Below are 55,939 nucleotides of genomic sequence, written 5' to 3'. Positions count from 1 at the left end.
TCGACCTGCTCGCGCTCATCGCGATCGTCAGCACGATCGCCGTGGGCGAGTACTGGGCCGCGCTGATCGTGGTGCTGATGCTCACCGGGGGCGAGGCGCTCGAGGACTTCGCCGCGGGACGCGCGAACCGGGAGCTCAAGGCGCTGCTCGACCGCAGCCCGCAGATCGCTCACCGGATCGACGGCGACTCTCTCGTCGACGTCGCGGCCGACGACGTGCGGGTGGGGGATCGCATCCTGGTGCGCCCCTCCGAGGTGATCCCGGTCGACGGCGTGCTGATCAGCGCCGCGGGGACCTTCGACGAGTCGTCGATCACCGGGGAGAGCCTCCCGGTCGATCGGCAGCGCGGCGAGGCGGTCTCCAGCGGCGCCGTCAACGGCGCGGGCGTCGTCGAGATCGAGGCGACGTCGCTCGCCGCCGACAGCCAGTACCAGCGGATCGTCGCGCTGGTGCGCGAGGCGACCGCGAGCACCGCGCCGCTGGTGCGCCTCGCCGACCGCTACGCGGTTCCGTTCACGATCGTCTCCCTGGGGCTCGCCGCGCTCGGCTGGGCGATCTCGGGCGACCCGGTGCGCTTCGCCGAGGTGCTCGTCGTCGCGACCCCGTGCCCGCTGCTGATCGCCGCCCCGGTGGCGTTCATGGGCGGCATGGGCCGGGCGGCCAAGGAGGGCATCGTCATGAAGTCCGCCAGCTCGCTGGAGACCCTCGCCCGCGTGCGCACGGCCGTCTTCGACAAGACCGGCACGCTGACGAGCGGGATGCCCGAGCTGGTGCGCGTCGAGCTCGCGGGCGATCTCTCCGAGCGCGAGCTCCTCGGACTGGTCGGCGCCGCCGAGCGCGCCTCCAGCCACGTGCTCGCGCAGGCGCTCCGCACCGCGATCGCGGCGCGCGGCATCGTCGAGCCGCCGGTCGGCGAGGCGGAGGAGGTCGCAACGACCGGGGTTCGCGCGATCGTCGACGGCCGCACGGTCCTCGTCGGCAAGCCCGCCTTCGTGGCGGAGAGCGTCGAAGGGATGGAGCGGGCGACGCTCGAGCCTGGCGAGGCGGCCGTCTACGTCGGCGTCGACGGCGCGTTCGCGGGGGCCGTTATTCTGCGCGACCGGCCGCGACCCGAGGCTCGGGAGACGCTGGCCACGCTGTCGGCGCTCGGCATCCAGCGCACCCTGGTCGTCACCGGCGATGTGAGCGATACCGCCGAGTCGATCGCCGCCGAGGTGGGCATCGACGAGGTGCACGCGGAGTGCCGACCCGAGGACAAGGTGCGGATCCTGCGCGAGCTTCCCGAGCGCCCCGTGATGATGACCGGGGACGGGGTCAACGATGCGCCGGTGCTCGCCGTCGCCGAGGTGGGCATCGCGCTGGGCGCCCGCGGCACGACCGTCGCGAGCGAGTCGGCCGACATCGTGCTGCTGCTCGACGACCTGAATGGTGTCGCTCGCGCGGTCGCGATCGGCCAGCGCACCGTCTCGATCGCGCTCCAGAGCATCTGGATCGGCATCGCGATCAGCATTGGGCTCATGCTGTTCGCGCTCACCGGCTCGCTGCCCGCGATCGTCGGGGCGGGACTTCAGGAGGTTGTCGACCTCGTCGCCATTCTGGCGGCGCTGCGCGCGCTGCGCCCCGGACGGCGCGAGAAGTCAGTAGCCCAGGAACACATCAGTGCGCGGGTGTCGAACGCCCGCGCGATGGAGAGTGCGTCGCAGGGCTCCCACGAGTGACGGCGGGCCCGACAGGTACGCGGTGCGCGCGGGGGCGTCGGGCACGGCGGCCAGGATCGCCTCGGCGCTCAGGCGGTCCGGGCCGATCCAGCTCCACCCCGGCCGCAGCTCGACGGGCTCGTCGGGGGAGGCGATGACGACGCGGGCGCCGCTGCGCTCCAGTTCGGGCAGGTAGGCGAGCTCCGCGCTGTCGGAGACCGCGTAGACCACGACGACGTCCGGGGCGGCGCCGCGCTGCCGGCCGAGAGTCGCCAACTGCTCCAGGTGTCCGATGAACGGCGTGATGCCGATCCCGCCCGCGACGAGCAGGAGCGGGGCAGCGGGGTCGCGCGGCAGCACGAAGTCGCCGCCGACCGACGTGGCGCCGAGGCGCGCGCCCGGTTCGAGCGCGAGCAGGCGCTGCTTGAAGCTGGAGGCGGGCGGCGTCACGCGCACGCCGATCTTGAGCCGATCGTCCGCGGCGGAGGCGATGCTGAACATCCGCCGGTCGCCGCGACCGTCGGACCGCCGATGCGGCAGAGCCAGCTCGATGAACTGGCCCGCACTGAAGCGCACCGGCGCGAGGGGCCGCAGCTCGAACTCCCAGCTCGTCGGGGTCAGCTGGCGCTTGGCCACGAGCTCCAGGCGGATTCCGCGACGTTGGCCGAGCAGGAACGAGACGGCGTTGCCGACGATCAGCGCGAACTCGGGCGTCGAGCTGATCGGGCCGAGAGTGAGCGCCCCGAGCTCGAGTGAGCCCGTCGAGAAGGGCACGCTCAGAATCACGGCGACCAGCGCGCCGATGAGGACCTGCTGGCGCCGTCGCGGCGGCAGCGTGAGCGGCTCGCTCAGCATGAAGCCGACGAAGAAGATCAGGGGAGACGAGGCGAGCGCGAATCCGACCGCGGTGCCGAGGTCCGAGCCGGCGGTGACGTAGCGGGTCAGCAGGATCGCGGTGGCGACCGCCACGGCAACGGCGCCGAGGGGCAGATGGCGCGTGCGGAACAGAATGAGCGCCGCCGCGATCGCGACGAGCGGCAGCATCGGCGGCGTGCCCACCCACCAGGTCGCGGTCGTGAGTCCGAACACGCCGGCGATGAAGACGCCCGTCGCGGCGGGATTGAACAGGTGGCGCCCGCGCACCGCCAGCAGGTACTTGCTGGACGCGGCGATCACTCCGGCGCCCGCGCTCGCCGCCAGGCCCCACGGGTCGAGGCTCGCCGGAAGGATGAAGAACACCAGCAGGGCAGTGATCGTCGACGAGTCGTAGTGCGGGCTCACGCGCGCGATGCGGGCGGCGGCGAGGTTGGCGGCGTGGGTGGCGACGAGCAGCACCGCGAGCGAGCCGAGCAGCTCGAGCGGGGTGAAGGCGAGTTCGCCGAACGCGGCGAGACCGAGCGCCGCGACCACGAGCACACCGAGGCTGACGATCACCAGCCGGTAGGTCGTCAGGTGGCCGAGAAGTCGATCGAGGGGGGTGATCACAGGAAGAGCTCTCCGGGGAAGTCGGCGGAGACGTCGAAGCGTCCGTCGGCGAACAGTCTGACGTGTTCCACGCGGTGGCGCCGGAGGAAGTCCGGGTCGACGTCGAAGAACAGCGCGGTGGCGGCGCCGTCGGCGACGAGCGCAGAATTGGCAATGGCCCAGGTGGCCACGACGTGCGGGGTCGGCAGGCCGGTGATCGCATCGAGCACGTGGTGGTTCACATCGGCCCAGCGTCGCCGATTGGTCGCGCTCGCACACAGCGCACGACTCCCGGGCTCGGCGATCCCGACGGCTCGCCGCGGATCGGCGGGGTGCTCCAGGGCGATGCGGAGCTCGAGGTCGCCGCGGCCGCGCAGGTCGCCGCTGGCGTCGATCAGGTACTCGGCGATGTTGGCGAGGTCCAGCAGCTCGGCCACCAGGTCGACGAGGTAGCCCTTGCCGGCCGCGCCGACATCCAGCAGCGCCCCCGCGGACGTCTCCAGGTGCTCGCCGTCCCAGGTGAGCACGTCGTCCCAGGCGGGCACCGACGTCTCCGGCGCCAGGCGCAGCTCGGATCCCGCGCCGTAGCCCAGCCGGTCGAGCTGCCGGGCGACGAGCGGCGACACCCGCCCGGCGGTGGCCTCGTACAACTCGCGGTAGAGGTCGATCAGCGGCGGGGCGTCGGCGGGCAGGCGGTAGCGCCCGGCGGCGGTGGCGATCCGGTGCACGAGCGAGTCCATCCGGAACCTCGACCAGTCGCGATCGAAGCGGTCGATTCGCCTCGACGCCGCGGTGGCGACCGACTCCGGGAGCGGCGCGCGCGTGTCGATGCGCCACGGCGTGCCGATCGCCTCGAACCGCCAGGCGACGGGGAGCGGGTCGACGATCAGCTCTCGAGCGCTTCCGACTTGATGGCGTCGATCGCCGTCAGGAATCCCTCGGTCGTCAGGGAGGCGCCGGCAACTCGCGACACGGAGATCTCGTCGAGGTCGACGCCGACGACCTCGTTCGCGATCGCCGCGGCGAACAGCGTCTGGAATTCCTCGGCCTGCGGGTCGGTCGCGTCGCCGGTCACGTCAACCGCGGTCACCACATCGTCCTCCAGCGACACCGTGACGACGATCGACTCGGCGCCGCTGGGCGCCTGGTAGTCGCCGGTCGCCGTGTACTCGCCGTCGGTGTAGCCGCCTGAGGCGCTCGTCGTGGTGGTGGCCGCGTCGCTGGCGCTCGCGCATCCGCTGAGAGCGACCGTGATGCCGAGGCCGGCGAAACCGACGGATGCGAGACGGGGGTGGGAGGTCATCGGGACTCCTGGGGTGGTCGGGGGTGCTGTTCTGCTGGCACCAGCCTTCCAGTCCCGCGCGCCGGTTCGCTGGGTGGGCACCGCGAGAGGGGTATGGACTGTCAATGAATCCGGTCGCGAGATCAGTCGGGGATGCGCTCCCCGCGTGCCCACACCGCGTCGACGGTCCAGTCCTCATCGAGGATCACCAGATCGGCGGCGAAGCCGGGGGCCAGGCGGCCGAGGGTGTCCTCGAGCCCGAGCACGCGCGCGGGGGTCGAGGTGAGCGCGGCCACCGCATCGGCGGGAGGAACCCGCGCTTCGGTGATGGCGGTGCGCAGCGCGACATCGAGCGTGAGCGTCGAGCCGGCGAGGGTGTCGGTTCCGTTGAGCACGGCCCGGCCGTCCTTCACGATGACGTTGAGCGAGCCGATCGAGTAGAACCCGTCGGCGCTGCCCGCAGCCGCCATCGCGTCGGTCACGAGCACGATCCGCTCGGGGGCGGCGCGGAACGTCATCTCGAGCACTCCCGGGTGCACGTGGATGCCGTCGGCGACCAGCTCGATCGCCACGTTCTGATCGTCGAAGGCGGCGACCAGCGGCCCGGGCTCGCGGTGGTGGATTCCGGGCATGGCGTTGAAGGCGTGCGTCAGCAGTCGGGCGCCGTGCTCGAACGACTGGCGCGCGGTCTCGTAGTCGACCTCGGTGTGGCCGATCGCGACCACGGTGCCGGCGGCGGTGAAGCGGTCGATCGACACGAGGGCGCCGGGGAGCTCGGGCGCGATCGTGATCTGGCGCAGCGTCCCCTGGGCGGCGTCGATCAGCCGGGCGTCCACCTCGGGGTCCGGCGCGATGAGGAACTCCTGCGCGTGGGCGCCGCGGCGCCGCACCGCCAGGTACGGGCCCTCGAGGTGCGAACCGAGGATGAGCGGATCCTGCGCGGCGAGTTCGGCGACCGTGCGCAGGCTCGCGGTCAGGGTGTCGAGCGGATTCGCGACGAGCGAGATCACGCTCCGTGTCGTGCCGTGCGAGCGGTGGGTGGCGAGCGCGGTGCGAATCGACGTGGGACCGTCGTCGAAGGCGTACCCGCCGCCGCCGTGCCCGTGCAGGTCGATGAAGCCGGGCGTCAGCCAGGCGCCGCCGACGTCGATGCGCTCGACGCCGACGACCAGGTCGTCGTCCGGGGGCGCTCCGGTGCCGGTGGCGCTGATCGTCTCCTCGTCGATCAGCAGCCAACCCCGGCGCTCGCCGTCGAGGTCGAGCAGTCGGGCGTTCTCGAAGAGCAGGGGCATGGGTTCCTCCGTGAGGTCAGCGGAAGATGATGGTCCGCGCGCCGTCGAGCAGCACGCGATCCTCGCTGAACCATTTGACGGCCTGGGTGAGGGTGCGGCTCTCCTCGTCCTGCCCGATGGCGACGAGTTCCGAGACCGTGCGCGTGTGGTCCACCCGCACGATGTTCTGTTCGATGATCGGCCCCTCGTCGAGGTCGCTCGTCACGAAGTGCGCCGTCGCGCCGATGATCTTCACCCCGCGCGCGTGCGCCTGCTTGTAGGGGTTCGCGCCCTTGAAGCCGGGAAGGAACGAGTGGTGGATGTTGATCACCCGTCCCGCCAGCGCTTCGCACAGCTCGGGAGACAGGATCTGCATGTAGCGCGCGAGAACCACGAGCTCGATGTCGTGCTCTTCGACGACCTCCAGGACCCGCTGCTCGAAGGCGAGCTTCTGGCCGGGGCTCACGACCGGGTGCGACTCGAACGGCACCCCGTAGAACGAGGCGAGCTCGCCGAGATCCGGATGGTTGCTGAGGACGAGCGGGATGTCGACGGCGAGCTGGCCGGCGCGCTGGCGGAAGAGCAGATCGTTGAGGCAGTGACCGGACTTCGAGGCCAGCACGAGCGTGCGCAGGGGACGGCCGACGACGTCGAGCTGCCACTGCATCTCGTAGTGCTTCGTCACGGGCGCGAGGGCGGCCTCGAACTCGTCACGGCTGGCCGTGGACTCGACCTGGAGCCGCATGAAGAACGTTCCGGTGTCGTCGCTGGAGAACTGCTGCGACTCCGTGATGTTGCCCGCGGCCGCGACGATGGCCCCGCTGATCGCGTGAACGATGCCGGGCTTGTCCTCGCAGACGAGTGTCAGGATCCAGTGAGTCGGGGTGGTCACGCTTCCAGCGTAGGGCAGGCGTTCGGGCGGATCGTGCAGGGATCGAGGTATCAGGCCGCGGCGCGGCAGGGGGCCGGACGAGCGCGAACGGCGACGACTACGTAGACTCGTCCGGAGCCCGCGTCACGCGCGCTCCCGCGGCCGGCGACACGCGCCACCCCTCGTTCTCGAGAGCTCTGTTCTTCTATGTCGACTTCTGCTGCGCCCGCCACCGCGACGGCGCCCTTCCCGCTCGGGCGGCTTCTCGTCCTGACCGGCGCCATCTTCGTCTCGGTGTCGAGCGAGTTCCTGCCGACCGGTCTGCTGCCGGACATGGCGCGCGACCTCGGCGTCTCCGAGTCCCGCGTCGGCCTGCTGGTCACCATCTTCGCGCTCACGGTGGTCGTCAGCACCGCCCCGCTGGCCGCGATGACCCACAAGTACTCGCGCAAGTGGCTCATGGTCGTCCTGCTCGGGATCTTCGCGGTCGCGAACGTGCTGGCGGGCATCGCGCCGAGCTACGAGTTCCTGGTCGGCGCGCGCATCCTGGGCGGCCTTGCCCACGGGCTGTTCTGGGCCGTCACCGGGCCCTACGCCTCGCGGCTCGTGCCGCGCACCCAGCTCGCCAAGGCGATCTCGATCACCAACGCCGGCGGCACGGCCGCGTTCATTCTCGGGGTGCCGGTCGGCACGGCGCTCGGCCATGCGCTCGGCTGGCGCGCCGCGTTCATCGTGATGGCGCTCGTCGTGGTGGTGTTCGCGGCGCTCGTCGTGCTCTACCTGCCGCCGGTCGAGCACCGTGTCCCGCTGGCCACCGGTGAGATCGCCACGTCGGCGCGGAAGGATCCGACGCTGCCCGGCATCGTGATCGTCTGCCTCACCGTCGTGCTCGTGGTCACCGGCTACAACGTGTTCTCGACCTACATCGCGCCGTGGTCGATCGGGGTCGCGGGGGTCGTCCCGGACCTGGTCCCGGTCATCCTGCTCGTCAACGGGATCGGCGGCGCGCTGGGGCTTGCCATCGCCGCGGTGTTCGGCGACCGCGCGCCGCAGGCGACGCTCATCGCGATGCTCATCGGCGTGGCCACGAGCATGGCGGCGGTCTCCGTGTGGGGGAACGGGTTCGTGGCCGCGTTGATCCTGATGGCGCTGTGGAGCGTCTCGTTCGGCGGCATCCCCGCCATCATGCACGCGCGGATCCTGCACACGGCCTCGCTGCGGCTGCGCGACATCGGGGCGGCGTGGCTCACCACCGCGTTCAACGTCGCGATCGCGGTGGGGGCGCTCGTCGGCGGATTCCTGCTCGACGAGGTCGGCATCGAGGTGCTGCCGTGGGCCGCGGTGCTGCTGTTCGTCGGCGCCCTCGTCTTCGTACTGCTGACCGATCGGATCCGTCTGGCGCCCCATTCGGGCGAGCAGCGCGGCGTCGCGTAGACTGGGGCGCGTCGCGACTGGCGTTCGGATGGGTCACCATCGGGGAGCGACGATCACGTGAACGGCGGCCGTACGCCTGGGCCGCCCCTGCATCAACCAGGTAGTTTTCTCGTGAACGTTAGGAGCGCCCGTGTCCATCCCCTCCACTTTCAATTCGCCGCTGTCTGAGGTCGACCCGGAGGTCGCCGAAGCCCTCGAGCTCGAGCTGGCTCGTCAGCGCTCGACGCTCGAGATGATCGCGAGCGAGAACTTCGTGCCGCGCGCCATCCTCGAGGCGCAGGGCTCGGTGCTCACCAACAAGTACGCCGAGGGCTACCCCGGTCGTCGCTACTACGGCGGCTGCGAGTTCGTCGACATCGTCGAGACCCTCGCCATCGAGCGCGCCAAGGCGCTGTTCGGCGCCGAGTTCGCCAACGTGCAGCCGCACTCGGGAGCGAGCGCGAATGCCGCCGTGCTGAGCGCGATCGCGCAGCCCGGCGACCGCATCCTGGGCCTCGAGCTGGCGCACGGCGGCCACCTGACCCACGGCATGCGCCTCAACTTCTCCGGCAAGCTCTACGAGGCGCACGCCTACGGCGTCGACCCCGAGACGATGACGATCGACATGGCGACGGTGCGCGAGAAGGCGCTCGAGGTGAAGCCGCAGGTGATCATCGCCGGCTGGTCGGCCTACCCGCGCCAGCTCGACTTCGCCGCGTTCCGCGCGATCGCCGACGAGGTGGGCGCGAAGCTCTGGGTCGACATGGCGCACTTCGCCGGTCTGGTGGCCGCGGGCCTGCACCCCTCGCCCGTGCCGCACGCCCACATCGTCTCCTCGACCGTGCACAAGACGATCGGCGGCCCGCGCTCGGGCTTCATCCTCACCAACGACGCCGACATCGCCAAGAAGATGAACTCCAACGTCTTCCCCGGCCAGCAGGGCGGACCGCTCATGCACGTGATCGCCGCGAAGGCGACCGCGTTCAAGCTGGCGGCCGAGCCGGAGTTCCGCGACCGCCAGGAGCGCACCATGCGCGGCGCCGCGATCCTCGCCGACCGTCTCACCCAGCCGGATGCGAAGGCCGCCGGCATCGACGTCCTCTCCGGCGGCACCGACGTGCACCTCGTGCTGGTGGACCTCCGCCACTCCGAGATGACCGGCCAGGACGCCGAGAACCGTCTGCACGAGGTCGGCGTCACCGTCAACAAGAACTCGGTGCCGAACGACCCGCGCCCGCCGATGGTCACCAGCGGCGTCCGCATCGGAACGCCCGCGCTCGCGACCCGCGGCTTCGGCGACGCCGAGTTCACCGAGGTGGCCGACATCATCGCGCTGACGTTGATTCCGGGCTCCGACCTGGGCGCACTGCGCACCCGCGTCGAGACGCTCGCGAACGCCTTCCCGCTCTACGAAGGCCTTTCCTCGCCGGGCACCTGGCGATGACCGCGATCCGGCTCGACGGCGTCGCGACCGCGACCGCGATCAAGGCGGAGCTCGCCGAGCGCGTCGCCGCACTGCGCACAGCGGGCATCGCGCCGGGGCTCGGGACGCTGCTCGTCGGCAGCGACCCCGGATCCGTCTCCTACGTCGGCGGCAAGCACCGCGACTCCGCGGAGGTCGGCATCGAGTCGATCCGGGTGGAGCTTCCCGACACGGCGAGCGAGGCCGAGGTTCGCGCCGCGATCGCCGGGCTGAACGCCGACCCCGCCGTCACCGGCTACATCGTGCAGCTGCCGCTGCCGAAGGGCATCGACGAGAACGCGATGCTCGAGCTGATCGACCCGGCGAAGGATGCCGACGGCCTGCACCCCACCAACCTGGGCCGGCTCGTGCTCGGGGTGGCGAGCGAGATGAACTCGCCGCTGCCGTGCACGCCCGCGGGCGTCGTCGAGCTGCTGCGCCGGCACGACGTGCCAATCGCCGGCAAGCACGTCACGATCATCGGGCGCGGACTCACGGTCGGCCGTCCGCTGGGGCTCGTCTTCACCCGCAGGGGCGTGGATGCGACCGTCACCCTCACCCATTCGCGCACGGTCGACCTGGCCGCCGAGGTGCGCCGCGCCGACATCGTGGTGGCGGCTCTCGGCATTCCGCACTTTGTGCAGCCGGACTGGATCAAGCCCGGCGCGGCGGTGCTGGACGTCGGGGTCACCCGCGTCGGCACCACCGAGTCGGGGCGCGCCCGCCTGCACGGCGACGTGCACCCGGACGTGGCCGAGGTCGCGGGCTGGCTCTCGCCGAACCCGGGCGGGGTCGGGCCGATGACGCGCGCGCTGCTGCTGCAGAACGTGGTCGAGGCGGCCGAGCGGCTCTGAGCCGCGGCCGTTCCGCGCGCTACGCGGCGCCGGTGGCGAGCGTGAAGCGCACCTGCTGCCCCGGGCGCAGCTGCGCGAGCGCGTCCAGGTCGGCGTCGGTCACAACGGCGATCACGGGGTAGCCCCCGGTCGCCGGGTGATCGGGGCCGAGGATCGTCGGGGCGCCGTCGGGCGAAACCTGGATGGCTCCCGGCAGCATCCCCTCGCTCGGCAGCTCGCGGTCGTCGACCCGGGTGAGCGCGGGACCGTCGAGGCGGATGCCGGTGCGGTCGGCGCGCGCCGACACCACCCATTCCTCGGCCAACAGCGCCTCCCACGCCGCGGCCGTGAACCAGGACTGCCGGGGCCCCGGACGCAGGGCGATCGTGCGCGCCCCCGCGCTCGGCGGGTCGACGGGCACGAAGTCGACCGCGGGGATCGGGAGCTCGGGCTCCGGGCCGAGGGGCAGCGGGTCGCCGGCGGTCAGCGGTTCCGGGCCGAGCGCCGCCAGGGTGTCGCGCGAGCGCGATCCGAGCACCGACGGCACGGCGATCCCGCCGCGCACCGCGAGGTAGCCGCGCACGCCGTGGGTGGCGACACCGAGCGCGAGTTCGGCTCCCGCCTCGGCGTGGGTGGCGGTGTGCGGTTCGACGCGCACGCCGTCGAGGTGCGCGTCGAACCACGCGCCCGTGAGAGCGAACCAGGCCGGGGCCGCGAAGCGCAGCCGCGCCCCGCCGAGGAGGAACTCGATGCCGGCGGCGCTCGCCGTGTTGCCGAGCAGTCGGTTGCCGAGCGCGAGCGCCGCGCGATCCATGGCGCCGGAGACGCCCACCCCGTCGCGAAGATGGCCGGGCCTGCCGAGGTCCTGCACGAGGGAGACCGGCCCGGGGTCGAGGATCTCGAGGCTCATGGCACCGCCTCGAAGCGGACGCGGGTGCCCGGGGTGAGCAGGGCAGCGGGCTCGCGCTCGGCATCCCAGAGCACCGCGTCGGTGCGGCCGATCAGCTGCCAGCCGCCGGGAGAGGAACGCGGGTAGACGCCCGAGAACTCCGCCGCGAGGGCGACCGAGCCGGGCTCCACGCGCGGGCGGGAGGTCGCGCGCCGGGGCAGTTCGAGGCCGAAGTCGGGCGAGACGAGGTAGCCGAAGCCGGGCGCGAAGCCGGTGAACGCGCACACCCAGGTGCTCGCGGCGTGGCGTTCGGCGAGCCCCGCGGCGGTGAGTCCGACCGCCGCGGCCGCCTCGGTGAGGTCCGGGCCGTCGTAGCGCACCGCGATGGTCACGAGTGCGGCATCGGAGGCGCCGCCGGGCACCGGCTCCGGGTCGCCGACTGCGCGCAGCCAGGTCTCGATCGCGCGCAGCGAGACCCCGGGCTCCGTCCGCACGAGCACCGTGCGAGCCGCCGGGACAAGCTCGACCACGCCGGGCGGCACGGTGCGCTCCAGCACGCGGGCGGCGGCCATCGTGTGCTCGAGCGTGTCGTACTCGGCGAGCAGGGCGCGGTCGCCGAACGGCAGGACTCTCACGCGAAGGCCCGCAGCTCGATGCCCTCGGCGTCGAGCGCGGCGCGCACCGCGCGGGCCAGCCTCGCCGCGCCGGGGGTGTCGCCGTGCACGCAGAGCGAGGCCGCCTCCACCGTGATCTCGGTGCCGTCGAGCGCGGTCACGCGGTGCTCCCGCGCCAGCCGGACGGCGCGACGCGCGACCGCCTCAGGGTCGCTCAGGACGGCGCCCGTCTCGCCGCGCGGGGCGAGCCGCCCGTCCGGCAGGTAGCCTCGGTCGGCGAAGGCCTCCCGCACGAACCGCACCCCGTGCCGATCCGCGGCCGCCTCGACCGCGCTGCCGGGCAGTCCCACCAGCGGCAGTCCGGCGGCGGCCGCCACCCGCGCCACCACCTCCGCCTGCTCAGGGTCGATCGCGATCCGGTTGTACAGCGCGCCGTGCGGTTTGAGGTAGCGCACCTCCACCATCGCGCCGACGGCGACCTCGGCCAACGCGGTCAGCTGCGCCTCCAGGTCGGCCTGCAGCACCGCGGGGGCGGGGTTCATCGGGCTGCGGCCGAAGTTCTCGCGATCCCGGTAGGAGGGATGCGCGCCGACGGCAACCCGGTGCTCGCGCGCCCGCCGCACGGTGGTCGTCATCGTCGCGACATCGCCGGCATGGAAGCCGCAGGCGACGTTGGCGCTGGTGACCTGGGCGGTGAGCTCGGCATCCTCGCTCATGCCCTCGCCGAGGTCGGCGTTGAGGTCGATCGCTGCCATGGGCGCCAGTCTAGGCAGGGCGTCGGGGCGCTCGCTCGACCGCTGTGGGCCGTGCCGTCGGGGCTGTCCGGCTTCCGGGATCACGGAAATCCGGCGACACGCCGAAATCACAACATCTAGGTAATTACATCAGTGGAATTCCCGGTATATAGTGAAGGACCAACTCACCGGTCGAGGCTTTCGCAGCTCCGGGCGGCGTAGGGGAACCGCTGAATTGAGGAGGCTCACATGAACGACGTCGACACCGTTGGTGGTTACGCTGTCCCGGTCGATCCGATGGACGACCTGCAGTGTGAGAGCTGCCAGTAAGGCACACCACTGAGCCCGGCCACGGCCGGGAATGAGAATTCCGAAGCCTCGGGCGCCGCACGGCCCCGGGGCTTCGGTCATTCCCGAGGTTGTGTCGGCGCGTGCGCCGTTCCCGCCGAGCGCCACGCGGGCGCCGGTAGGCTTGCCCCGTGTCCGTGAACCCCGAAATCCAGGGTCGCAGCTATCCGACGACCGAGCCGTACCTGGTCGGTCGCGAGAAGGTGCGCGAGTTCGCTCGCGCCGTGCTGTCGACGAGTCCGATCAACCTCGACCCCGAGGCCGCGCGTGCCGCCGGCTACGCCGACGTGGTGGCGCCGCCCACCTTCCCGGTGGTCGTGCAGGAGCACACGCTCGCGCAGCTGCTCGCCGATGAAGAGGCGGGCATCGACTTCTCCCGCGTCGTGCACGGCGACCAGCGCTTCAGCTACACGCGTCCCGTTGTCGCCGGCGACGAGCTGCGCGCCACGATGACCGTGACGAGCGTCAAATCGCTCGGCGGCAACAGCATGGTGACCGCGTCGTCCGAGATCGTGGATTCCGAGGGGGCGCACGTCGTCACCGCCATCTCGACGCTCGTCGTTCGAGGAGATGAGTCATGAGCGCCCTGCCCGACCGTTCCCCTCTCGCCGTCGGCGACGTCGTCGCCGAGTCGAGCTTCGGGCTCACCCGCGACAACCTGGTGCGCTACGCCGGGGCCTCCGGCGACTTCAACCCGATCCACTACCGTGACGACGTCGCCGCGAGCGTCGGGCTGCCCGGCGTGCTCGCCCACGGGATGCTCACGATGGGCTTCGCCGTGCAGCCGGTCGTCGAGTGGCTCGGCGGCGACAGCGGCAAGATCCTCGACTACCAGGTCCGCTTCACCCGCCCGGTCGTCGTCGATCCGGAGACCGGTGCGGTCGTCAGCGTCAGCGCCAAGGTGGGCGCCCTCGATGACGCCGGAGTGCGCATCGACCTCACGGTGAGCTGCAACGGCCAGACCGTGCTCGGCAAGGCCCAGGCCGTCGTCGCCCTGCCCGCGTGACCGCCGACGTGACCGAGCTCGCCGCGCTGACCACCCTCGGGGTCGGCGGCGCGGCCGCGCAGCTGGTCACGCCGGCGACCCGCGTCGAGCTGCTCGAGGCGGTGCAGTCGGCGTGGTCAGAGCCGGAGGACTGGCTGCTGCTCGGCGGCGGTTCCAACGTCGTGATCGCCGATGACGGGTTCGACGGCACCGTGGTGCGGGTCGCCAGCCGCGGCATCGAACGGCTCCCGGGCGAGCCGCCGCGGGTGCGCGAGCCCGGAGCCCCCGAGCACCGCACGGGCGAAGGCGCGCGGGAGCGCACCGTCCGTCTGCGGGTGGAGGCCGGCGAGAGCTGGGACGACGTCGTCGCGCACACCGTCGAGCAGGGCTGGGCGGGCATCGAGGCGCTCTCCGGCATCCCCGGCAGCGCCGGCGCTGCCCCCGTGCAGAACATCGGCGCCTACGGGCAGGAGCTCGCGTCCAGCCTGACCGCGATCGAGTTCCTCGACTTCGAGACCGGCGAGCTGACGCGCATCCCCGCGGCGGCGCTCGGCCTCGGCTACCGCACGAGCGCGCTCAAGCGCGGACGGCTGGGGCTGGTGGTCTCCCTCGAGCTCGCGCTCTTCGAGGCCGCGCCCGGGCAGGCGGCGCTCTCCCAGCCGATCGCCTACGCGCAGCTCGCCGACGCCCTCGGCGTCCGCCTCGGCGACCGCATCCCGGTGCGCGAGGTGCGCTCCGCGGTGCTCGAGCTGCGCGCGAGCAAGGGGATGCTCTGGAACCCGAACGACCCCGACGCACGCAGCGCCGGGTCGTTCTTCACGAACCCGGTGGTGAGCGAGCATTTCGCGCGCGGGCTGCCCGCCGACGCGCCGCGCTGGCCGACCGCGCCGGAGGAGCCGGATCGCGTGCTGCCGCTCGGCGCCGAGGTGCCGGGTCTCGCGCGGCCCGCCTCGGGCGAGTACCTGGTCAAGCTCAGCGCCGCCTGGCTCATCGAGCGGGCCGGCGTGACCCGCGGGTTCGCCCTGCCCGGCTCGAAGGCGGCGATCTCGAGCAAGCACACCCTGGCGATCGTCAACCGCGGCGGGGCGACCGCGGCCGAGATCGTGCAGCTGGCCAGCTACGTGCAGACGCGCGTGCTGTCTCAGTTCGGGGTGGTGCTGCACCCCGAGCCGGTGCTCGTCGGCGTGCACCTCTAGCCCCGGTACGCTCGAACAATGCCTCACATCGCCGTGCTCGGAAGCGCCAATCTCGACTTCGTGGTGACCCAGCCGCGACTCGCGAAACCGGGGGAGACGATGTTCGGTCACGACTTCGTCACCGTCCCCGGCGGCAAGGGGCTCAACCAGGCTGTCGCGGCCGCTCGGGCCGGCGGAGAGGTCGCCTTCCTCGGCGCCGTGGGTGCCGATGACGCGGGCCGGGTGCTGCGCGACTGCCTCGCCGGCGAGGGCATCGACCTGACCGGGCTCCTGGAAGTGCCGGGCGCCACCGGCACCGCGCACATCGCGGTCGTCGACGACGGCGAGAACTCGATCGTCGTCGTCCCGGGCGCGAACGCCGCCGTCACCGAGCTCGACGAGCTGACCCGGTCGCACATCGCCGGCGCCGCCGCGCTCGTGCTCCAGCTCGAGCGCCCGCTGGAGCTCGTCGCCGAAGCGCTGGCCTTCGCTCGTGCCTCCGGGGTGCGCACCGTACTCACGCCCGCGCCCGCGCGCCCGCTGACGCCCGCGGTGCTCGGCCTCGTCGACATCCTCGTTCCGAACGCGGGCGAGGCGTGCGAGCTGGCGGGCGTCGACGACGAGCTCGCGGCGGCGCGCGCCCTGAGCGAGCAGGCGGAGACCGTGATCATGACGCGCGGCGAGCACGGCTCCGTGATCGCGCGGGCGGGCGAGATCGTGGCCGAGGTGCCGGCACGAAAGGTGACCCCGGTCGACACCACCGCGGCGGGCGACACCTTCGTCGGAGCCCTGGTGGCGCGGCTGGTGGCGGGCGATGAACTCGAGGACGCCGTGCGCACGGCGACCGTGGCCGCCTCGATCACGGTGACCCGGCCCGGAGCCACCAGCTCGATTCCCACCTGGGACGAGGTCGCGGCCGCCCTCTGAGCGCGTGCCGCGGACTAGAGGATCCCGAGCTCCATCGCCCGCGTGACGGCGCGGGTGCGGTCGGCGACGTCGAGCTTCGTGAACACGTGCAGCAGGTGCGTCTTCACGGTCGACTCGCCGACGAACAGCCGCTCGCCGATCGCGCGATTGCTGAGGCCGTCGGCGACGAGCCGCAGCACGTCGAGCTCGCGCGGGCTGAGCGCCGCGGCCGGCTCGGTCGGACGCGAGACCCGGGTGACGAGCATCGCGGCGACGCGCGGCGCGAGGGCGACCTCGCCCGCGGCGACCGCGCGAACCCCGGCCAGCAGCTCCTCCTCGGGGGCGGCCTTCAGCAGGTAGCCGCTGGCGCCCGCCTCGACGCCCGCCAGGATCGCGTCGTCGGACTCGTAGGTGGTGAGGATGACGACCTTCACCTCGGGGGCGACGGCGCGGATCTCGGCCGTCGCGGCGTCGCCGTCGAGCTCGGGCATCCGCAGGTCCATCAGCACCACGTCGGGTCGTTCCGCAACAGCGCGCTCGACCGCCTCGACGCCGGTCGTCGCCGTGCCGATGACCTCGATGTCGTCTTCAGCCTCGAGCAGAGCGACCAGGCCCGCGCGCACGATCGGGTGGTCATCGGCGACCAGGATGCGGATCATGAGGCAGCTCCCAGCGGAACGCGCGCCGTGAGCGTCGTGGCGCCCGGCGTCCCGTCGACGTCGACGGTTCCGCCGACGAGTTCGAGGCGCGCGGTGAGGCCGTCGAGCCCGAAGCCGGCGCCGCGGCGCGCGGCCGGGTCGAACCCGACGCCGTCGTCGATGACGCGCACCTCGGCGGTGCCGTCGCCGACGCTCAGCTCGATGCGCGCGTGGGAGGCCGCCGAGTGCTTGCGGACGTTCGCCAGCCCCTCCTGGGCGCAGCGCAGCACCACCACCTCGGCGTCGCGATCGAGGGCGACCTCGGCGTCCACCGCGGTGGTGACGGTCATCCCGGTCTCGCGCTGGAACCGCAGGGCCAGCCGGGTGAGCGCCGCGGCGATCCCGCCGCCCAGGTCGACCGGAGCGGTGCCGGCCACGAGCGACCGCGTCTCGGTGAGGGTGTCGCGCGCGGCCGACTCGAGCAGCTCGAGCGTCGTGTCGTCGAGGCGCCCGGTGCGGAACTCGCGGCGGGCCCGCTGCGTCAGCAGCACGAGGCCGGTGAGGCTCTGCGCGATCGTGTCGTGCAGCTCGCGCGCGAAGCGCTCGCGCTCGTCGGTCACCCCGCGGTCGCGGTGCAGCACCTCCAACTCGCGCTGCGCGTCGGTGAGCTGCTCCAGCAGCCGCGCCTTCTCTTCGCCGAACTGCGCGATCCGGGTGATCCAGAGGCCGAGGGCGAGACTGAAGGCGAGCGACGCCGAGACGGTCACCGCGGTCTGCAGCAGCATGCCCGGACTCGCGCCGAGGCTGACGGTGAACCCGGCGCCGACCGAGAGCGCGATCCCGAAGTTGGCGATGACCGAGCGCCGCGTCGATGGCGCGAGCGCCCAGACGATCGGGTAGGCGATGCACTGGCTGAGCGCGAGCGTCGGGTGGACGGCGGTCAGCCCGCCCGCGACGAGCACGGTCACCGCCATGAACAGCGACAGCTGCGCATAGCTCTCGCGACGATACGCGGGGCGCCCGATTGCGAGCCACGCGGCCGCGAAGGCGACGAGGATCAGGAACCCGACCAGCTGCCGAGGACCCGCGGGGGCGGCGAACGCGACGATCACGGCGAGCACAGCGCTCGTGCCGAGGATCGCGAGATCCCACCACCGCGGGTTGTTCATGTCAGCTATCCTTCCGGATCCAGCGGAAGGTGAGGCGCGCCAGCACCAGACCGACCACAAGCCACACCCCGGTGGCGATCGCGACGCCCGCCAGGTCCCAGCTCGCCCCCGGCTCGAAGGCCTCGAAGTTCTCCGGCAGGAACACGGCGCGCATGCCCTGAGCCAGCCACTTCAGCGGGAACACGCTCGCGACGTTCTGCAGCCACTCCGGCAGGTCGCTGAAGCGCAGGTAGACGCCCGAGATGAACTGCAGGATGAGCACGATCGGGATGATGACGGCGGTCGCGCTCTTGCCGCTGCGCGGCAGGCTGGCCAGGCCGATGCCGAGGATCGCCGAGGTGGCCACGCCGAGGAAGAAGACCCAGGCGAAGGTCGCCCAGCTCTCCGCATCCGTCGGCAGCGGAACCTGGAAGGCGACGCCGGCGACGAGGATCAGCAGCGCCGCCTGCAGGATGCCGGTGACGAGCACCTGCCCGATCTTGCCGACGAAGTAGCTCATCATCGGCAGCGGGGTGCCGGCGAGGCGCTTCAGCGTGCCGTCGCTGCGCTCCATGGCGATGTCGATCGACATGTTCTGCAGCCCCGACAGCAGCACTCCCGCGGCGAGCATCCCGGGCAGGTAGTAGGCGGCGGCGGTGACGGTCTCGCCGTCGGGGTCGAGCCCGAAGCTGGCCTCGCTGAACGCGACGGAGAAGATCGTCAGCATCACGAGCGGGAACAGGAAGGTGAAGAAGACGGTGTCGCCCTGACGGAAGTACATGGCGACCTCGTAGCGGATGCGCGCGAGTCCCAGCGGGACGGTGCGGCCCGGGCGAAGCGGGGCGGTGGCGATGGTCATGCGAGGGCCTCTTCCTGCAGCGCGGTCTCGCCGACGAGACCGAGATAGATGTCTTCCAGACTGGGACGGATCACTTCGAGCCGGTCCGGTTCGGCGCCGCCGTTGGCGGCGACGATCTCGGCCACGCGCGAGGCGGGCCGGTCGGTGTGCTCTTCGCGCACCTGGCCGTTCTCCACCCAGCGCACGATCGGCACGCGAGCCTCGACCCCGCCGAGCTCGTCGATGCGTCCGAGCGCCACCAGGCGTCCGTCGGCGACGATTCCGGCGCGGTCGCCGAGCTGGGCGGCCTCGTCGAGGTAGTGCGTGGTGAGCAGGATCGTGGTGCCCTCGCGCTTGAGGTCGCGGATGAGCTCCCAGAACTGGCGGCGGGCCTCCGGGTCGAAGCCGGTGGTCGGCTCATCCAGGAACAGCAGCTCGGGTCGCCCGATCACGCCGAGGGCGACGTCGACCCGGCGGCGCTGACCGCCGGAGAGCTTCTTGATCCGCACATCCGCCTTGGCCTCGAGCCCGACGGCGGCGATGACCTGCTCGACGTCACGCGGGTTCGGGTACATCCCGGCGAACAGCCGCAGCTGCTCGCGCACGGTCGCGTTGCCGGTCTCGCCGCTGCTCTGCAGCACGATGCCGAGGCGGGCCTTCCAGGCGAGTCCGCCGTGCTGCGGGTCGACGCCCAGCACGCGCGCCTCACCGCCGGTGCGGTCGCGGTAGCCCTCGAGAATCTCGATGGTCGTGCTCTTGCCGGCGCCGTTGGGGCCGAGCAGCGCGAAGGTCTCGCCGCGGTGAATATCGAAATCGAGGCCGCGCAGCGCGATCGCGCCGCCGCGATACTCCTTGCGGAGATCGCGCACCTCCACCACTGTGTCCGTTGTCATGCCCCCACTCTGCTCGCAGAGCGGAGCGTCGACAACGGCGAACCGGTGGGTTGTCGCCTCCACCGATCGGTGGATGCGCGGTCTAGCCGAAGAGCTTCTGCAGGCGCGCGACGCCCTCGGCGATGTCGGCGTCGCCGAGCGCGTAGCTGAACCGCAGGTAGCCGCTGGGGCCGAACGCCTCGCCGGGGACGGCGGCGACCTCCGCCTTCTCCAGGATGAGGTCGGCCAGTTCGAGACTCGTGGTCGGGGTGACGCCGCCCCAGTCGCGACCGAGCAGTCCCGACACGTCCGGGTACACGTAGAAGGCGCCCTGCGGGAGGGGAACGGTCACGCCGTCGATCGCGCCGAGCCCGGCGACGATCGCGCGGCGACGGCGGTCGAACGCCAGTCGCATCTCGTCGACCGCGTCCTGCGGGCCGGTGAGGGCCGCGATCGCGGCGCGCTGCGAGATGTTGGAGACGTTCGAGCTGAGGTGCGACTGCAGGTTGGCGGCCGCGGTGATGGCGTCTTTCGGCCCGACCATCCAGCCCAGACGCCAGCCGGTCATCGCGTACGTCTTGGCGACGCCGTTGACGAGGATGGTGCGGTCGGCAAGCGCCGGCGTCGCCTCCACGATCGAGGCGGCGCGCACGCCGTCGTAGACGAGGTTCTGGTAGATCTCATCGCTGATCACCCAGAGTCCGTGCTCCTCGGCCCAGGCGCCGATCGCGGCCGTCTGCTCGGGCGAGTAGACGGAGCCGGTCGGGTTGGAGGGCGAGACGAAGAGCAGCACCTTGGCGCGCGGGGTGCGGGCGGCCTCGAGCTGCTCGACCGTCACCAGGTAGTTCTGCTCGGCTCCCGCGAACACCTCGACGGGCACGCCGCCGGCGAGGGCGATCGCCTCCGGATAGGTGGTCCAGTACGGCGCGGGCAGCAGCACCTCGTCGCCCGGGTCGAGCAGAGTGGCGAACGCCTGGTACACGGCCTGCTTGCCGCCGTTGGTGACGATCACCTGCGACGGGTCGACCTCGAGGGAGGAGTCGCGCAGCGTCTTGGCGGCGATGGCCTCCCGCAGCTCGGGCAGGCCTGCCGCGGGCGTGTAGCGGTGGTTCTTGGGGTCGCGCGCCGCTGCGACGGCCGCCTCGACGACATGCTCGGGCGTGGGGAAGTCGGGTTCACCCGCCGCGAAGCTGATCACGGGCCGACCGGCGGCCTTGAGCTGCTTGGCCTTGGCGTCGACCTTGAGGGTCGCGGACTCGGCGATGGATCCGATGCGGTGAGAGACGCGCTGCACGAGGCCCAGCCTACTCGGCTGGGCCTCGTCGGGGGGAGCGGAGCCGGAGCCGCCTACCCCCAGGCGACTCCGGCTCCGTGGTTCCCGACGCTCGCTTGGATCAGCCGAGCGCCGCACCGCCGTGGGTCCGGCGGTGGTGTGCGATCAGCAGCGCGCTGCCGACGATGAGGAGGCCGAGAATGATCGACACGAGGAGCGCGATTCCGACGCCGGTGAGCGCGAGGCTCGCGATTCCGCCGCCGAGGGGCAGGCTCTCGAGGTCGGGGTCTTCACCGCCGCCGCCACCGCCGTTGCCGCAGTCGGTGACGCAGCCGGGGTCGGTGGTGCTGCCGGTGTTCGGGCCGACCGTCGCCGTGCCGAGGCTCAGCGAGAGCAGGTCTCCGCCGTCCAGCACCCCGACGCGCACGGCGGTCTGGGTGAAGTACGGGTCGTCGGCGGGCGCCGTTCCGGCCTCCCCGGTCAGCGAGGTCTCCTGGACGTTGACCATGATCGAGACGACACCGGTGAGCAGGTCCTGCACCGACGACGAGTCGTCGAGCAGCGCGTCGAGGGCCGGATCGACCAGGTTCAGCTCGAGAGCGTCGACAAGGTCGGAGATCGCGCCGTCGCCGAGCAGGCGATCGCTCAGGAGGTCTCCGATCGCGCCGATGAAGACGTCGGCGTTGACCCGGATCGGCACGCTCAGCACCTGGGCCGAGACAGCGGCGTCGACACCCACGCCGCTGATGAGCTCGTCGACGGTCGCCGAGATGTCGAGCACGAGGCTCGTCTTGAGGGGATCCAGCAGGGTCGTCTCGTCACGGCAGACGAGCTCCTGAACGATCTTGTCGACGGTGCCGGTGACAGTGCCGAGAATCCCTCCCAGCACGGGAACCTGGATGACCCGCTCGATGGTCGTGCAGACCTCGGTCACCACGGGGGCCTGGGCGACGTTGACGACGAGGTCGGCGTGCACGTCGACCTTGAGGTCGCGGATGACGTCCTCCACCTTGGCGACGACGTCATCGGCGAGATTCGACACGGTGTCGGTGATGGTGTGCAGCACCCGCGAGATCACGACGTCGGTGAGCAGCTCGGTGTTGACCGGGAGGTTGTTGAGGCTGCCGACGTAGTGCTCGAGGTCGACGGAGACGACTCCGGTCTCGAGGTTGAACGAGACGCCGCCGTCGCCGTAGGCGGCGGTGAGGATCGCCGACACCGCGCTGCGCAGCTGGCTCGTGTCGATCGTCGCCGAGACGTTCGCGTTCGTGCCAACCAGGTTGAGCGCCGGGTTGAGGTCGGCGACGAGGGCGGAGACCAGGTCGAGCAGGTCGCCGTCGTCTCCGCTGAGGCTGTCGATCTCGTCGATGACGACATCGAGGGAGCGGTTGACCTTCTCCGTCAGCCGCGCGATGGCCGGGCTCGAGAAGTGCAGCGTCGCGCCGGCGAGGTAGTAGTCGCCGCTGGCCTCGCCGCCGTCGCGCTCGGCGCGGGCGGCGATCGCCTCGAGCTCGAGGCTGAGGTCGGCGATCGTCTCCGCGAAGGCGGGACCGACCAGGGACTGCAGGTCGATCGTGGCCGAACCGCTGGGGATGGAGGCGTCAGAGCCGACGCCGAGTCCGCCGTCGCTGGTGATGGCGCCGGACGCGCCCACGGCCGCGCCGGGCTCAGCCTGCGCGAACTGCGAGACGGTCCCGAGCTCGATGGCGTCGCCGAGCGGGATGCTGACGGGGGTTCCGGTGCCGACCGTCACCGCACTGAGCGCCGTGACGGAGAGCGGGTGCAGTTCGGTGCTGGCCGCCTCGGTGCCGTTGTTGAACGCTTGCGCGCCGTCAACGCTGACCACGCTGTCCAAGGCGGTGCCGGCGAGCGTGCCGGTCAGGAACTGACCTTCGGCAAACGTCGCGTCGGCGTGGCTGTCGAGATGCGCGGCGTTCGCTGCGGACCCGCTGAGAATGAGCGCGCCCGTGAGCACAAGGGTTGCGACCCCTGCTGCCGCGCGGGGGGTGCGCGAGTGATGTGTGGTGAACACGATGTCTGCCTTCCTGATCCAAGGAGTGGACGCGGAAGCTTCAATCGCGGCGGGGGGTCGCCAACGAAGGCCCCCTGGGGAGGACGGGCCTCCCCCGGGGGGTCTTCATTGGGCGAACGACCTCTGCCTGATCTCAGCTTCGTTTCGCCCGGTTCGGTATTGCGTTGTGGTCGGCGGAGTTGGTGGCTTCGCCGTTACAGGAAGAGACAGACCCGTCCACCCGCCATGACGCCACTTCGCAGAAAATTTTTTGGAGCGAGGTTTCCGGGGCATTCAGCGGCCCCCACAGAACGCCCCGTCGGGATGCTCTACACTGGTCGCGGTGGTGGAAATCGCCAAGCTTCGTCATGCCCGGGAACGGTCGCGACGGGCGGTGATTCCCGACACTGTAGGGCGGTAGCTCAATTGGCAGAGCAGCGGTCTCCAAAACCGCAGGTTGCAGGTTCGATTCCTGTCCGCCCTGCGAGATTTCGGGTCTTCCCCGAGATTCAGCGGCCGAAAGGTGGAGAAAGTGGCACGCAAGGTGGTCGACGAGCCGAGTGAGGACCTCGTCGCGAGTGCCAAGCGGGATCGCGCCGAACGGCGAGGGCCGTTTGCGCGCGTCGCACTCTTCATCCGTCAGGTCATCAACGAACTCAAGAAGGTCGTCACCCCGACGCGACGCGAGTTGATCAGCTTCACCGGAGTCGTTCTGGTGTTCGTCGTCATCATGATGGGGATCATCTACGGACTCGACTACGGCTTCGGCTGGCTCGTGTCCTGGGTGTTCGGCGACGGCAGCTACTTCGGCTGAGCCGTCGCCTCGACCCAATTTCAAGGAAAGAAGCACCGTGAGCCAAGAAGAGCGCCGCGACATCGATCTCGCGACGGCCGCCGAGCAGTCGTCCGAGGAGGACGAGGCCCAGGAGGGCAACGTTCTCGAGCAGGAGGAGCACTCCGTCGACGCTGCCGAACACACGGCGATTCACGTCGTCGAGGATGAGAACGTCGAGTCCGACCTCGAGAGCCTGCTCGACGCGCTCGACGCGGCCGCGGACCCCGAGGCCGACGCGATCGTGGACGACGCCCTCGACATCGACTCGGCCGACGAGGCGGATGCCGCCGTCGAGGCGACGGACGACGAGGCCGGCGAGGAGAACTCCGACGACGAGTCGGAGGACGAGACCGAGGTCGACCCCTACGAGGAGTTCCGCGCCGAACTGCGCTCCAAGCCGGGCAAGTGGTACGTCATCCACTCCTACGCGGGCTTCGAGAAGCGCGTCAAGCAGAACATCGAGTCGCGCCGTCAGTCGATGGGCATGGAGGACTTCGTCTTCGAGGTCCAGGTGCCGATGGAGGACGTCGTCGAGATCAAGAACGGGCAGCGCAAGCTCGTCACTCGCGTGCGCATCCCCGGCTACGTGCTGGTGCGCATGTTCCTCAACGAGGACAGCTGGTCCGTCGTGCGCCACACGCCCGGCGTCACCGGGTTCGTCGGCAACAGCCACAACCCGACGCCGCTGCGCTTCGAGGAGGCCTTCAACATGCTGAAGAGCCTCGTCCAGGTCGTCGAGGCCCCGACCAAGTCGGGCGCCACCGCCAAGGGCGGGCAGACCGCCGCGCGCGTCATCCCCGCCGAGGTCGACTTCGAGATCGGCGAGACGATCACGATCAAGGAGGGCTCGTTCGCGGGTCTTCCCGGCACGATCAGCGAGATCAAGCCCGAGAGCGGCAAGCTCACGGTGCTCGTGTCGCTGTTCGAGCGCGAGACGCCGGTGGAGCTCAGCTTCGATCAGGTGACGAAGCTCTGAGCCGCGTGAAGTCGGTCGCGGGCGTCGGCATCGACGTCGTCCGCGGGGCGCTCATCGGAACGGCGGAAGTCGTTCCGGGCGTCAGCGGCGGCACCATCGCGCTCATCGTCGGCGTCTACGACCGGCTGATCGGATCCGCCGCGGCCGTCGTCCGCGGGGTGCTGTCGGCCGTCGTCGACGTGCCCTCCCGGCGTGGCCTCGCGCGGGCGCGCGGCCATCTCGCCGCGGTCAGCTGGCGCGTGATCGTTCCCGTCCTGCTCGGGATGGCGATCGCCGTTCTGGTGGCGTCGGCACTGCTGGCTCCCGCGATCGAGGAGTTCCCGGTCGAGACGCGCGCGGTGTTCGTCGGCCTGATTCTCGCGTCGCTCGTCGTGCCGATCCGCATGGTCGGACGGTGGGGCGTCCGCGAGGTCCTGCTTGCCGCTGTCGCGGCGGTCGCCGCCTTCGTGCTGACCGGCCTTCCGGCGGCCGGCGATGCCGAGCCCCAGCTGTGGTTCGTGGCGATCGCCGCCGCGCTCGCCGTGTGCGCGCTCGTTCTTCCGGGCGTCTCCGGTTCGTTCCTGCTGCTCGCGATGGGTCTCTACGCTCCGACGCTCGAGGCGGTGAACGACCGCGACCTCGTCTATCTGGGCGTCTTCGCGCTCGGCGCCATCCTGGGGCTGGGGAGCTTCGCGCCGCTGCTGCAGTGGCTGCTCGAGCGCCGTCGCCAGGTGACGCTCGCGATCATGACCGGTCTGATGCTTGGATCGCTCCGCGCGCTGTGGCCATGGCAGACCGAGGACGGCGGCGTGCTCGCCGCCGAGGTCGAGCAGCTTCCGCTCGTCATCGCGCTGGTGGTCGGCGGCGCTGCCTTCGTGGTGGCCCTGCTGGTGGCGGAGTCGCGTCTGGTGCGGCGCCAGCTGGCCAGCGGCCCCGACGTGCTCGCCGAGAGCTCCGTCGGCACGACGAACGAGTAGCCCCTCGCGCCTCGCGGCGCTCACCGGATTCCGGTATGCTGATCTGTCGGCTGTGTCGTTCTCGACACGTGCCGTCACCCCCTCACCCCACTCCAGGTTCGCTGGCGTGGCGGGAGCGCGTCCGTCGGACGCTCGACAGAAAGAAGAACAATGGCACCGAAGAAGAAGGTGACCGGCCTGATCAAGCTCCAGATCAACGCCGGCGCCGCGAACCCCGCGCCGCCCATCGGCCCCGCGCTGGGTCAGCACGGCGTGAACATCATGGAGTTCTGCAAGGCCTACAACGCCGCGACCGAGTCGCAGCGCGGCAACGTCATCCCGGTCGAGATCACCGTGTACGAGGACCGCTCGTTCACGTTCATCCTGAAGACCCCGCCCGCCGCCGAGCTCATCAAGAAGGCTGCTGGCGTTGCGAAGGGCTCCGGCACGCCGCACACCGTCAAGGTGGCCAAGCTCACCAAGGACCAGGTTCGCGCGATCGCCGAGCAGAAGGCGGCTGACCTCAACGCGAACGACGTCGAGGCGGCCATGAAGATCATCGCGGGCACCGCCCGTTCGATGGGAATCACGGTGGAGGCGTAATCATGGCGAAGAATTCCAAGGCCTACCGCGCCGCCCTCGACAAGCTCGAGCCCGGCAAGTTCTACGGTCCCGACGAGGCTGTTGCCGTCGTCCGCGAGACCGGTTCCGCCAAGTTCAACTCGACCGTTGAGGTCGCGATGAAGCTCGGCGTCGACCCGCGCAAGGCGGACCAGATGGTCCGTGGAACGGTCATCCTGCCGCACGGCACGGGCAAGACCGCACGCGTCATCGTGTTCGCGACGGGCGCGGCCGCCGAAGCGGCGATCGCCGCGGGCGCCGATGAGGTCGGCGGCGCCGAGCTCATCGAGAAGGTCGCCGGCGGCTACACCAACTTCGACTCGGCTGTCTCGACGCCCGAGCTCATGGGTCAGGTCGGTCGTCTCGGCAAGGTGCTCGGTCCGCGTGGCCTGATGCCGAACCCGAAGACCGGCACCGTGACCCCCGACACGGCCAAGGCCGTGTCGGAGATCAAGGGCGGAAAGATCGAGTTCCGTGTCGACAAGCACTCCAACGTGCACTTCGTCATCGGCAAGGCGGCGTTCACGAGCGAGCAGCTCGCGGCCAACTTCCACGCCGCGCTCGACGAGATCCAGCGGATCAAGCCGAGCTCGTCGAAGGGTCGCTACATCCAGAAGGCGTCGCTCTCGACGACCTTCGGTCCCGGGGTTCCGCTCGACGTCAGCGCGCTCTAGCTCGCGCGTCGGGCGACACGACCTGTTGTCACCCGCACCACAGCAAACGCACCACCGGAAGGGGTCCGCATTCGCGGGCCCCTTCCGTGCATTCCCGGAGAGGATCCGATGACCGTCACGGTTCGTCCCGCGCACGACTCCGACGCGCAGGCCCTTGCCGAGCTCGCCGCGATCACCTTCCCGCTCGCGTGCCCGCCGCACACCACCGAGGCCTCGAAGCGCGCCTTCATCGCGCAGCACCTCAGCCGGGCGAGCTTCGACGGCTACCTCGCCGACCCGCAGCGTCGGCTGTTCGTCGCCGAGTCCGACGGCGTGCTGCTCGGCTACACGATGCTCGTGGCGGGGGAGCCGGGCGACGCCGATGTGGCGGCGGCCGTGTCGACCCGGCCGACGATCGAGCTGTCGAAGTGCTACGTGCATCCCGACGTGCACGGCGGCGGCATCGCCTCCGAGCTGATGCGCGCGAGCCTCGCGACGGCCGCTGAGCAGCCGGTGAGATCGGTGTGGCTCGGCGTCAACCAGGAGAACGCGCGGGCGCAGCGCTTCTACGGCAAGCACGGCTTCGCGGTCGTCGGAACCAAGCGGTTCCGGGTGGGGGATCGCGACGAGAGCGACTTCGTGATGGAGCTCCGGCTCAGCTGATCACGAGCTTGCGGATGCTTCGCCGCACCGTCCACTCCGTGCGATCGCCCGCGGTCAGCTGCACGAGCACGCCCGGGGCGAGCTCGACGCTCGGACGCCCGTCCTCGAACGCGATCGTGGCCTCCCCGGCGAGCACGACGAACACCTCGTCGACCTCGACGTCGCGCATCCCGCCGGTCGTCATCTCCCACACGCCGAGCTCGGCCTCGCCGAGCGTGCCGAGCACCGCATAGCCGGTCTCGGGCTCGCCCGCGGTGCGCTGGGTCCCCGGCACGGGTTCGAACTCGAGCGGCAGCGCCGACAGGTCGATCGCGCTGCCCGCCGGAAGCTCCGGCACGGGCGCGCTCACGAGTCGAATCCGAGGCCGAGCGCGTCGAGCGTGCGCAGCAGCAGGTTGCGGCGGCCGCCGCGGTGATCGGCCTGGTCCAGCGACCAGCGGGTCGCCTGGATGCCGAGACTCGCGATCGGCTCCGGCGGGAACGGCGGGGGCAGCTCGCGCATCATCCGCGTCTCGGTGCGTTCGGTCTCGAGACCGTCGAGCCGGTCGAGCATGACCTCGGCGGCGAAGCGGCTCGCGCCGACGCCCAGGCCGGTGAAGCCGAGCGCCGCCGCCACCCGGCCGCCGCGCGCCAGGCGCACGTAGGCGCAGAAGCGCGTGGAGGTGTCGATCGGTCCGGCCCAGCGGTGGGCGAACCGCACGTCCTCCAGCTGCGGGAAGGTGGTGAAGAAATGGCTGGCGAGCTTGCGGAAGCTCGCCGGGCGGTCCTCGTACGACTCCCGGATGCGGCCGCCGGCGAAGTAGACGGCGTCGTATCCGCCGAACAGGATGCGATTGTCGCTGGTCAGCCGGTAGTAGTGGAACTGGTTGGCGACGTCGCCGAGCCCCTGCCGGCCCTGCCAGCCGATCGACTCGCGCTGCGCGGCGGTGAGCGGCTCGGTCATCAGCACGTAGTCGTAGACCGGGACGGTCATCAGCCGGTCGCGCACGAGCAGGCTGGGGAAGGCGTTGGTGGCGAGCGCCACACGGTCGGCCGTCACGCTGCCGTGCGCGGTCCGCACGACCATGCGGCCGCCGTCGGGGTCGAGCCCGGTCGCCGGGGTGTGCTCGAAGATCTCAACGCCGAGCTGCTCGGCGGCACGGGCGAGGCCCTCCGACAGCTTGCCGGGGTGCACCAGGGCGAGCGAGTCGCCGCTCGTCACGACCCCGCCGAGGTAGGTCGGCGAGTCGACCAGCGCGCGAGCGCCGAGCGCCGTCACGCGGTGGCGCCCGGGCTCCGTCGCCATCTCGTCGAGCCACTCGAGCTGGTGCTCCTCGGTCGCGACGTCGAGGCCGCCGACCCGCTCGAACTCGGCATCGACGTTCAGCTCGTCGAGGTCGCGCTCGAAACCGGCGAGGTTCTCGAGGCCGAGCCGTTCGAGGGTCTCGAACTCCTCCGGCCAGCGCGAGCGTCCGTTGTCGGCGCCGTGGGTGAGGCTTGCATCGCAGAAGCCGCCGTTCCGACCGGATGCCGCCCAGCCGATCCGCTTCGCCTCCAGCAGCACGACGCGGCGCCCCGGATCGCGCCGCTTGGCGCGCACCGCGGTCCACAGCCCGGTAAGCCCGCCGCCGACGACCACCAGATCGGTCTGCACCGCGGTTCGCAGGCGCGGCCGCTCGGTGCGCTCGCCGAGGTCCTCGAGCCACGGCACGGCCTGGCGGGTCGAGGCGAGGGCCGAGTCGAGCAGTGAATCCGACCAAGTGGTGCGGTCGAACACCGTCGGGCTGTGGCGTGTCATGCCTGAACTGTAATGCGCGCCCGTCAGTTCGCGGCGACCTGCAGCACGATCTTGCCGCGGGTGTGTCCGGTCTCGATCTGGCGGTGTGCCGCGGCGGCATCGGCCAGGTCGAACACCTGCTCGACCGCGACGCGAACGTCGCCTGAGTCGAGCAGCCGCGAGATGACGGCGAGCGTGGCGCCGTTGGGCGAGACGCGGTAGCCGGTGCCGCGCACGCCGGCCGCCTCGCACTCCTCGGCGAGCGTGGGCCAGCTTCCGGTCGGACCGTTGACGATGATGCCGCCGGGTCGCAGCACCTTCAGCGAGCGGGTCGCGGTGTCGTCGCTCACGTTGCCGATCAGGTCGATCACCGCATCCACCGGGGCGAGCTCCTCCTCGAAGCGCACGGCGGTGTAGTCGATCACCTCGGCGGCCCCGAGGCTGCGCAGCCAGTCCGCGTTCTGGGCCGAGCCGGTCGCGATGACGTGGGCGCCGAAGTACGAGGCGAACTGGACCGCGAAGTGCCCGACTCCGCCCGCGCCGGCGTGGATGAGCATGCGCTGGCCCTCGTGCGCGCGAGCGGTCTCGACGACCATGCCCCAGGCGGTGAGGGCAGCCAGCGGCACCGCGGAGGCCTCGACGTGCGAGAGGGTCGCGGGCTTCCGCACCACGCTGAGCTCGCTGACGCTGAGGTACTCGGCGTAGGCGCCTTTCACTCGCGGCACGGTCGTCATGCCGTACACCTCGGTGCCCGGCTGGAGCGGATGCGCCTCGTAGGGCGCCTCGACCACGACGCCGCTGAAGTCGTTGCCGAGCACCACCGGGAAGCTCTCGATGGCGGGGAACCCGCCGCGGCCGGCGCGCGTCTTGACGTCGATCGGGTTGACCCCGGCGGCGACCACCTGGACGAGAACTTCGGCGTTCGTCCGGACAGGCCGCGGGATCTCGGCGAGTTCGAGCACGTCGGCGTCCCCCGAACGGGACATCGTCATCGCGCGCATCGTTGAAGGCTTTGTGTCGTGCATGGTAGACAACAGTCAAGTTTGTTGATGATTCCGTGATGTTTCGGACATGTCACGGTGTCGGAAATGTTCGACGCCGGGTCCAGCCGCTAGCCTCGACCAGGGCGCGGGGGTCGTGCCGGGGGAGGAAAGCAGCGATGCGCGTTCTGTTCGTCGTACTTCGCACGGTCGTCGCGGTCGCCATCGCGGCGGCGATCGCGGGTCAGCTGGTCACGTCGATCGACTTCTGGAGCCAGGATCCGGCCGCCGACATCCCGTTCCTGCTGCTCGGCTTCTTCAGCTTCTTCACGATCGAGTCGAACGTGCTGAGCGTCATCGTTCTCGGCATCGGCGCGGTGCTGCTGCTGCGGCGCTCCGCGGAGGATCCGCGCTGGTTCGCGCTCGTGCGCGTCTCGGTGGTCACCTACATGGCGGTGACCGGGATCGTCTACAACCTGCTGCTGCGCGGCGTCGAGCTGCCGCAGGGCAGCACCCTCGGCTGGTCGAACGAGATCCTGCACGTGGTGGGTCCGCTCTATCTCGTGCTCGACTGGCTGTTCGCGCCGGGTCGGGCACCGCTGGCGTTCTCGACGATTCGCACGATCATCGTGTTCCCGATCGTCTGGGCCGCCTACACGCTGCTGCGCGGGCCGTTCGCGATCGACAGCCGCACGGGGGAGCCGTGGTACCCGTACCCGTTCCTGAATCCGACCCTGTCGGCGAACGGCTACCTCTCGGTGGCGTTCTACGTGGTCATGATCGCGGTGATCATCGCCGTGACCGGGGCGGGCGCCGTGTGGATCTCGCGCCGCGGGCTGGCGAGGTCAGGCGCGCAGCGCGTCGAGTAGCTCGTCGGCGAGGCCGACGAGGGCGCGGATCTGCGTCTCGTCGCGATCGACCCATCGGCACTGCGGTTCGCGACCGACCGGAACGAAGTCGCGGTGCTGCTCCCACACGACGAGGGTGCGCTCGGCCCCGAGCACGTACTGCTGCCACCACACCTGACGCAGATACGAGCGCGGAATCGTCGACCAGGCGCTGCTGGTTGTCTTGATCTCGCACAGCTCGAGCCGTCCGTCGCGCTCCCGCAGACCGTCTGGCGTCGCGAGATGCCGAGGGTTGCCGACCGCATGGAACAGCGAGGCGCTCGCCGTCATCTGGTAGACGCGCGCCGCCCAGGCGGCGATCTCGGGCTCGCGGCGACGCCCGTGCTCGGTGTAGGCGTTGCCGCGAAACCCCGATCCCGAGGTCTTCTCGCGGGCGAGTGCGGCGATCGCGCGGCGACTGCCGAGACGGGCCGCGTCGGTGGCGGTGACCCCGCGCGAGCGGGCTCGGAACCAGGCCACGCGGTCCGTCCCGTCGGTGACGATGCGGTCGCGGTGGTGCGGCGCAGGCTCGTCCCAGAGCGACAGGACGGGATGCGAGGCGGACACCACCCCATTCTGGCCCCCATCCGGCGCGCCGAGAGCGTCGCACGCCGCGCGCCGAGGGGGAGGTAACGTCAGATTCAGCCCGAACACCCGGATCCAAGGACAGACATGCGCGCCACCACTCCCGCGACCGCGACGGCGGCGCGCCGCCTGGCAATCGGCGCCGCGCTGCTGGCGGCGGCGCTCGCGGCCGGACCGCTGGCGGCCACGGCAGCGCCGGGCGCCGCGGGGAGCCTCGGATCGGTGCCCGACGAGGTCGAGGAGTACGTCACCGAGGGCGATCTGCTGACCGATCTTCGTGACGTGTACGGGCTTGATTCGAGCGGCGAGCGCGGCACCGATTTCACCGACGAGACGGAGACCGGTGAGATCACGCGCGTGTTCGCCTGGACCGACGACTACCTCGCGGGGGTCGACACCGAGGACATCGTCCGACTTCTGAACGAGTGGATCGTCCCGGTTCTCGTCGACGACGAGCCGGTGGGCCTGGCGACGGTGTGGATTCAGCCCGAGACGGTGCTTCCCGAACTCGCGGTCTTCGTTCCCGATCCCGACCTCGCGCTCTCGCTCTCCGAGGTGCCGGCGAAAGCATCGCTCGTGCACGACGAGGGCGCCGATGCGTGGTTCGCGCTGGAGGGCGATACCTTGACGCCGCTGGTGCCGGGACGCTCGGGCCTGGAGAGCCCGGCCCCGCTCGCCGATGTGGCGATCGTGCCGCCGGTCGTCGACGACGAGCCCGCGTCGACGGGCGCGGGCGTTCCGATCGCGGCGGGCGCGGTGGCGCTGCTGCTCGCGGCCATCGCGATCGCGCTGCTGCTGCCCAAGCGGCTGAGCCCCCGGCGCGCTCGCCGGCTCGACGCCGCCGATTCGGGTGGGCGCTCGGCGCCCGAGACCGCGTCGGTGCTCCGGCCACAGCAGAGCCTTGCCCGCACGGGCCGGGCGATCCAGCGCGCCGCGGAGCGCGACGCGGCGACGCCCGCGCGTCCGCCGGCGACGCCGAGTGCCCCGCGCCTCGGCCGCCACCTGAAGCAGCGCCGGGGCTAGTCCGCTCGGCGGGTCGGCATCCGCCCTCGGCTCCGGTTTGCGCCGACGGGCCGACTCCCGTAGTCTTGCGGAGGCCGAAGACCGCTGGTCTCCGCTGTGTCGCGAAAGCGATGCACCGGACGAAGTCCTCCCCGTGAGGGTCCCGCGCAGGTGTGTGAAGCAAGTCCCGATCTCTTTCGGGCCCCAGCTCCGTGCGCTCGCGCCGGAGCTTTTTTGTTGCGGGTTCCCTTCTTCGTCTCGGCCGAGGCATCCACACGGATGCCGGCAATGCATACGAGAACCACAGGAGCGCCATGGCGAACAAGGAAGCAACGGTCGCCGAGCTGACGGAGAACTTCCGCAGCTCGAACGCGGTCGTGCTCACCGAGTATCGCGGACTCACGGTCGCGCAGCTGAAGACGCTGCGGAAGTCGATCAGTGAGCACGCGACCTATGCCGTGGTGAAGAACACGCTGACCAAGATTGCGGCCAACGAGGCCGGGATCTCGTCGTTCGACGATGACCTTGTCGGTCCGTCGGCGATCGCATTCGTGCACGGTGACACGGTCGCCGTCGCGAAGGCGCTGCGTGACTTCGCCAAGGCGAACCCTCTGCTCGTGGTCAAGGGGGGCTATTTCGATGGCGCCCCGCTGACCGCCGCCGAGGTGGGCAAGCTCGCCGATCTGGAGAGCCGTGAGGTGCTGCTGGCCAAGCTGGCCGGTGCCTTCAAGGCTTCGCTGTTCGGAGCCGCCTACATGTTCAACGCACCGCTCGCGCAGGCCGTTCGCACGGTCGACGCGCTGCGCGCGAAGCAGGAGACCGCGGCCTAGTCCGCGGCAATGACCCACAGAAACAACCAAGGAGAAATCATGGCTAAGCTCAGCACCGACGAGCTGCTCGAGGCGTTCAAGGAGCTCTCGCTCATCGAGCTCAGCGAGTTCGTCAAGAAGTTCGAGGAGACCTTCGAGGTCACCGCCGCCGCTCCGGTCGCCGTCGCGGCCGCGGGTGCCCCCGCCGGTGGCGCGGGCGCCGAAGAGGTCGAAGAGAAGGACGCGTTCGACGTCGTGATCGAGGCCGCTGGCGACAAGAAGATCCAGGTCATCAAGGAGGTCCGCGCGCTCACGAGCCTCGGCCTCGGCGAGGCCAAGGCGCTCGTGGATGGCGCTCCGGCGACCGTCCTCGAGGGTGCCAACAAGGAGACGGCCGAGAAGGCCAAGGCTCAGCTCGAAGAGGCTGGCGCCACCGTCGTCCTCAAGTAATTCCCCGCGGCCTCAGGTCGCACGAGCGGGCGTCACCTTCGGGTGGCGCCCGTTCTCGTTGCGCTGGCGGCGCCGTCAGTCGGGCTGGGGGGCGCTGGTGCTGGAGCGCACGCGCAGCGACAGCGGCAGCTGCAGATCGTGTGGCGCGGTCTCGCCGGACCCGATCGACGCCATGATCATGCCGACCGCGTCGCGGCCCTGCGCCCGCGGTACCTGACGCACGGTGGTCAGTCCGAACATCTCGGCGAGATCGTGGTCGTCGATGCCGACGACGGAGAGATCGCGCGGAACCTGGATGCCGAGCTGGCGCGCCGCGAGGATCACCCCGATGGCGATCTCGTCGCTGGCCGCCACGATCGCACTCGGCCGGGTGGCCGGGTTGCCGAGCACGCGCAGTCCGGTGGCGAAGCCGCCCGCGATGGTGAGCTCCGCGGCCGCGAAGTCGCCGCCGGGACGGTGGCCCGCACTGGCCATCGCCTGCCGGAATCCGGCGAGGCGCTGCGCGTGGACGTGGAAGTCCATGCGCTCCTCCTGGTCGCCGCCGACGTGCAGGATGCGCCGGTGCCCGAGGCTGAGCAGGTGCTCGGTCGCGAGGCGGCTGGCAGCGACGTCGTCGATCCGCAGGCTGCTCATCCCGGCGATGCCGCCGCCGATGCCGACGACCGGCTTGCCGAGGGCGGCCAGCGCGCGGATCTCCTCCGGGCTCAGCGCGACGCACACGGTGATGACCGCGTCGACGCGCTTGCGCACCAGGAAGTAGTCGAACACGCGCTGCCGCAGGTCCGGATCCTCCTGCACGCGGAACAGGGTGAGGTCGTAGCCGGCGTCGATGAGCGCCTCTTCGATGCCTTCGATGACCTCGCCGAAGAACCAGCGGCTGATGAACGGCGTGACGACGCCGACGTTGCGGGTGCGGCCGGTCACGAGGCTGGCAGCGCTCGTCGAGGCGACGAAGCCGAGTTCCGCGGCCGAGGCGGCGACGCGAGCGCGGGTGGCCTCGGAGACGTGGGCCGCCCCGCTGAGGGCGCGGGATGCGGTCGCCTTGGAGACGCCAGCGTGGCGTGCGACTTCGGCGAGCGAACTCACGCGGACCCCTCCTTGGATGCATCGATGGACCCCGGAACCGGTTCCAACATCCTAGGGGCATCGGGCCGGATGGCGCGACCGAGCGGGTCTCGCAACCTGACGGATCATTGAGTCACGAATTGGTGTCGGCCCGTTTTCGGGCTTGCACCTGCCCGGGGGAGCGCTTAGCGTTGAGACTGGAACCGGTTCCGCACTGCGGCGAACTCTCGGCGTCGTGCGGTCTGTGCTCCGACCTGCACCACCACACGATGCACCACCACACGATGCCCGCCCGAGGCGGGCACACGACCCTCAACGAGGAGGACCACAGTGCGTTCACTCACCAAACGTCGCTTGCTGGCGACGGTCTCGGCGGCCGGAATCGCGGGCCTCGCGCTCGCGGGCTGTACGGCGACCACCGACAGCGGCACGGGCGACACCGACTGCTCGGCCTACGAGCAGTACGGCACGTTCGACGGCGAGTCCGTCGAGCTCTACACGACGATCCAGGGCGTCGAGCTCGACCAGCTGGTCGAGAGCATCGTCGACTTCGAGACCTGCACGGGCATCACGGTCGACACGGTCGGCACCCAGGAGGCAGAGACGCAGATCAACGTGCGCGCCGCCGCCGGTGACGCGCCCGAGCTCATGATCATCCCGCAGCCCGGCCTCCTGCAGCGCCTGGTCGGGGACGGCTACGTGCTGCCCGCCGCCTCCACCGTCGAAGACAACGTCGACGAGTTCTGGTCGGAGAGCTGGAAGGGCTACGGCACCGTCGACGGCACCTTCTACGCGGCGCCGCTGATGGCGAGCGTCAAGGGCTGGATCTGGTACTCGCCGAGCGAATTCGAGGCCAACGGCTACGAGGTTCCCACCACCTGGGACGAGCTGATGGCTCTCACCGAGGACATGTCGGCCAACAACACGGCGACCTACAAGCCGTGGTGTGTCGGCTTCGGATCCGGTGACGCGACCGGCTGGCCGGGCACCGACTGGATCGAGGACCTCGTCCTGCGCACCGCGGGTGCCGACGCCTACAACGAGTGGGTCGCGGGTGACCTGAAGTTCGACTCGCCCGAGATCCGTGAGGCCTTCGACCTGGTCGGAGACATCATCCTCAACCCGGACTACGTCAACGGTGGTTTCGGTGGCGTGGAGTCGATCGTCTCGACCACGTTCAACGACGGTGGTCTGCCGATCCTCGACGGCAACTGCTCGCTCCACCACCAGGCCTCGTTCTACGAGGCGCAGTGGCCGGAGGGCACGACCGTTGCTCCTGACGGGGACATCTGGGCGTTCATCACCCCGAAGACCGACCCCACCGCGGGTGACTCGGTCACCGGTGGTGGCGAGTTCGTCGCCAAGTTCGTCGAGGGCGAAGCCGTCGACGCGCTGCAGACCTACCTCGCCAGCGACACCTGGGCGAACAACCGCGTCGCTCTCGGTGGCGTGATCAGCGCCAACAAGGGTCTCGACGCTTCGCTCGCGGGCTCCGCTCTCGGCCGTGCGTCGATCGAGATCCTGCAGGGTGAAGACACCGTGTTCGCCTTCGACGCGTCGGACCTCATGCCGGCCGCGGTCGGAACCAGCTCGTTCTGGACCGGCATGGTCGACTGGGTGGTCGGAACGAAGAGCACCGACGAGGTGCTGACATTCATCGACAGCACATTCCCGTAAGTCGGGGCTGAGCAGTTGAACCGTGGTCGGCCCACCGGGCTTCTTGCTCGGTGGGCCGACTGCTCGGTAGCGTTCACATACCAAAGGGAGGAACTGGCGTGTCAACGATGATGATGCCGGGGATGTTGGCCGGAGCCGTGCCGTTCGCCGCCCGGGGCGATTTCTGGGGCTCGGTCTGGGAGAAATTCGGAGTCTTCGCGATCGGCCTCACCGCGTTCGCCGCGGTCGTCGGACTCGTGCTGTTCCTCGCCGATCGAGCGCCGAAACGCGGGCGCGACTTCCTGCAGCTGCTGGCGTTCGTCGCTCCCGCGCTGATCCTCCTCGGGGTCGGCCTGGTCTACCCGGCGGTGCGCACCACCTACCTCGCCTTCACGAACCGCACGGGCGAGTTCATCGGCATCGACAACTTCGTCTGGATGTTCACGCAGCCGGACATCATCACCACGCTCGGCAACACCCTGCTCTGGGTCGCGCTGGTGCCAACCGTCTCCACGGCCGTCGGCCTCGCCTACGCCGTGTTCATCGACAAGTCCCGCGGCGAGAAGGTGCTCAAGTCGCTGGTGTTCATGCCGATGGCGATCTCGTTCGTCGGCGCCGGCATCATCTGGCGCTTCGTCTACGAGTACCGGGCCACCGGCTTCGAGCAGATCGGTCTGCTCAACCAGGTGCTCGTCTGGCTGGGGCTCGAGCCGCAGCAGTTCCTCATCAACTCGCCCTGGAACAACCTGTTCCTGATCGTCGTCATGGTCTGGATCCAGACCGGGTTCGCGATGGTGCTGCTCTCGGCCGCGATCAAGGGGGTGCCGATCGAGCGTCTCGAGGCGGCCCGCCTCGACGGGGCGAACGCCTGGCAGCAGTTCACCAACGTCACCATCCCCGAGATCCGCGGCAGTCTCGTCGTCGTCGTCACCACGATCACGATCGCGACGCTGAAGGTCTTCGACATCGTCCGCACGATGACCGGCGGCAACTTCGACACCAGCGTCATCGCCAACGAGATGTACACGCAGGCGTTCAACCGCGGCGAGTTCGGTCAGGGCTCGGCGCTCGCGCTGGTCCTGTTCATCATGGTTCTGCCGATTGTGATCTACAACGTGAGAGTCATGCGCAAGCAGAAGGAGATCCGATGAGCGGCGTGGCAGCCCCCCTGGGCGTGGCAAAGTCCGACCCTTCGGGCAACGGACCGAAGCTGAAGCGAGTCAAGCAGCGGCTGACCTCGCGCGGCGCGACCGCCGCCGCGATCATCATCGCGGTGGTGTGGACGATCCCGACCTTCGGGCTCTTCGTCAACTCGTTCCGACCGGCCGTCGACATCCGCACCAGCGGCTGGTGGACGATCTTCACCAACCCGAGCTTCAGCCTCGAGAACTACGGCGACGTGCTGTTCTCGGGCGGGGCCTCGTCGGCGAACCTCGGCTCGTACTTCATCAACTCGATCATCGTTGCGGTGCCGAGCGCCCTGTTCCCGATCGTGCTCGCCTCGATGGCCGCGTACGCGTTCGCCTGGATCAAGTTCCCGGGCAGCAATGCGGTGTTCATCCTGGTGTTCGCGCTGCAGATCGTGCCGCTGCAGATGGCGCTCATCCCGCTGCTGCAGATCTTCTCGCAGGTGCTCGGCATCAGCGGCACCTTCCCCGCGGTGTGGATCGCGCACACCATCTTCGGCCTGCCGCTGTGCATCTTCCTGCTGCACAACTTCATCTCCGAGATTCCCGGTGACGTGATCGAGGCCGCGCGCGTCGACGGCGCCAACCACACGCAGATGTTCTTCCGGATCATCCTGCCGCTGTCGGTGCCGGCGCTCGCCAGCATCGCGATCTTCCAGTTCCTCTGGGTCTGGAACGACCTGCTGGTGGCGCTCGTGTTCTCCGGCGGAACCGTCGACGTGGCGCCGCTGACGCAGCGACTCGCCGAGCTCGTCGGCAACTTCGGCCGCAACACCCAGCTGCTGCCGGCGGGCGCGTTCCTCGCGCTCATCGTGCCGCTGATCGTGTTCTTCTCGCTGCAGCGCTACTTCGTGCGCGGACTGCTCGCGGGATCCACGAAGGGCTGAGCAGCGCGCGGTCGAGGTTCGGACCGATGCCGGGTGGCGAGAATCAGGGTCTCGCCACCCGGCATTTCCGGTCTGCCGCGGCATAGGCTCGCAGGGTGAGCATGGGCGGACGCGGTGGTGGCAGCGTCGGCCAGTACGGCAAACTGCGCAGCCGAGTGAGCGGGGCGGATGCGGCCGCGCAGCGCGCCGAGAACGCGGCGGCCCCGCGCATCCCGAACCTGCTGCCCCGCATCGGTGAGCTGTTCCGACCGCACCGGCGTGCGCTCACCGTCACCATCACGCTCGTGCTGGTCAGTGCCGCGATCAGCGTGCTGCCACCGCTGCTGACCCAGCAGGCCTTCGACCGCGGGCTGTTCCCGCCGGAGGGGACGCCGAACGTCCCCGTGCTCGTCGAGCTCGTGGCGCTCATGGTGGTGCTGTGGCTCGCCTCCGCGGGCATCGGCGTCGGCCAGGCGTACCTGACCGCGAAGGTCGGCAACAGCGTCATGGGCGAGCTGCGGGTGCGCTTGTTCTCGCACCTGCAGTCGATGGAGCTCGGCTTCTTCACGCGCACCAAGACCGGCGTCATCCAATCGCGGCTGCAGAACGACGTCGGCGGCGTCGCCGGGGTGCTCAGCAACACCATCCAGAGCGTCATCGGCAACACCGTCACCGTGATCGCCGCGCTGGTGGCGATGATCGTGCTGAGCTGGCAGATGACGATCGTCGCCGTCATCCTGCTGCCGGTGCTCGTGATCGCGCAGCGCAAGGTCGGGCAGGTGCGCGCCCGCATCGCCACCAAGACGCAGGAGTCGCTGTCGGACATGACGGCGATCACGCAGGAGACGCTGAGCGTGTCGGGCGTGCTGCTGGCCAAGAGCTTCTCGCGTCAGGAATGGGAGGTGGATCGCTACCGCGACGAGAACCGCAACCAGATCCGGCTGCAGGTGCAGCAGGCGATGAGCGGACAGTGGTTCTTCGCGATCGTCAACGTGTTCCTCTCCGTGATCCCGGCGATCATCTACCTGGTGGCGGCGTGGCTGATCTTCCAGGACGTGTCGGTCACCGCCGGAACCGTGGTGGCGTTCACCACCGTGCAGGCGCGGCTCAGCTGGCCGTTGCTCGGGCTCATGCGCGTCGCGCTCGACCTGCAGACCTCGCAGGCGCTGTTCGCCCGCATCTTCGAATACCTCGACCTCACCCCGACGATCGTCGATCGTCCGGACGCGCACGCGGTCAACTCGGAGCAGCTGGGGGTCGTCGAGTTCGACGAGGTGACCTTCCGCTATCCGGATGCCGGAGACGACACCCCGCCGACGCTCGACCAGGTGTCATTCCGCATCGAGCCGGGCCAGTACGCGGCCTTCGTCGGGCCGTCCGGCGCCGGCAAGACGACCGTGTCGTACCTGATCCCGCGCCTGCATGACGTGACCTCGGGGCGGGTGCTGTTCGCGGGCGACGACGTGCGCGAGCTGCGGCAGGTGGAGCTGCTGGACTCCATCGGCATCGTCAGCCAGGAGACGTACCTGTTCCACGCCTCCATCGCCGAGAACCTCCGCTACGCGCGGCCCGGCGCGAGCGACGCCGAGCTGGAATCGGCGGCGCGAGCCGCCAACATCCACGACACGATCTCCCGCTTCCCCGATGGCTACGACACGATCGTCGGCGAGCGAGGCTACCGGCTCTCCGGCGGCGAGAAGCAGCGCGTCGCGATCGCGCGGGTGCTGCTGAAGGACCCCGCGGTGCTCGTGCTCGACGAGGCCACCAGCGCGCTCGACGCGGTCTCGGAGCGGGTCGTGCAGACCGCGCTCGACGACGCCGCGCGCGGCCGCACCACCATCGCGATCGCGCATCGGCTCTCGACCGTCGTCCACGCCGACGTCATCTTCGTCGTCGACCGCGGACGCATCGTCGAGCGCGGCACCCACGCCGAGCTTCTGGAGATCGGCGGGGTGTACGCCCGGCTGTTCGAGCGGCAGCGGCTCGCGACCTAGCCCTTCCCCGAACCGGGGTCGCCCGATAGAGTGCGGCTACTGCTGAGGAGGACTCGTGATGTCGGACTCACACCCGATCGCGTCCGGAGGCCGTCGCAGGACCGGCCTCAGCATCCAGTCGATGCTGCTCATCATGCTGCTCCTGGTCAGCGTCACCTCGAATGTCGTCATCGGCGCGATCGGCTACCTGAGCGGGACGGAGTCGTTGCGCGCCGCCGCGACGGACCGCGTCATCGAGGTGCGCGATTCCCGCGCCCGCGAGATCGCCGGGCTGTTCGACACCATCGAGAATTCGATGCTCGTGCACGCGCGCGGCGAGAGCGTCGTGGGCGCCTCCGAGCGATTCAATGCCGCCTTCGCCGAGCTCTCCTCCTCGTCGCTCAGCACCGCGGAGAGCGCGGAGCTGGACGCCTACTATCGCGAGCGGCTCGCGCCCGAGCTCGCGGCCGCCGTCGGCGAGCCCGTCGACGTCTCGGCGTTCATCCCGAGCCAGCCCGCGGAGCGCTACGTCCAGTACTTCTACACGGCGCCGGCGCGCGACTTCGACGAGGCGATCGAGCTCGACGATGCGGGTGACGGCAGCACCTGGTCGGCGGTTCACGCCGAGTACCACGACTATTTCGCGCGCATGACGACGCAGCTCGACTACCAGGACACACTGCTCATCGACCTGGACGGCAACGTCGTCTACTCGGCGTACAAGGGCATCGATCTGGGCACGAACCTCGTGTCCGGTCCGTACCGCGTCTCCAACCTCGCCTCCGCGTTCACCTCGGTGATGTCCAGCGGCCTCCTCGACTCGGTCGTGTTCACCGACTTCGAGACCTACCGGCCGTCGCTCGACTCCCCGGCGGCGTGGGGCGTCAGCCTCATCGCCCGCGACGGGGTGGTGACCGGGGCCCTCGCGATCGAGATGCCCATCGAGCGCATCGCGGATGTGATGACCGGCGGCGGGGCCTGGTCGGAGGGCGGGCTGGGCGCGACCGGTGAGAGCTATCTCGTCGGACGCGACGATCTCATGCGCTCGCCGTCGCGTGAGCTCATCGAAGACCCCGAGCGGTACATCGAGCAGGCGACGCGGATGGGCGTCGAGCCGTCGACCATCGAGCAGGCGGTGCAGCGCGGTGACACGCTGCTGCTGCAGCCCGCGACGACCGACGCGGTCGACCGCGCGCAGCGCGGGCAGTCGGGCACGGTGGTCGCAGCCGGCTACCTGGGCACCGAGACGATCTCGGCGTATGCGCCGCTGCGCGTGCAGAATCTCGGATGGGTGATCGTGGCGGCGGTCGACACCAGCGAGGCGTTCGCCCCCGTGTCGGAGTTCACCGCGAACCTGATCATCTCCTCGGCCATCCTGGTGCTCGTCATCTCGGTGCTGTCGCTCGTGATCGCGCAGTTCCTGGTGAGACCGCTGCGCCGACTGCGCGTCGCCGCCGAGCGCATCGCCGCGGGCGAGACGGGCGTCGAGGTCGATGCCGGCTCGACCGACGAACTGGCGGCGGTCGCCGCGGCGTTCAACGAGATGTCGCGGAGTCTGCAGGCCAAGGCCGACCTGCTCGACGAGCAGCAGCGCGAGAATGACCGTCTGCTGCTCTCGCTCATGCCGGAGTCCCTCGCCAAGCGCTACCGCGAGGGGGCGCAGACGATCGCACAGGACCACACCGAGGCCTGCGTGCTCTTCGCCGACATCGTCGGCTTCGAGGCCTACAGTCGCACCGTCGACAGTGAGCACGGGCTGGAGGTGCTCAACGAGCTGGTCAAGAACTTCGATGACGCCGCCGGTCGTCTCGGCGTGGAGCACGTGCGCACCACGCGCCAGGGCTACCTCGCCAGCTGCGGGCTCTCGATCCCGCGCATCGACGCCGCGCGCCGTGTGGTCGACTTTGCGATCGAGCTGCAGGAGATCCTGCACCGGTTCAACGGACAGCACGGCACCTCGCTGGAGCTGCGGGCCGGCATCGATCTGGGCACCGTGACCAGCGGACTGATCGGGCGCTCGCACGTGATCTTCGACCTCTGGGGCGACGCCGTCAGCCTCGCCTTCCAGCTCCAGGGTGAGCGCACCGAGCCCGGCATCTACGCGAGCGATCGTGTGCACGAGCGACTGGCCGACACGATCGAGTTCCGTGAGCTCGGCAGCGTGACGGCGGGCGGCAGCGTGCAGCGCGTCTGGCGCGTCGAGGTGGCCGAGGTCGATGGCTGAGCTGTTCGCCCAACCCTGGTTCTGGCCCGCGGCTCTTGTGATCGTCGGGCTGCCGATCGCACTGCTCGTGCTCACCGAAGTGCACGCGGCGCTGGCGCGGCGGGGGCGCGGAGCGGCGCGGATCGTGCGGCTGGTGCGCGACTGGGTCGTGCCGTTGGGGGCGCTGCTCGTACTGCTCGCGCAGACCCGGTACCTCGCGGGCGATGTCGACTGGTTCAAGGTCACGGCGACGGCATTCGGATTCCTCGTCGTGCTCGTCCTGATCAACGGTCTGAACCTGGTCGTGTTCACGAAGGCACGCGAAGGCTCGTGGCGGCAGCGGCTGCCCAAGATCTTCATCGATCTGGGGCGCGCGTTGCTGATCGTCGTCGCGGTGGCGATCATCTTCTCCTGGGTCTGGGGCGCCGACGTCGGAGGGCTGTTCGCAGCGCTCGGAGTCGGGTCGATCGTGATCGGGCTGGCGCTGCAGGGCGCCGTCGGGCCGGTGGTCGCGGGACTCTTCCTGCTGTTCGAGCGCCCCTTCCAGGTCGACGACTGGCTCATGACCGGATTCGGCAAGGGTCGCGTCGTCGAGGTCAACTGGCGCGCCACCCACTTCGACACCAACAACGGTCTGCGCGTTGTGCCGAATTCGGCGCTCGCCGGCGACGCGTTCGTCAACCTCAGCCGGGCGCGCAATCCGTACGAGGCCTCGGTGCAGGTCCGCTTCGCCACCGACGATCCGCCCGACGATGTTCTCGCCCTCGTGCTCGCGGTCGCTTCCGATCTGCCGCAGCGCCACCCCGATTCGAACCCCAGCGCGATCCCGCTGCGAAAAGGGTTCTACGAGGTCGGGATCCCCTTGGCGAGCCCCGGCAGCGAGTGGGGGGCGGTGGGCCTGTTCCGCCGCCGGCTCTGGTACGCGGCGCGTCGCGCGAGTCTGCATCTGGACCGAGATCTCACGGACCCCTACACGAGTACGGAGCGCACGCGCGCGGCGCTCACCCGCCTGGCGCCGAGGCTCGCGGTCGACGCCGCCGAGATCGAATCGCTGCTGCGCACCGTGCGCCTGGAGCGCTACGGCGAGGGCGAGTGCGTGCAGCGCCCCGCCACCGTGCCGGACGGGGTTCGCTACATCGTCTCGGGGGAGGCCCGCATGCTGGCGGAGGGTCCCGACGGCGAACTCGTGCATGTCGCCGATTTCGGGCGCGACGAGCCGCTCGGCCTCACCTCGCTGACGCGGCAGGGCATCGCGTCGAGCGTCGTCGCGCGGACCCCGCTCACGGTGCTGCTGATCCCGGTCGACACCCTCGACGAGCTCGTACGCACCCGGCGCAGTCTCGCCCGCGAGTATGGGCGCGAGATCGACAACCGTCGTGAACGCACCTTCGACGCGTTTGTCGCCGCCGGGCTGGAGCCCCCGACCGGCTCGCGGCTCATCGCCTACTAGGCCCAGTAACACAGGCCCGCTCGCAAGTAGGCTCGTGGCATGCATTTCGCCGGAACCGTCCTGGATCTTGTCGGGAACACACCGCTCGTGCGGCTGAACTCGGTCACCGAAGGGATCGAGGCGACCGTGCTCGCCAAGATCGAGTATCTGAACCCGGGCGGATCCTCCAAGGACCGCATCGCCACGCGGATCATCGACGCGGCCGAACGAGAGGGCAAGCTCGCCCCCGGCGGCACCATCGTCGAGCCGACCAGCGGCAACACCGGCATCGGCCTCGCCCTGGTGGCGCAGCAGCGCGGCTACCAGTGCGTGTTCGTCTGCCCCGACAAGGTGAGCGAGGACAAGCGCAACGTGCTGAAGGCCTACGGCGCCGAGGTCGTGGTGTGCCCGACGAACGTCGCGCCCGAGGACCCGCGCTCGTACTACAACGTGAGCGACCGGCTCGCCCGCGAGATCCCGGGCGCCTTCAAGCCCGACCAGTACTCGAACCCCAACGGGCCGCTCAGCCACTACGAGACGACCGGCCCCGAGATCTGGCGCGACACCGACGGCAAGATCACCCATTTCGTGGCGGGCGTCGGCACCGGCGGCACGATCTCCGGGGTGGCCAAGTACCTCAAGGAGCAGAACCCCGGCGTGCGCATCATCGGCGCCGACCCGGAGGGCTCGGTCTACTCCGGCGGCACCGGGCAGCCGTACCTGGTCGAGGGCGTCGGCGAGGACTTCTGGCCGACCGCCTACGATGCGAGCCTCGTCGACGAGATCATCGCCTCGAGCGACGCCGAGAGCTTCGAGTTCACCCGGCGCCTGGCGCGCGAGGAGGGGCTGCTGGTCGGCGGCTCGAGCGGCCTCGCGATCGCGAGCGGGCTGAAGGCGGCCCGCGACCTCGGTCCGGACGATGTCATGGTCATCCTGCTTCCCGACGGCGGACGCGGCTACCTCGGCAAGGTGTTCAGCGACACCTGGATGGATCGGCACGGCTTCGGCGTCGCGGGTGAGGGTCGCACCGTCGCCGACGTGCTCGGCACGGTAGATGCCGCGGCGCTCCCGCACGTGCGGCCCGGCGCCACGGTCGCCGACGCGGTGGCGGCGCTGCGCGCGGCCGACACCCCGGCACTGCCCGTCCTCAAGGCCGACACCCCGGTGGTGCTCGGCGAGGTCGCCGGCACGGTCACCGAGCGCGCCCTCGTGGATGCCCTCCTCGCCGGCGAGGTGACCCCGACCGATCCGATCGACGCCCTCCTCACTGACGTGCTCCCGCTCGTCGGGCTCGCCCAGCCGTTCGAGGCGGCGCGCGATGCGCTCGCCGACACCGGGTCCGCGCTCGTGCTCGACCAGGGCAAGCCGGTCGCCCTCCTGACTCGCGGTGCGCTCGCGCGCGCCCTCGCCTCCTGATCAAGAAGAGAACCCCATGAACTCCGAGAACGACTTCACCACTCGCGCCATCCACGCCGGGCAGGACTTCGACCCGACGACCGGCGCCGTCATCCCGCCGATCTACTTCACGACCACGTTCGTGCAGGACGGCGTCGGCGGGTTCCGCGGCGGCTACGAGTACACCCGCGGCGGCAACCCGACCCGCACCGCGCTCGAGACCCTGCTCGCCTCGATCGAGGGTGGCGACCGCGCGTTCAGCTTCGCCTCCGGACTCGCCGCCGAAGACACGCTGCTGCGGGCCGCGCTGCAGCCCGGCGACCACATCCTGATGGGCAACGACGTCTACGGCGGCACGCACCGACTGGTGAGCCGCGTGCACGTGCCGTGGGGCGTGTCGCTCTCGACCGTCGAGATGGGCGACCTGGACGCGGTCGAGAAGGCGCTGCGCCCCGACGCCACCAAGGTCGTCTGGCTCGAGACCCCGAGCAACCCGCTGATGAAGATCACCGACATCGCCGCGGTCGCCGAGCTCGCGCACCGCGTCGGCGCGATCGTCGTCGTCGACAACACCTTCGCCTCGCCGTACCTGCAGCAGCCGCTGTCGTTCGGCGCCGACGTCGTCGTGCACTCCACCACCAAGTACCTTGGCGGTCACAGCGACGTGCTCGGCGGCGCGGTGGTGCTGAAGAACGAGACGCTCGTGCGGGGCGAGTCGCTCGCCGACCAGGTCGGATTCCTGCAGTTCGGTGTCGGCGCCGTCTCCGGTCCGATGGATGCCTGGCTCACGATGCGCGGCATCAAGACCCTGGGCGTGCGCATGGATCGGCACTCCTCGAACGCGCAGCGCATCGCCGAGGCGCTCGTCGGCCACGAGAAGCTGGAGCGCGTCTACTACCCGGGCCTGCCCGATCACCCCGGTCACGAGCTGGCGGCGCAGCAGATGCGCAGCTTCGGCGGCATGATCTCGGTCGCCGTGCGCGGCGGGGGCGAGGCCGCGAAGCGCTTCGCCGAGTCGATGGAGCTGTTCCAGCTGGCGGAGTCGCTCGGCGGCGTCGAGTCGCTCGTCTGCTACCCGAGCGAGATGACCCACGCCTCCGTGAAGGGCACCCAGCTCGAGGTGCCCGAGAACGTGGTGCGTCTCTCGGTCGGCATCGAGTCCGCCGACGACCTCCTCGCTGACGTCCAATCCGCCCTCACCCGCCTCTAGGTTTTGGGCGGCAGGGATGCATCCCTGACGCCAGCGCGTGAGGCGTGCGGCACGCGGTGGGGGCGCGGGTCACGCGGTTGCGGGGCGTGGCGGGAGACTCGCTGACCTCGCGTTCACTGGGCATAATGGGGCGGGACGGGCGTGTGAACGTACACACGGCGCAGGCGGAGGGCGGTGCGATGGAGCCGGAGAAGGTACGCGCTCCGAACATCCGCGACGTCGCCCGGGTGGCCGGCGTCTCGTATCAGACGGTCTCGCGCGTGCTCAACGACAGCGACGCGATCCGGCCCGCGACCCGGGAACGCGTGCGCAAGGCGATCGACGAACTCGGCTACCGCCCGAATCAGGCGGCGCGTGCGCTCGTCACCAGCCGTTCGCGCACGATCGGCGTGCTCACATCCCAGTCGTCGCAGTACGGACCGGCGACGAGCATTGCGGCGATCGAGGCGGCGGCTCGGGAGGCCGGCTACCGGTTGAGCATCACGAGCACGGCATCCAGCGAGTACGCCTCGATCAAGGCGGGGATCGACTACCTGATGAGCCAGGCGGTGGAGGCGCTCGTCGTGATCGCGCCGCAGGTGCGCGTGTTCGAGGCGCTCCAGGATCTGTCGGTGAGTGTGCCGATCGTGACGCTGGAGTCGACCGGGCGGGATGTGCGCCGAAGCCTGTCGGTCGATCAGGTCGCGGGCGCACGACTGGCGACCCGTCACCTCATCGAACTCGGCCACGAGGAGATCCTGCACATCGCGGGTCCGCAGGACTGGATCGAAGCCGAGGCGCGGATGCAGGGCTACCTCGGCGCGCTGTCGGATGCCGACCTGCGCACGCGAGCCCCGGTGCTCGGCGACTGGAGTGCCTCATTCGGCTACTACGCGGGCCGCGAACTGCTGCGGATGCCCGACTTCACCGCCGTCTTCGCCGCGAACGATCAGATGGCGCTGGGTCTGCTGCACGCTGCTCGCGAGCTCGGGCTGAACGTTCCGGGCGATCTGAGCATCGTCGGCTTCGATGACATTCCGGAAGCGGCACATTTCGCCCCGCCGTTGACGACGATCCGCCAGAACTTCGTGGAGATCGGTCGGCGCGCGGTCGCCATTCTGCTCGCCGAGCTGCGCGGCGAGACGGAGATCGATCACCAGATGGTTCCGGCGGAGCTGGTGGTGCGCGAGTCCACCGGGCCCGCCTGACGCTTGGCCCGCGCGGGAGGGTTCGCGAGCGTGCGGTCGCGGGCCGTTACCGAAACTTTACGACTCGCCCTTGACAGATGTGACCGTTTCGCCTGTAGAGTCCTGTCCGTGGTGTGAACGGTCACATCACGCGCCTCATTTCCTGACAACGGAGTCACAGCATGCAAGACGCGACCGCAGTGCGCGCAACGTCCGCCGACCGATACACGATCGGCGTCGACTTCGGCACGCTCTCCGGCCGCGCGGTCGTCGTCCGCGTGCAGGACGGCGCCGAACTCGGCACCGGGGTCTTCGAGTACCCGCACGCCGTCATGGACACCGCACTCGCCGCCACCGGTGCTGTGCTCCCGCCCGAGTGGGCCCTGCAGGTTCCCAACGACTACCGCGACGTGCTGCGCAACGCCGTGCCGGCCGCCATCGCGGATGCGGGCATCGACCCCGCGCAGGTGATCGGCATCGCCACCGACTTCACCGCCTCCACCCCGATGCCGGTGCTGGCCGACGGCACCCCGCTGTGCGAACTCCCCGAGTACGCCGACCGGCCTCACGCCTACGTGAAGCTCTGGAAGCATCACGCCGCCCAGCCGCAGGCCGACCGCATCAACGCCCTCGCCGCCGAGCGGAACGAGGACTGGCTTCCGCGCTACGGCGGCTTCATCTCGAGCGAGTGGGAGTTCGCCAAGGCGCTGCAGCTGCTCGAAGAAGACCCCGAGCTCTTCGACCGCATGGACCGCTGGGTCGAGGCCGCCGACTGGATCGTCTGGCAGCTCTCGGGCCGGTACCTCCGAAACGCCTGCACCGCCGGCTACAAGGGCATCTACCAGGATGCCTCCTCGCCGAGCGCCGACTTCCTCGGTGCGCTCAACCCGGCCTTCGCCGACTTCGCGACCGACAAGCTCGACCACGAGATCGGCGCACTCGGCGCGCGGGCGGGCGGACTGACCGCCGAGGCCGCCGCCTGGACGGGCCTGCCGGAAGGGATCGCGGTCGCTGTCGGCAACGTCGACGCGCACGTCACCGCTCCTGCCGCCCGCGCCGTCAGCCCCGGCCAGATGGTGGCGATCATGGGCACCAGCACCTGCCACGTGATGAACGGCGAGCGCCTCGTCGAGGTGCCCGGCATGTGCGGCGCCGTCGACGGCGGCATCGTCGACGGGCTGTGGGGCTACGAGGCCGGGCAGTCGGGGGTCGGCGACATCTTCGCCTGGTACGTCGCCAACCAGGTTCCGGCGTCGGCGCACGAGGCGGCCGCCGCGGCGGGCCAAAGCGTGCACCAGTACCTCACCGACCTCGCGTTCACCGAGCCGGTCGGCGCGCACGGGCTGCTGGCCCTCGACTGGCACAGCGGCAACCGCTCCGTGCTCGTCAACACCGAGCTCTCAGGCCTCATCCTCGGGCTCACGCTCGCCACCCGCCCCGAGCAGGTGTACCGCGCGCTGCTGGAGGCGACCGCATTCGGCACCCGCCAGATCGTCGAGACCTTCGCCGCATCCGGGGTTCCCGTCACCGAGTTCATCGTCGCCGGCGGGCTGCTGAAGAACCCCTTCCTGATGCAGACCTACAGCGATGTGCTGCGGATGCCCATCTCCACGATCGCCAGCGACCAGGGCCCCGCGCTCGGCAGCGCCATCCACGCCGCGGTCGCCGCCGGCGCCTACGACGACATCCGCGCGGCGAGCGACGCGATGGGCAAGCTGGAGCGCGACGTGTACACCCCGAACCAGGATTCGGCGGACGCCTACGACGCGCTGTACGCCGAGTACCGCGAGCTGCACGACTACTTCGGCCGCGGCGGCAACGATGTGATGAAGCGGCTCAAGGCGCGCCGACGGGAGGTGCTGTCATGACCCGGTTCACTCCCGAGATCGAGGTCGCGATCGCGCGGGTGCGCGACGAGGTCGCCCAGCTGCACCGCGAACTGACCCGCTACGGTCTGGTGATCTGGACCGGCGGCAACGTCAGCGGACGCGTCCCCGGCGCCGAGCTGTTCGTCATCAAGCCGAGCGGCGTGAGCTACGACGAGCTCGCCCCCGAGAACATGATCCTGTGCGATCTGGACGGGGCGGTCATCGGGTCGACTCCGGGGAGTGATCGAAGCCCATCGAGTGACACCGCCGCCCACGCCTACGTGTACCGCGAGATGCCGGAGGTCGGCGGTGTCGTGCACACCCACTCCACCTACGCCACGGCGTGGGCGGCGCGCGGCGAGGCGATCCCGTGCGTCATCACCGGCATGGCCGACGAGTTCGGCGGCGAGATTCCGGTCGGCCCGTTCGCCGTCATCGGCGACGACTCGATCGGTCGCGGGATCGTCGACACCTTGCGCGGTCACCGCTCGCGCGCGGTGCTGATGCAGAACCACGGCCCGTTCACGATCGGCAAAGACGCCCGCGACGCCGTCAAGGCGGCCGTGATGTGCGAGGACGTCGCCCGCACGATCCACCTTGCCCGCCAGCTCGGCGACCCGCTGCCGATCCCGCAGGACCGGATCGACGCGCTGTTCGACCGCTACCAGAACGTGTACGGCCAGGCCCCCCAGGGAGAACTCCAGTGACCGCCCGCAGCATCGTCCCCGACCTCCAGCGTTTCGAGGTGTGGTTCCTCACCGGAAGCCAGCACCTCTACGGCCCCGAGACGCTCGCCCAGGTGGCCGAGCAGTCGCAGCAGGTGGCGCGCGCCCTCGACGGCGCCGGCGAGGTGCCGGTGACGGTCGTCTGGAAGCCGGTGCTCACCGACAGCGAGGGCATCAAGCGGCTGATCCTGGAGGCGAACGCCGCCGAGAACGTCATCGGTCTGGTCGCCTGGATGCACACCTTCAGCCCCGCCAAGATGTGGATCGCGGGACTCGACGCGCTGCAGAAGCCGCTGCTGCACCTGCACACCCAGGCCAACGTCGACCTGCCGTGGGGCGAGATCGACTTCGACTTCATGAACCTCAACCAGGCGGCGCACGGCGACCGCGAGTTCGGCTACATCGAGACGCGCCTGGGCATCCCGCGCACCACCGTCGTCGGTCACATCTCCGACCCGGCGGTCACCGCTCGGGTCGGCTCCTGGGCGCGCGCGGCCGCCGGCCGCTGGGCCACCCAGACGATGAAGCTCGCCCGCTTCGGCGACAACATGCGCTTCGTCGCCGTCACCGAGGGCGACAAGACCGAGGCCGAGCTGCGCCTCGGCGTGCAGGTCAACACCTGGGGCGTCAACGACCTGGCGCAGGCGGTGGATGCGGCGACCGAGTCCGACATCGACGAGCTGGTCGCCGAGTACCTCGACCTCTACCGCGTCGCCCCCGAGCTGCGGCCCGGCGCCGAACGCCACGCCTCGCTGCGCGACGGGGCCCGCATCGAGCTCGGCCTGCGCTCCTTCCTCGAAGCCGGCGGATTCTCCGCATTCACCACCTCCTTCGAGGACCTCGGCACGCTGCCGCAGCTGCCCGGCCTCGCCGTGCAGCGGCTCATGGCCGACGGCTACGGCTTCGGCGCCGAAGGCGACTGGAAGACCGCGGTGCTGGTGCGCACGGCCGCGGTCATGGGCGCCGGCCTTCCGGGCGGCGCCAGCCTGATGGAGGACTACACCTACCACCTCGAGCCCGGCAACGAGCTCATCCTGGGCGCCCACATGCTCGAGGTGAGCCCTTCGCTCTCGAGCGAAACGGCGAGCCTGGAGGTGCACCCGCTCGGCATCGGCGGCAAGGACGACCCGGTGCGGCTGGTCTTCACCGCCGACGCCGGCCCGGCGATCGTCGTGGCCCTGAGCGACCAGCGCGACCGGTTCCGCCTCGTCGCGAACGTCGTCGAGAACGTGGCACTGCCCGCGCCGATGCCGAAGCTGCCGGTGGGCCGCGCCGTGTGGAAGCCCGCGCCCGACTTCCGCACCTCCGCCACCGCGTGGCTGATGGCGGGCGCCGCCCACCACACCGTGATGTCGACGCAGGTGGGCCTGGAGGTGTTCCAGGACTTCGCACGGATGTCGAAGATCGAGCTGCTGGCGATCACCGACACCACCACCCTCGACGGCTTCGAGCGCGACCTGCGCTCGAACGCCGCGTACTACCGATTGGCTCAGGGCTTGTAGCGGCCCGCAGAAGACTTGCCGAATCCGCGGATTCGGGCAGGCATCCGATGTTCATCGACGACAGCGGATGAGGCACCAACCTCACATGATGAAAGGAAACACAGTGAAGAAGGCAAAGGTTCTTCTTGCCGGCATCGCCGCCGGTGCACTGACGCTCAGCCTCGCGGCGTGCGCCCCCGGAGACGGTGGCAGCGGCGACGGTGACGGCGGTCTGATCGGTGTTGCGATGCCGACCCGCTCGTCCGAGCGGTGGATCGCCGACGGTGACGCCGTCAAGGCGGCGCTCGAGGCGCAGGGGTACACCGTCGACCTGCAGTACGCAGAGGACGACATCCCCACGCAGGTCTCGCAGGTCGAGAACATGATCACCAAGGGCGCCCAGGCGCTCATCATCGCGGCGATCGACGGCACCACCCTCAGCAACGTCCTGCAGACCGCGGCCGACAGTGACATCCCCGTGATCTCCTACGACCGCCTGATCGTCGGAAGCGAGAACGTCGACTACTACGCCACGTTCGACAACTTCCTCGTCGGCCAGCAGCAGGCGTGGACCGTGCTCAACGGCCTCGGTCTGACCGAGCTGGACGGCACGCCCATCGCGGACGCGCCGGCCGGCCCGTTCAACATCGAACTGTTCGCCGGTTCGCTCGACGACAACAACGCGTTCTTCTTCTTCAACGGTGCGATGGATGTCCTCCAGCCGCTCATCGATGAGGGAACGCTCGTCGTGAAGTCGGGTCAGACCTCGATCGAGCAGGCCGCCACGCTCCGCTGGGACGGCGAGACCGCCCAGAGCCGCATGGAGGACCTCCTCACCGCGAACTACTCGGGCGGCGACAAGGTTGACGCCGTGCTCTCGCCCTACGACGGAATCAGCCGCGGCATCATCTCGGCTCTGACCGACGCGGGCTACACGGTCGGCGAGGACTTCCCGATCATCTCCGGTCAGGACGCCGAGGTCGACTCGGTGAAGTCGATCCTCGCGGACGAGCAGTACGCGACCATCTTCAAGGACACGCGTGAGCTCGCCAAGGTCGCGGCCGGCATGGCGATCGCCATCCTCGAGGGAACCGAAGTCGAGGTGAACGACACGACGACCTACGACAACCAGGTCAAGATCGTCCCGTCGTACCTGCTGGCGCCGGTTCCGGTCATCAAGGCGAACGTGCAGGAAGCGCTCGTCGACACCGGGTACTGGACGGCTGCGGACCTCGGTCTGTAATCCGGTTCGGAATTCCCCTCACCCGCGAGCCCTGGCGCTCGAGGGGTGAACCCTGAAGGATCGGTGGTGGGGCCCACCCCACCACCGATCCTCTCCGACAACGATGTAAGGAAGCGGGCGAGAGATGACCCAGAACATCCTCGAGATGCGGTCGATCACCAAGACCTTCCCGGGCGTCAAGGCGCTCAGCAACGTCACCCTGGAGGTGGCGCGCGGCGAGATCCACGCCATCTGCGGCGAGAACGGTGCCGGGAAGTCGACCCTGATGAAGGTGCTCTCGGGGGTGTATCCCCACGGCACCTATGACGGCGAGATCGTCTTCGAGAACAAGACCGTCGAGTTCGGCAACCTTCGCGACAGCGAGGCCGAGGGAATCGTCATCATCCACCAGGAGCTCGCCCTCAGCCCCTACCTCTCGATCGCGGAGAACATCTTCCTCAACAACGAGGTGAAGAACCCGGTCGGACTGATCGACTGGAACAAGACCAACCACGAGGCGGCCAAGCTGCTGGCCCGCGTCGGCCTGAGCGAGAATCCGCTCACCCGCATCATGGACATCGGCGTCGGCAAGCAGCAGCTCGTCGAGATCGCCAAGGCGCTGTCGAAAGAGGTCAAGCTGCTCATCCTCGATGAGCCGACCGCGGCGCTCAACGACGAGGACAGCGACCACCTGCTCGACCTCATCCTGCACCTCAAGGGGCAGGGCATCACGAGCATCATCATCAGCCACAAGCTCAACGAGATCAAGAAGATCGCCGACAGCGTCACGGTCATTCGCGACGGTCAGACGATCGAGACGATCGCCAAGTCGGATGTCACCGAAGACCGCATCATCAAGGACATGGTGGGTCGCGACCTCGAGCACCGCTATCCCGACCACACTCCGCACATCGGCGAGGAGGTGCTGCGCGTCGAGAACTGGACGGCGCACCACCCGCAGGATCCGACCCGCGTCATCGTCGACAACGTCAACCTCAACGTGCGCGCCGGCGAGATCGTCGGGATCGCCGGGCTCATGGGCGCCGGCCGCACGGAGTTCGCGATGAGCCTGTTCGGGCGCAGCTACGGCACGCGGATCAGCGGCAAGGTCTTCAAGAACGGGATCGAGATCAAGACCCGCTCGGTCGCCGAGGCGATCCAGCACGGTCTCGCCTACGCGACCGAGGATCGCAAGTACTACGGGCTCAACCTGATCGAGGACATCAAGCGCAACATCTCGATCGCCGCCCTGAAGAAGATCTCGCACTTCGGCCTCGTCAACGATCACGAGGATTTCAAGATCGCCAACGAGTACCGATCGAGCATGAACATCAAGGCGCCGAGCGTGCTGGTGCCGACGGGCAAGCTGTCCGGCGGAAACCAGCAGAAGGTCGTGCTGTCCAAGTGGATCAACGCCGACCCCGACGTGCTCATCCTCGACGAGCCCACCCGCGGCATCGACGTGGGCGCCAAGTATGAGATCTACACGATCATCAACCGCCTCGCGGCGCAGGGGAAGGCGATCATCGTCATCTCCTCCGAGCTTCCCGAGCTCATCGGGATCAGCGACCGCATCTACGCACTGTCCGAAGGCCGGATCACGGGCGAGCTGCCCGTCGAGCAGGCCACCCCTGAAGCACTCATCAAGCTCATGACCATGGAGAACGCACGCTGATGTCCGAACCCACTACGCGCACTGACGTTGCGGAAACGACCCCGATGCCCGCCAACCGGATCACCGCGGCCCTCAGCCACGTCGTCTCCGACCTCGGCAAGAACGGCATCTTCATCGCGCTGATCGCGGTGATCGTGTTCTTCTCGATCACCACCGACGGCATCCTGCTGCGGCCGCAGAACATCTCCAACCTGATCGTGCAGAACGGGTACATCCTGGTGCTCGCGATCGGCATGGTGTTCGTGATCGTCGCCGGTCACATCGACCTCTCCGTCGGCTCGGTCGCCGCGTTCATCGGCGCGGTGTCGGGGGTGTTCATCCGAGATCTCGGATTCCCGTGGTGGCTGGCCATCATCGGCGCCCTCGCGGTGGGCGCGCTGGTCGGCGCCTGGCAGGGGTTCTGGATCGCCTACGTCGGCATCCCCGCGTTCATCGTGACGCTGGCCGGCATGCTGATCTTCCGCGGGCTCGCACTGGTCACGCTCGGCAATGCGAACATCGGCTCGTTCCCGGAGGAGTACCGAGCGCTCGGCAACGGGTTCTTGACCGATCTATTGGGGGAGTTCGCGATCGATCCGCTGACGCTCGCCGTCGGCGCCATCGCCATCGTCGCGATCGTGGTGCAGACCTGGCGCACACGTCGGGCTCGCCAGGCCTACGCCCAGGATGTCGAGCCGGTGTTCTGGTTCGTCGCCAAGATCCTGCTCGTGATCGGCGGTCTCGGTGCGTTCAGCTACGCGCTGGCCAGCTTCAAGGGCATCCCGGTGACGCTGATCGTGCTCGCCGCGCTCGTGCTGATCTACGGCATCATCCAGAACCGCAGCGTGTTCGGTCGTCACGTCTACGCGATCGGCGGCAACCGTCACGCGGCCGAGCTCTCGGGCATCAAGACCCGCCAGGTCGACTTCTTCCTGTTCGTCAACATGGGGGTGCTCGCGGCGCT

52 protein-coding genes, 1 tRNA gene and 1 riboswitch (2 of these 54 only partly in view) are annotated in these 55,939 nt (G+C 70.0%); of the genes, 34 read left to right on the top strand and 19 right to left on the bottom strand.

Going from position 1 to position 55,939, the window contains the following annotated elements:
- Positions 1–1,718: the 3' portion of a heavy metal translocating P-type ATPase gene (locus tag ACR3ZA_RS06235; protein ID WP_473661151.1), read on the top strand. It extends 196 nt beyond the left edge of the window; only the last 1,718 of its 1,914 coding nucleotides appear in the window; its start codon lies beyond the left edge, outside the window; its stop codon occupies positions 1,716–1,718.
- Here the strand turns inward: ACR3ZA_RS06235 and ACR3ZA_RS06230 are convergent.
- From ACR3ZA_RS06230 to purU, 5 genes are all read right to left on the bottom strand, one after another.
- Positions 1,638–3,182, bottom strand: coding sequence for a ferredoxin--NADP reductase (locus tag ACR3ZA_RS06230; RefSeq protein WP_473661150.1), 1,545 nt, complete (start codon positions 3,180–3,182; stop codon positions 1,638–1,640). The genes ACR3ZA_RS06235 and ACR3ZA_RS06230 overlap by 81 nt on opposite strands.
- Positions 3,179–3,991: an FAD:protein FMN transferase gene (locus tag ACR3ZA_RS06225; RefSeq protein WP_473662288.1), complete on the bottom strand. Its 813-nt coding sequence runs from the start codon at positions 3,989–3,991 to the stop codon at positions 3,179–3,181. The genes ACR3ZA_RS06230 and ACR3ZA_RS06225 overlap by 4 nt, the downstream gene beginning before the upstream one ends.
- A 56-nt stretch (positions 3,992–4,047) precedes the next feature.
- On the bottom strand, positions 4,048–4,464 hold the full coding sequence (locus ACR3ZA_RS06220) for a hypothetical protein (RefSeq protein WP_473661149.1): 417 nt from the start codon (positions 4,462–4,464) through the stop codon (positions 4,048–4,050).
- Positions 4,465–4,586: 122 nt separating this feature from the next.
- Positions 4,587–5,735, bottom strand: coding sequence for an N-acetylglucosamine-6-phosphate deacetylase (gene nagA, locus ACR3ZA_RS06215; protein ID WP_473661148.1), 1,149 nt, complete (start codon positions 5,733–5,735; stop codon positions 4,587–4,589).
- A 16-nt stretch (positions 5,736–5,751) separates the two neighbouring features.
- On the bottom strand, positions 5,752–6,606 hold the full coding sequence (gene purU / locus ACR3ZA_RS06210) for a formyltetrahydrofolate deformylase (RefSeq protein ID WP_473661147.1): 855 nt from the start codon (positions 6,604–6,606) through the stop codon (positions 5,752–5,754).
- A 186-nt stretch (positions 6,607–6,792) separates the two neighbouring features.
- On the opposite strand from purU, the gene ACR3ZA_RS06205 reads away from it, so the two are divergent.
- The 3 genes from ACR3ZA_RS06205 (at position 6,793) to ACR3ZA_RS06195 (ending at position 10,314) form a co-directional block, all read left to right on the top strand.
- Positions 6,793–8,019: an MFS transporter gene (locus ACR3ZA_RS06205; RefSeq protein ID WP_473661146.1), complete on the top strand. Its 1,227-nt coding sequence runs from the start codon at positions 6,793–6,795 to the stop codon at positions 8,017–8,019.
- 3 nt (positions 8,020–8,022) lie between these two features.
- Positions 8,023–8,108, top strand: a riboswitch (ZMP/ZTP riboswitch).
- Between the two features lie 41 nt (positions 8,109–8,149).
- Positions 8,150–9,442 carry a serine hydroxymethyltransferase gene (glyA, locus tag ACR3ZA_RS06200; RefSeq protein ID WP_473661145.1) on the top strand — a complete coding sequence of 431 codons (1,293 nt, stop codon included), beginning with the start codon at positions 8,150–8,152 and terminating at the stop codon, positions 9,440–9,442.
- Positions 9,439–10,314, top strand: a complete 876-nt coding sequence (locus ACR3ZA_RS06195; protein WP_473661144.1) for a bifunctional methylenetetrahydrofolate dehydrogenase/methenyltetrahydrofolate cyclohydrolase — start codon at positions 9,439–9,441, stop codon at positions 10,312–10,314. The genes glyA and ACR3ZA_RS06195 overlap by 4 nt, the downstream gene beginning before the upstream one ends.
- 19 nt (positions 10,315–10,333) lie before the next feature.
- Here the strand turns inward: ACR3ZA_RS06195 and ACR3ZA_RS06190 are convergent, their stop codons facing one another.
- From ACR3ZA_RS06190 to ACR3ZA_RS06180, 3 genes are read right to left on the bottom strand one after another with little or no spacing between them, the layout of a single operon-like run.
- On the bottom strand, positions 10,334–11,203 hold the full coding sequence (locus ACR3ZA_RS06190) for a 5-oxoprolinase/urea amidolyase family protein (RefSeq protein ID WP_473661143.1): 870 nt from the start codon (positions 11,201–11,203) through the stop codon (positions 10,334–10,336).
- Entirely contained in the window at positions 11,200–11,817 is a 618-nt protein-coding gene (locus tag ACR3ZA_RS06185) for a carboxyltransferase domain-containing protein (RefSeq protein ID WP_473661142.1), read from the bottom strand. The genes ACR3ZA_RS06190 and ACR3ZA_RS06185 overlap by 4 nt, the downstream gene beginning before the upstream one ends.
- Positions 11,814–12,551 carry a 5-oxoprolinase subunit PxpA gene (locus ACR3ZA_RS06180; RefSeq protein ID WP_473661141.1) on the bottom strand — a complete coding sequence of 246 codons (738 nt, stop codon included), beginning with the start codon at positions 12,549–12,551 and terminating at the stop codon, positions 11,814–11,816. Before ACR3ZA_RS06180 ends, ACR3ZA_RS06185 begins: the two co-directional genes overlap by 4 nt.
- A 458-nt stretch (positions 12,552–13,009) precedes the next feature.
- Between ACR3ZA_RS06180 and ACR3ZA_RS06175 the strand changes: the two genes are divergently transcribed.
- From ACR3ZA_RS06175 to ACR3ZA_RS06160, 4 genes are read left to right on the top strand one after another with little or no spacing between them, the layout of a single operon-like run.
- Complete coding sequence (locus tag ACR3ZA_RS06175; protein WP_473661140.1) at positions 13,010–13,459, top strand: FAS1-like dehydratase domain-containing protein; 450 nt, start codon at positions 13,010–13,012, stop codon at positions 13,457–13,459.
- Complete coding sequence (locus tag ACR3ZA_RS06170) at positions 13,456–13,884, top strand: MaoC/PaaZ C-terminal domain-containing protein (protein ID WP_473661139.1); 429 nt, start codon at positions 13,456–13,458, stop codon at positions 13,882–13,884. Before ACR3ZA_RS06175 ends, ACR3ZA_RS06170 begins: the two co-directional genes overlap by 4 nt.
- Positions 13,881–15,059, top strand: a complete 1,179-nt coding sequence (locus ACR3ZA_RS06165) for a UDP-N-acetylmuramate dehydrogenase (RefSeq protein ID WP_473661138.1) — start codon at positions 13,881–13,883, stop codon at positions 15,057–15,059. Before ACR3ZA_RS06170 ends, ACR3ZA_RS06165 begins: the two co-directional genes overlap by 4 nt.
- Positions 15,060–15,077: 18 nt before the next feature.
- A complete protein-coding gene (locus ACR3ZA_RS06160; RefSeq protein ID WP_473661137.1) occupies positions 15,078–15,965 on the top strand; it encodes a PfkB family carbohydrate kinase in 888 nt (295 codons plus the stop codon).
- 14 nt (positions 15,966–15,979) lie between these two features.
- Here the strand turns inward: ACR3ZA_RS06160 and ACR3ZA_RS06155 are convergent, their stop codons facing one another.
- The 6 genes from ACR3ZA_RS06155 to ACR3ZA_RS06130 all read right to left on the bottom strand — a co-directional run bounded on the left by ACR3ZA_RS06155 (position 15,980) and on the right by ACR3ZA_RS06130 (position 22,745).
- Complete coding sequence (locus ACR3ZA_RS06155; RefSeq protein ID WP_473661136.1) at positions 15,980–16,603, bottom strand: response regulator; 624 nt, start codon at positions 16,601–16,603, stop codon at positions 15,980–15,982.
- Positions 16,600–17,751 carry a histidine kinase gene (locus ACR3ZA_RS06150; protein WP_473661135.1) on the bottom strand — a complete coding sequence of 384 codons (1,152 nt, stop codon included), beginning with the start codon at positions 17,749–17,751 and terminating at the stop codon, positions 16,600–16,602. Before ACR3ZA_RS06150 ends, ACR3ZA_RS06155 begins: the two co-directional genes overlap by 4 nt.
- A gap of 1 nt (position 17,752) precedes the next feature.
- On the bottom strand, positions 17,753–18,589 hold the full coding sequence (locus tag ACR3ZA_RS06145; protein WP_473661134.1) for an ABC transporter permease: 837 nt from the start codon (positions 18,587–18,589) through the stop codon (positions 17,753–17,755).
- The gene (locus tag ACR3ZA_RS06140; protein WP_473661133.1) at positions 18,586–19,461 is read right to left on the bottom strand and encodes an ATP-binding cassette domain-containing protein; all 876 of its coding nucleotides are present in this window, start codon (positions 19,459–19,461) and stop codon (positions 18,586–18,588) included. Before ACR3ZA_RS06140 ends, ACR3ZA_RS06145 begins: the two co-directional genes overlap by 4 nt.
- 82 nt (positions 19,462–19,543) lie before the next feature.
- Complete coding sequence (locus ACR3ZA_RS06135; protein ID WP_473661132.1) at positions 19,544–20,734, bottom strand: aminotransferase class I/II-fold pyridoxal phosphate-dependent enzyme; 1,191 nt, start codon at positions 20,732–20,734, stop codon at positions 19,544–19,546.
- 100 nt (positions 20,735–20,834) lie between these two features.
- A complete protein-coding gene (locus ACR3ZA_RS06130) occupies positions 20,835–22,745 on the bottom strand; it encodes a choice-of-anchor G family protein (protein WP_473661131.1) in 1,911 nt (636 codons plus the stop codon).
- Between the two features lie 390 nt (positions 22,746–23,135).
- On the opposite strand from ACR3ZA_RS06130, the gene ACR3ZA_RS06125 reads away from it, so the two are divergent.
- The 7 genes from ACR3ZA_RS06125 (at position 23,136) to ACR3ZA_RS06095 (ending at position 27,407) form a co-directional block, all read left to right on the top strand.
- Positions 23,136–23,208: transfer RNA gene (locus ACR3ZA_RS06125), tRNA-Trp, on the top strand.
- 48 nt (positions 23,209–23,256) lie between these two features.
- Entirely contained in the window at positions 23,257–23,538 is a 282-nt protein-coding gene (secE, locus tag ACR3ZA_RS06120) for a preprotein translocase subunit SecE (RefSeq protein WP_473661130.1), read from the top strand.
- 37 nt (positions 23,539–23,575) lie between these two features.
- Positions 23,576–24,535, top strand: coding sequence for a transcription termination/antitermination protein NusG (gene nusG / locus ACR3ZA_RS06115; RefSeq protein WP_473661129.1), 960 nt, complete (start codon positions 23,576–23,578; stop codon positions 24,533–24,535).
- A gap of 5 nt (positions 24,536–24,540) precedes the next feature.
- Positions 24,541–25,491 (top strand): undecaprenyl phosphate translocase family protein, encoded by a 951-nt coding sequence (locus ACR3ZA_RS06110; RefSeq protein WP_473661128.1) that lies wholly within the window; start codon positions 24,541–24,543, stop codon positions 25,489–25,491.
- Between the two features lie 150 nt (positions 25,492–25,641).
- Complete coding sequence (gene rplK / locus ACR3ZA_RS06105) at positions 25,642–26,073, top strand: 50S ribosomal protein L11 (RefSeq protein ID WP_473661127.1); 432 nt, start codon at positions 25,642–25,644, stop codon at positions 26,071–26,073.
- A gap of 2 nt (positions 26,074–26,075) precedes the next feature.
- The gene (rplA, locus tag ACR3ZA_RS06100; protein ID WP_473661126.1) at positions 26,076–26,765 is read left to right on the top strand and encodes a 50S ribosomal protein L1; all 690 of its coding nucleotides are present in this window, start codon (positions 26,076–26,078) and stop codon (positions 26,763–26,765) included.
- A gap of 108 nt (positions 26,766–26,873) precedes the next feature.
- Entirely contained in the window at positions 26,874–27,407 is a 534-nt protein-coding gene (locus ACR3ZA_RS06095) for a GNAT family N-acetyltransferase (RefSeq protein WP_473661125.1), read from the top strand.
- Here the strand turns inward: ACR3ZA_RS06095 and ACR3ZA_RS06090 are convergent.
- Genes ACR3ZA_RS06090 through ACR3ZA_RS06080 form a run of 3 tightly spaced genes read right to left on the bottom strand, consistent with a single transcriptional unit; the run spans position 27,400 to position 30,187 of the window.
- Positions 27,400–27,756, bottom strand: coding sequence for a cupin domain-containing protein (locus ACR3ZA_RS06090; protein ID WP_473661124.1), 357 nt, complete (start codon positions 27,754–27,756; stop codon positions 27,400–27,402). The genes ACR3ZA_RS06095 and ACR3ZA_RS06090 overlap by 8 nt on opposite strands.
- Complete coding sequence (locus ACR3ZA_RS06085) at positions 27,753–29,183, bottom strand: FAD-dependent oxidoreductase (RefSeq protein ID WP_473661123.1); 1,431 nt, start codon at positions 29,181–29,183, stop codon at positions 27,753–27,755. The genes ACR3ZA_RS06090 and ACR3ZA_RS06085 overlap by 4 nt, the downstream gene beginning before the upstream one ends.
- 23 nt (positions 29,184–29,206) lie before the next feature.
- Complete coding sequence (locus ACR3ZA_RS06080) at positions 29,207–30,187, bottom strand: zinc-binding dehydrogenase (RefSeq protein WP_473661122.1); 981 nt, start codon at positions 30,185–30,187, stop codon at positions 29,207–29,209.
- A gap of 134 nt (positions 30,188–30,321) precedes the next feature.
- Here ACR3ZA_RS06080 and ACR3ZA_RS06075 point away from each other — a divergent pair, with 134 nt between their 5' ends.
- The gene (locus ACR3ZA_RS06075) at positions 30,322–31,011 is read left to right on the top strand and encodes a Pr6Pr family membrane protein (protein WP_473661121.1); all 690 of its coding nucleotides are present in this window, start codon (positions 30,322–30,324) and stop codon (positions 31,009–31,011) included.
- Here the strand turns inward: ACR3ZA_RS06075 and ACR3ZA_RS06070 are convergent.
- Positions 30,988–31,596: a YqaJ viral recombinase family protein gene (locus tag ACR3ZA_RS06070; protein ID WP_473661120.1), complete on the bottom strand. Its 609-nt coding sequence runs from the start codon at positions 31,594–31,596 to the stop codon at positions 30,988–30,990. The two genes, ACR3ZA_RS06075 and ACR3ZA_RS06070, sit on opposite strands and share 24 nt — an antisense overlap.
- Before the next feature lie 105 nt (positions 31,597–31,701).
- Between ACR3ZA_RS06070 and ACR3ZA_RS06065 the strand changes: the two genes are divergently transcribed.
- The 3 genes from ACR3ZA_RS06065 to rplL all read left to right on the top strand — a co-directional run bounded on the left by ACR3ZA_RS06065 (position 31,702) and on the right by rplL (position 33,875).
- Positions 31,702–32,637, top strand: coding sequence for a hypothetical protein (locus tag ACR3ZA_RS06065; RefSeq protein ID WP_473661119.1), 936 nt, complete (start codon positions 31,702–31,704; stop codon positions 32,635–32,637).
- 293 nt (positions 32,638–32,930) lie between these two features.
- Positions 32,931–33,446: a 50S ribosomal protein L10 gene (gene rplJ, locus ACR3ZA_RS06060; protein ID WP_473661118.1), complete on the top strand. Its 516-nt coding sequence runs from the start codon at positions 32,931–32,933 to the stop codon at positions 33,444–33,446.
- Positions 33,447–33,485: 39 nt separating this feature from the next.
- On the top strand, positions 33,486–33,875 hold the full coding sequence (rplL, locus tag ACR3ZA_RS06055; RefSeq protein WP_473551707.1) for a 50S ribosomal protein L7/L12: 390 nt from the start codon (positions 33,486–33,488) through the stop codon (positions 33,873–33,875).
- A 75-nt stretch (positions 33,876–33,950) separates the two neighbouring features.
- Here the strand turns inward: rplL and ACR3ZA_RS06050 are convergent, their stop codons facing one another.
- On the bottom strand, positions 33,951–34,961 hold the full coding sequence (locus ACR3ZA_RS06050) for a substrate-binding domain-containing protein (protein WP_473661117.1): 1,011 nt from the start codon (positions 34,959–34,961) through the stop codon (positions 33,951–33,953).
- Between the two features lie 309 nt (positions 34,962–35,270).
- On the opposite strand from ACR3ZA_RS06050, the gene ACR3ZA_RS06045 reads away from it, so the two are divergent.
- The 15 genes from ACR3ZA_RS06045 to mmsB form a co-directional block, all read left to right on the top strand.
- On the top strand, positions 35,271–36,617 hold the full coding sequence (locus tag ACR3ZA_RS06045; RefSeq protein WP_473661116.1) for an extracellular solute-binding protein: 1,347 nt from the start codon (positions 35,271–35,273) through the stop codon (positions 36,615–36,617).
- 122 nt (positions 36,618–36,739) lie between these two features.
- Complete coding sequence (locus ACR3ZA_RS06040; protein ID WP_473662287.1) at positions 36,740–37,747, top strand: ABC transporter permease subunit; 1,008 nt, start codon at positions 36,740–36,742, stop codon at positions 37,745–37,747.
- Complete coding sequence (locus ACR3ZA_RS06035; protein ID WP_473661115.1) at positions 37,744–38,670, top strand: ABC transporter permease subunit; 927 nt, start codon at positions 37,744–37,746, stop codon at positions 38,668–38,670. Before ACR3ZA_RS06040 ends, ACR3ZA_RS06035 begins: the two co-directional genes overlap by 4 nt.
- A 101-nt stretch (positions 38,671–38,771) precedes the next feature.
- The gene (locus tag ACR3ZA_RS06030; protein WP_473662286.1) at positions 38,772–40,643 is read left to right on the top strand and encodes an ABC transporter transmembrane domain-containing protein; all 1,872 of its coding nucleotides are present in this window, start codon (positions 38,772–38,774) and stop codon (positions 40,641–40,643) included.
- A gap of 58 nt (positions 40,644–40,701) precedes the next feature.
- Positions 40,702–42,846 (top strand): adenylate/guanylate cyclase domain-containing protein, encoded by a 2,145-nt coding sequence (locus ACR3ZA_RS06025; RefSeq protein ID WP_473661114.1) that lies wholly within the window; start codon positions 40,702–40,704, stop codon positions 42,844–42,846.
- Positions 42,839–44,275, top strand: a complete 1,437-nt coding sequence (locus ACR3ZA_RS06020) for a mechanosensitive ion channel domain-containing protein (protein ID WP_473661113.1) — start codon at positions 42,839–42,841, stop codon at positions 44,273–44,275. Before ACR3ZA_RS06025 ends, ACR3ZA_RS06020 begins: the two co-directional genes overlap by 8 nt.
- 39 nt (positions 44,276–44,314) lie before the next feature.
- Positions 44,315–45,670, top strand: a complete 1,356-nt coding sequence (locus ACR3ZA_RS06015) for a cystathionine beta-synthase (RefSeq protein ID WP_473661112.1) — start codon at positions 44,315–44,317, stop codon at positions 45,668–45,670.
- 16 nt (positions 45,671–45,686) lie between these two features.
- Complete coding sequence (locus ACR3ZA_RS06010; RefSeq protein ID WP_473661110.1) at positions 45,687–46,859, top strand: cystathionine gamma-synthase; 1,173 nt, start codon at positions 45,687–45,689, stop codon at positions 46,857–46,859.
- Between the two features lie 179 nt (positions 46,860–47,038).
- The gene (locus ACR3ZA_RS06005) at positions 47,039–48,046 is read left to right on the top strand and encodes a substrate-binding domain-containing protein (RefSeq protein ID WP_473662285.1); all 1,008 of its coding nucleotides are present in this window, start codon (positions 47,039–47,041) and stop codon (positions 48,044–48,046) included.
- 161 nt (positions 48,047–48,207) lie between these two features.
- Entirely contained in the window at positions 48,208–49,893 is a 1,686-nt protein-coding gene (gene araB, locus ACR3ZA_RS06000) for a ribulokinase (protein ID WP_473661107.1), read from the top strand.
- Positions 49,890–50,600 (top strand): L-ribulose-5-phosphate 4-epimerase, encoded by a 711-nt coding sequence (locus ACR3ZA_RS05995; RefSeq protein ID WP_473661104.1) that lies wholly within the window; start codon positions 49,890–49,892, stop codon positions 50,598–50,600. Before araB ends, ACR3ZA_RS05995 begins: the two co-directional genes overlap by 4 nt.
- A gap of 11 nt (positions 50,601–50,611) precedes the next feature.
- Positions 50,612–52,120 carry an L-arabinose isomerase gene (gene araA / locus ACR3ZA_RS05990; protein ID WP_473662284.1) on the top strand — a complete coding sequence of 503 codons (1,509 nt, stop codon included), beginning with the start codon at positions 50,612–50,614 and terminating at the stop codon, positions 52,118–52,120.
- 85 nt (positions 52,121–52,205) lie between these two features.
- Positions 52,206–53,342, top strand: coding sequence for a multiple monosaccharide ABC transporter substrate-binding protein (gene chvE, locus ACR3ZA_RS05985; RefSeq protein ID WP_473661102.1), 1,137 nt, complete (start codon positions 52,206–52,208; stop codon positions 53,340–53,342).
- 124 nt (positions 53,343–53,466) lie between these two features.
- A complete protein-coding gene (gene mmsA, locus ACR3ZA_RS05980) occupies positions 53,467–54,996 on the top strand; it encodes a multiple monosaccharide ABC transporter ATP-binding protein (protein ID WP_473661100.1) in 1,530 nt (509 codons plus the stop codon).
- Positions 54,997–55,040: 44 nt separating this feature from the next.
- Positions 55,041–55,939: the 5' portion of a multiple monosaccharide ABC transporter permease gene (gene mmsB, locus ACR3ZA_RS05975; RefSeq protein WP_473661098.1), read on the top strand. The gene runs 286 nt beyond the window's last position; 899 of the gene's 1,185 nt are visible here — the first part of the coding sequence; it begins with the start codon at positions 55,041–55,043; the stop codon falls past the right edge of the window.

The organism is Herbiconiux sp. J20-20, assembly GCF_057365085.1.
The sequence above is the reverse complement of the archived record's forward strand: the minus strand, read 5'-3'. Positions and strand labels throughout refer to the sequence as shown.

Bases quoted from the DNA above. Each gene is read 5' to 3' on its own strand.
- ACR3ZA_RS06195 (WP_473661144.1), top strand. From the start codon at position 9,439: ATGACCGCGATCCGGCTCGACGGCGTCGCGACCGCGACCGCGATCAAG.
- ACR3ZA_RS06150 (WP_473661135.1), bottom strand. From the start codon at position 17,751: ATGAACAACCCGCGGTGGTGGGATCTCGCGATCCTCGGCACGAGCGCT.
- ACR3ZA_RS06030 (WP_473662286.1), top strand. From the start codon at position 38,772: ATGGGCGGACGCGGTGGTGGCAGCGTCGGCCAGTACGGCAAACTGCGC.
- nagA (WP_473661148.1), bottom strand. From the start codon at position 5,735: ATGCCCCTGCTCTTCGAGAACGCCCGACTGCTCGACCTCGACGGCGAG.
- rplA (WP_473661126.1), top strand. From the start codon at position 26,076: ATGGCGAAGAATTCCAAGGCCTACCGCGCCGCCCTCGACAAGCTCGAG.
- ACR3ZA_RS06035 (WP_473661115.1), top strand. From the start codon at position 37,744: ATGAGCGGCGTGGCAGCCCCCCTGGGCGTGGCAAAGTCCGACCCTTCG.
- ACR3ZA_RS06170 (WP_473661139.1), top strand. From the start codon at position 13,456: ATGAGCGCCCTGCCCGACCGTTCCCCTCTCGCCGTCGGCGACGTCGTC.
- ACR3ZA_RS06140 (WP_473661133.1), bottom strand. From the start codon at position 19,461: ATGACAACGGACACAGTGGTGGAGGTGCGCGATCTCCGCAAGGAGTAT.
- ACR3ZA_RS06220 (WP_473661149.1), bottom strand. From the start codon at position 4,464: ATGACCTCCCACCCCCGTCTCGCATCCGTCGGTTTCGCCGGCCTCGGC.
- rplK (WP_473661127.1), top strand. From the start codon at position 25,642: ATGGCACCGAAGAAGAAGGTGACCGGCCTGATCAAGCTCCAGATCAAC.
- ACR3ZA_RS06145 (WP_473661134.1), bottom strand. From the start codon at position 18,589: ATGACCATCGCCACCGCCCCGCTTCGCCCGGGCCGCACCGTCCCGCTG.
- ACR3ZA_RS06155 (WP_473661136.1), bottom strand. From the start codon at position 16,603: ATGATCCGCATCCTGGTCGCCGATGACCACCCGATCGTGCGCGCGGGC.
- ACR3ZA_RS06025 (WP_473661114.1), top strand. From the start codon at position 40,702: ATGTCGGACTCACACCCGATCGCGTCCGGAGGCCGTCGCAGGACCGGC.
- ACR3ZA_RS06065 (WP_473661119.1), top strand. From the start codon at position 31,702: ATGCGCGCCACCACTCCCGCGACCGCGACGGCGGCGCGCCGCCTGGCA.
- ACR3ZA_RS06020 (WP_473661113.1), top strand. From the start codon at position 42,839: ATGGCTGAGCTGTTCGCCCAACCCTGGTTCTGGCCCGCGGCTCTTGTG.
- ACR3ZA_RS06005 (WP_473662285.1), top strand. From the start codon at position 47,039: ATGGAGCCGGAGAAGGTACGCGCTCCGAACATCCGCGACGTCGCCCGG.
- ACR3ZA_RS06015 (WP_473661112.1), top strand. From the start codon at position 44,315: ATGCATTTCGCCGGAACCGTCCTGGATCTTGTCGGGAACACACCGCTC.
- ACR3ZA_RS06085 (WP_473661123.1), bottom strand. From the start codon at position 29,183: ATGACACGCCACAGCCCGACGGTGTTCGACCGCACCACTTGGTCGGAT.
- ACR3ZA_RS06075 (WP_473661121.1), top strand. From the start codon at position 30,322: ATGCGCGTTCTGTTCGTCGTACTTCGCACGGTCGTCGCGGTCGCCATC.
- chvE (WP_473661102.1), top strand. From the start codon at position 52,206: ATGATGAAAGGAAACACAGTGAAGAAGGCAAAGGTTCTTCTTGCCGGC.
- ACR3ZA_RS06040 (WP_473662287.1), top strand. From the start codon at position 36,740: ATGTTGGCCGGAGCCGTGCCGTTCGCCGCCCGGGGCGATTTCTGGGGC.
- ACR3ZA_RS06205 (WP_473661146.1), top strand. From the start codon at position 6,793: ATGTCGACTTCTGCTGCGCCCGCCACCGCGACGGCGCCCTTCCCGCTC.
- mmsA (WP_473661100.1), top strand. From the start codon at position 53,467: ATGACCCAGAACATCCTCGAGATGCGGTCGATCACCAAGACCTTCCCG.
- ACR3ZA_RS06180 (WP_473661141.1), bottom strand. From the start codon at position 12,551: ATGGCAGCGATCGACCTCAACGCCGACCTCGGCGAGGGCATGAGCGAG.
- ACR3ZA_RS05995 (WP_473661104.1), top strand. From the start codon at position 49,890: ATGACCCGGTTCACTCCCGAGATCGAGGTCGCGATCGCGCGGGTGCGC.
- rplL (WP_473551707.1), top strand. From the start codon at position 33,486: ATGGCTAAGCTCAGCACCGACGAGCTGCTCGAGGCGTTCAAGGAGCTC.
- rplJ (WP_473661118.1), top strand. From the start codon at position 32,931: ATGGCGAACAAGGAAGCAACGGTCGCCGAGCTGACGGAGAACTTCCGC.
- ACR3ZA_RS06095 (WP_473661125.1), top strand. From the start codon at position 26,874: ATGACCGTCACGGTTCGTCCCGCGCACGACTCCGACGCGCAGGCCCTT.
- ACR3ZA_RS06010 (WP_473661110.1), top strand. From the start codon at position 45,687: ATGAACTCCGAGAACGACTTCACCACTCGCGCCATCCACGCCGGGCAG.
- ACR3ZA_RS06080 (WP_473661122.1), bottom strand. From the start codon at position 30,187: ATGCACGACACAAAGCCTTCAACGATGCGCGCGATGACGATGTCCCGT.
- ACR3ZA_RS06160 (WP_473661137.1), top strand. From the start codon at position 15,078: ATGCCTCACATCGCCGTGCTCGGAAGCGCCAATCTCGACTTCGTGGTG.
- ACR3ZA_RS06190 (WP_473661143.1), bottom strand. From the start codon at position 11,203: ATGAGCCTCGAGATCCTCGACCCCGGGCCGGTCTCCCTCGTGCAGGAC.
- araB (WP_473661107.1), top strand. From the start codon at position 48,208: ATGCAAGACGCGACCGCAGTGCGCGCAACGTCCGCCGACCGATACACG.